The 57,671-nt window shown below is 66.8% G+C and carries 49 protein-coding genes, 1 tRNA gene and 1 riboswitch (2 of these 51 running past the window's edge); of the genes, 26 read left to right on the top strand and 24 right to left on the bottom strand.

Annotation, left to right across the window (positions count from 1 at the left end):
• The 5 genes from gcvPB to ACIPPQ_RS09510 all read left to right on the top strand — a co-directional run.
• Positions 1-977: the 3' portion of an aminomethyl-transferring glycine dehydrogenase subunit GcvPB gene (gcvPB, locus tag ACIPPQ_RS09530; protein WP_446543980.1), read on the top strand. It extends 532 nt beyond the left edge of the window; 977 of the gene's 1,509 nt are visible here — the last part of the coding sequence; its start codon lies beyond the left edge, outside the window; its stop codon occupies positions 975-977.
• Positions 977-1,324 (top strand): hypothetical protein, encoded by a 348-nt coding sequence (locus ACIPPQ_RS09525; protein WP_446543869.1) that lies wholly within the window; start codon positions 977-979, stop codon positions 1,322-1,324. Before gcvPB ends, ACIPPQ_RS09525 begins: the two co-directional genes overlap by 1 nt.
• A gap of 19 nt (positions 1,325-1,343) precedes the next feature.
• Positions 1,344-1,793, top strand: a complete 450-nt coding sequence (locus ACIPPQ_RS09520) for an ABA4-like family protein (RefSeq protein WP_446543868.1) — start codon at positions 1,344-1,346, stop codon at positions 1,791-1,793.
• Positions 1,790-2,425: a DUF938 domain-containing protein gene (locus ACIPPQ_RS09515; protein WP_446543867.1), complete on the top strand. Its 636-nt coding sequence runs from the start codon at positions 1,790-1,792 to the stop codon at positions 2,423-2,425. The genes ACIPPQ_RS09520 and ACIPPQ_RS09515 overlap by 4 nt, the downstream gene beginning before the upstream one ends.
• Positions 2,426-2,526: 101 nt before the next feature.
• Complete coding sequence (locus ACIPPQ_RS09510) at positions 2,527-4,086, top strand: fatty acid--CoA ligase (RefSeq protein WP_446543866.1); 1,560 nt, start codon at positions 2,527-2,529, stop codon at positions 4,084-4,086.
• 213 nt (positions 4,087-4,299) lie between these two features.
• Here the strand turns inward: ACIPPQ_RS09510 and ACIPPQ_RS09505 are convergent, their stop codons facing one another.
• Positions 4,300-5,184: a LysR substrate-binding domain-containing protein gene (locus tag ACIPPQ_RS09505; protein WP_446543865.1), complete on the bottom strand. Its 885-nt coding sequence runs from the start codon at positions 5,182-5,184 to the stop codon at positions 4,300-4,302.
• A gap of 94 nt (positions 5,185-5,278) precedes the next feature.
• On the opposite strand from ACIPPQ_RS09505, the gene bla reads away from it, so the two are divergent.
• Together bla and ACIPPQ_RS09495 are read left to right on the top strand one after the other, a co-directional pair.
• Complete coding sequence (gene bla, locus ACIPPQ_RS09500) at positions 5,279-6,145, top strand: subclass B3 metallo-beta-lactamase (RefSeq protein WP_446543864.1); 867 nt, start codon at positions 5,279-5,281, stop codon at positions 6,143-6,145.
• A gap of 90 nt (positions 6,146-6,235) precedes the next feature.
• Positions 6,236-7,348 (top strand): energy transducer TonB family protein, encoded by a 1,113-nt coding sequence (locus tag ACIPPQ_RS09495; protein WP_446543863.1) that lies wholly within the window; start codon positions 6,236-6,238, stop codon positions 7,346-7,348.
• Between the two features lie 53 nt (positions 7,349-7,401).
• On the opposite strand, the gene ACIPPQ_RS09490 is transcribed toward ACIPPQ_RS09495, so the two are convergent.
• Positions 7,402-8,640, bottom strand: coding sequence for an SPOR domain-containing protein (locus tag ACIPPQ_RS09490; RefSeq protein ID WP_446543862.1), 1,239 nt, complete (start codon positions 8,638-8,640; stop codon positions 7,402-7,404).
• 257 nt (positions 8,641-8,897) lie between these two features.
• On the opposite strand from ACIPPQ_RS09490, the gene ACIPPQ_RS09485 reads away from it, so the two are divergent.
• From ACIPPQ_RS09485 to ACIPPQ_RS09475, 3 genes are read left to right on the top strand one after another with little or no spacing between them, the layout of a single operon-like run.
• Positions 8,898-9,620 (top strand): ParA family protein, encoded by a 723-nt coding sequence (locus tag ACIPPQ_RS09485; RefSeq protein WP_293642937.1) that lies wholly within the window; start codon positions 8,898-8,900, stop codon positions 9,618-9,620.
• Between the two features lie 14 nt (positions 9,621-9,634).
• The gene (locus ACIPPQ_RS09480; RefSeq protein ID WP_446543861.1) at positions 9,635-10,318 is read left to right on the top strand and encodes a hypothetical protein; all 684 of its coding nucleotides are present in this window, start codon (positions 9,635-9,637) and stop codon (positions 10,316-10,318) included.
• A gap of 21 nt (positions 10,319-10,339) precedes the next feature.
• Positions 10,340-11,731 (top strand): SPOR domain-containing protein, encoded by a 1,392-nt coding sequence (locus tag ACIPPQ_RS09475; RefSeq protein ID WP_446543860.1) that lies wholly within the window; start codon positions 10,340-10,342, stop codon positions 11,729-11,731.
• Positions 11,732-11,859: 128 nt separating this feature from the next.
• On the opposite strand, the gene ACIPPQ_RS09470 is transcribed toward ACIPPQ_RS09475, so the two are convergent.
• The 3 genes from ACIPPQ_RS09470 to ACIPPQ_RS09460 form a co-directional block, all read right to left on the bottom strand.
• Positions 11,860-12,726, bottom strand: coding sequence for an OmpA family protein (locus ACIPPQ_RS09470; protein ID WP_446543859.1), 867 nt, complete (start codon positions 12,724-12,726; stop codon positions 11,860-11,862).
• A 134-nt stretch (positions 12,727-12,860) separates the two neighbouring features.
• On the bottom strand, positions 12,861-13,478 hold the full coding sequence (locus ACIPPQ_RS09465; RefSeq protein ID WP_446543858.1) for a glutathione S-transferase family protein: 618 nt from the start codon (positions 13,476-13,478) through the stop codon (positions 12,861-12,863).
• Positions 13,475-14,431: a DMT family transporter gene (locus ACIPPQ_RS09460; RefSeq protein WP_446543857.1), complete on the bottom strand. Its 957-nt coding sequence runs from the start codon at positions 14,429-14,431 to the stop codon at positions 13,475-13,477. Before ACIPPQ_RS09460 ends, ACIPPQ_RS09465 begins: the two co-directional genes overlap by 4 nt.
• Positions 14,432-14,523: 92 nt before the next feature.
• On the opposite strand from ACIPPQ_RS09460, the gene ACIPPQ_RS09455 reads away from it, so the two are divergent.
• From ACIPPQ_RS09455 to ACIPPQ_RS09440, 4 genes are all read left to right on the top strand, one after another.
• Positions 14,524-14,599, top strand: a tRNA-Trp gene (locus ACIPPQ_RS09455).
• A gap of 87 nt (positions 14,600-14,686) precedes the next feature.
• Positions 14,687-15,007, top strand: coding sequence for a DMT family transporter (locus ACIPPQ_RS09450; protein ID WP_446543856.1), 321 nt, complete (start codon positions 14,687-14,689; stop codon positions 15,005-15,007).
• Positions 15,008-15,117: 110 nt separating this feature from the next.
• Positions 15,118-15,531, top strand: coding sequence for an NADH-quinone oxidoreductase subunit A (gene ndhC / locus ACIPPQ_RS09445; protein WP_446543979.1), 414 nt, complete (start codon positions 15,118-15,120; stop codon positions 15,529-15,531).
• Between the two features lie 153 nt (positions 15,532-15,684).
• Entirely contained in the window at positions 15,685-16,500 is an 816-nt protein-coding gene (locus ACIPPQ_RS09440) for a glycoside hydrolase family 16 protein (protein WP_446543855.1), read from the top strand.
• On the opposite strand, the gene ACIPPQ_RS09435 is transcribed toward ACIPPQ_RS09440, so the two are convergent.
• The 6 genes from ACIPPQ_RS09435 to ACIPPQ_RS09410 all read right to left on the bottom strand — a co-directional run bounded on the left by ACIPPQ_RS09435 (position 16,441) and on the right by ACIPPQ_RS09410 (position 25,069).
• On the bottom strand, positions 16,441-17,448 hold the full coding sequence (locus ACIPPQ_RS09435) for an SGNH/GDSL hydrolase family protein (RefSeq protein WP_446543978.1): 1,008 nt from the start codon (positions 17,446-17,448) through the stop codon (positions 16,441-16,443). The two genes, ACIPPQ_RS09440 and ACIPPQ_RS09435, sit on opposite strands and share 60 nt — an antisense overlap.
• A 28-nt stretch (positions 17,449-17,476) precedes the next feature.
• On the bottom strand, positions 17,477-19,162 hold the full coding sequence (nagE, locus tag ACIPPQ_RS09430; RefSeq protein WP_446543854.1) for an N-acetylglucosamine-specific PTS transporter subunit IIBC: 1,686 nt from the start codon (positions 19,160-19,162) through the stop codon (positions 17,477-17,479).
• Complete coding sequence (gene ptsP / locus ACIPPQ_RS09425; protein WP_446543853.1) at positions 19,159-21,648, bottom strand: phosphoenolpyruvate--protein phosphotransferase; 2,490 nt, start codon at positions 21,646-21,648, stop codon at positions 19,159-19,161. The genes nagE and ptsP overlap by 4 nt, the downstream gene beginning before the upstream one ends.
• A 47-nt stretch (positions 21,649-21,695) precedes the next feature.
• The gene (gene nagA, locus ACIPPQ_RS09420) at positions 21,696-22,862 is read right to left on the bottom strand and encodes an N-acetylglucosamine-6-phosphate deacetylase (RefSeq protein ID WP_446543852.1); all 1,167 of its coding nucleotides are present in this window, start codon (positions 22,860-22,862) and stop codon (positions 21,696-21,698) included.
• Entirely contained in the window at positions 22,859-23,893 is a 1,035-nt protein-coding gene (locus tag ACIPPQ_RS09415) for an SIS domain-containing protein (RefSeq protein WP_446543851.1), read from the bottom strand. Before ACIPPQ_RS09415 ends, nagA begins: the two co-directional genes overlap by 4 nt.
• Before the next feature lie 93 nt (positions 23,894-23,986).
• A complete protein-coding gene (locus tag ACIPPQ_RS09410) occupies positions 23,987-25,069 on the bottom strand; it encodes an acyltransferase family protein (RefSeq protein ID WP_446543850.1) in 1,083 nt (360 codons plus the stop codon).
• Positions 25,070-25,244: 175 nt separating this feature from the next.
• Between ACIPPQ_RS09410 and ACIPPQ_RS09405 the strand changes: the two genes are divergently transcribed.
• From ACIPPQ_RS09405 to ACIPPQ_RS09390, 4 genes are all read left to right on the top strand, one after another.
• Positions 25,245-28,466: a TonB-dependent receptor gene (locus ACIPPQ_RS09405; protein WP_446543849.1), complete on the top strand. Its 3,222-nt coding sequence runs from the start codon at positions 25,245-25,247 to the stop codon at positions 28,464-28,466.
• Between the two features lie 66 nt (positions 28,467-28,532).
• Positions 28,533-30,038 carry a tryptophan halogenase family protein gene (locus ACIPPQ_RS09400; protein WP_446543848.1) on the top strand — a complete coding sequence of 502 codons (1,506 nt, stop codon included), beginning with the start codon at positions 28,533-28,535 and terminating at the stop codon, positions 30,036-30,038.
• Positions 30,035-31,501, top strand: a complete 1,467-nt coding sequence (locus tag ACIPPQ_RS09395; protein WP_446543847.1) for a tryptophan 7-halogenase — start codon at positions 30,035-30,037, stop codon at positions 31,499-31,501. Before ACIPPQ_RS09400 ends, ACIPPQ_RS09395 begins: the two co-directional genes overlap by 4 nt.
• Positions 31,498-32,985 carry a tryptophan halogenase family protein gene (locus ACIPPQ_RS09390; protein WP_446543846.1) on the top strand — a complete coding sequence of 496 codons (1,488 nt, stop codon included), beginning with the start codon at positions 31,498-31,500 and terminating at the stop codon, positions 32,983-32,985. Before ACIPPQ_RS09395 ends, ACIPPQ_RS09390 begins: the two co-directional genes overlap by 4 nt.
• On the opposite strand, the gene ACIPPQ_RS09385 is transcribed toward ACIPPQ_RS09390, so the two are convergent.
• Both ACIPPQ_RS09385 and ACIPPQ_RS09380 read right to left on the bottom strand, forming a co-directional pair.
• Entirely contained in the window at positions 32,982-33,719 is a 738-nt protein-coding gene (locus tag ACIPPQ_RS09385) for a GntR family transcriptional regulator (protein WP_446543845.1), read from the bottom strand. The genes ACIPPQ_RS09390 and ACIPPQ_RS09385 overlap by 4 nt on opposite strands.
• Positions 33,720-33,817: 98 nt before the next feature.
• Positions 33,818-34,864: a glycosyl hydrolase family 18 protein gene (locus tag ACIPPQ_RS09380; protein WP_446543844.1), complete on the bottom strand. Its 1,047-nt coding sequence runs from the start codon at positions 34,862-34,864 to the stop codon at positions 33,818-33,820.
• 100 nt (positions 34,865-34,964) lie between these two features.
• Here ACIPPQ_RS09380 and ACIPPQ_RS09375 point away from each other — a divergent pair, with 100 nt between their 5' ends.
• Together ACIPPQ_RS09375 and ACIPPQ_RS09370 are read left to right on the top strand one after the other, a co-directional pair.
• Positions 34,965-37,523: a family 20 glycosylhydrolase gene (locus ACIPPQ_RS09375; RefSeq protein ID WP_446543843.1), complete on the top strand. Its 2,559-nt coding sequence runs from the start codon at positions 34,965-34,967 to the stop codon at positions 37,521-37,523.
• Between the two features lie 16 nt (positions 37,524-37,539).
• Entirely contained in the window at positions 37,540-38,550 is a 1,011-nt protein-coding gene (locus tag ACIPPQ_RS09370; RefSeq protein ID WP_446543842.1) for a cupin-like domain-containing protein, read from the top strand.
• On the opposite strand, the gene ACIPPQ_RS09365 is transcribed toward ACIPPQ_RS09370, so the two are convergent.
• The 11 genes from ACIPPQ_RS09365 to ACIPPQ_RS09315 all read right to left on the bottom strand — a co-directional run bounded on the left by ACIPPQ_RS09365 (position 38,547) and on the right by ACIPPQ_RS09315 (position 51,312).
• Positions 38,547-39,239 (bottom strand): hypothetical protein, encoded by a 693-nt coding sequence (locus ACIPPQ_RS09365; RefSeq protein ID WP_446543841.1) that lies wholly within the window; start codon positions 39,237-39,239, stop codon positions 38,547-38,549. The two genes, ACIPPQ_RS09370 and ACIPPQ_RS09365, sit on opposite strands and share 4 nt — an antisense overlap.
• Positions 39,236-40,009 (bottom strand): ABC transporter ATP-binding protein, encoded by a 774-nt coding sequence (locus tag ACIPPQ_RS09360; RefSeq protein WP_446543840.1) that lies wholly within the window; start codon positions 40,007-40,009, stop codon positions 39,236-39,238. The genes ACIPPQ_RS09365 and ACIPPQ_RS09360 overlap by 4 nt, the downstream gene beginning before the upstream one ends.
• Positions 40,003-41,004: a FecCD family ABC transporter permease gene (locus tag ACIPPQ_RS09355; protein ID WP_446543839.1), complete on the bottom strand. Its 1,002-nt coding sequence runs from the start codon at positions 41,002-41,004 to the stop codon at positions 40,003-40,005. The genes ACIPPQ_RS09360 and ACIPPQ_RS09355 overlap by 7 nt, the downstream gene beginning before the upstream one ends.
• Positions 41,001-41,855, bottom strand: a complete 855-nt coding sequence (locus tag ACIPPQ_RS09350) for an ABC transporter substrate-binding protein (RefSeq protein ID WP_446543838.1) — start codon at positions 41,853-41,855, stop codon at positions 41,001-41,003. Before ACIPPQ_RS09350 ends, ACIPPQ_RS09355 begins: the two co-directional genes overlap by 4 nt.
• Positions 41,855-42,463, bottom strand: a complete 609-nt coding sequence (gene cobO, locus ACIPPQ_RS09345; RefSeq protein WP_446543837.1) for a cob(I)yrinic acid a,c-diamide adenosyltransferase — start codon at positions 42,461-42,463, stop codon at positions 41,855-41,857. Before cobO ends, ACIPPQ_RS09350 begins: the two co-directional genes overlap by 1 nt.
• Positions 42,463-44,319, bottom strand: coding sequence for a TonB-dependent receptor plug domain-containing protein (locus ACIPPQ_RS09340; protein WP_446543836.1), 1,857 nt, complete (start codon positions 44,317-44,319; stop codon positions 42,463-42,465). Before ACIPPQ_RS09340 ends, cobO begins: the two co-directional genes overlap by 1 nt.
• Positions 44,320-44,496: 177 nt before the next feature.
• Positions 44,497-44,715: riboswitch (cobalamin riboswitch) on the bottom strand.
• Positions 44,716-44,764: 49 nt separating this feature from the next.
• Positions 44,765-45,925, bottom strand: a complete 1,161-nt coding sequence (locus tag ACIPPQ_RS09335; protein ID WP_446543835.1) for an acetyl-CoA C-acyltransferase — start codon at positions 45,923-45,925, stop codon at positions 44,765-44,767.
• Between the two features lies 1 nt (position 45,926).
• Entirely contained in the window at positions 45,927-47,156 is a 1,230-nt protein-coding gene (locus tag ACIPPQ_RS09330) for an acetyl-CoA acetyltransferase (protein ID WP_446543834.1), read from the bottom strand.
• Between the two features lies 1 nt (position 47,157).
• Positions 47,158-48,849 carry a class I adenylate-forming enzyme family protein gene (locus ACIPPQ_RS09325; RefSeq protein ID WP_446543833.1) on the bottom strand — a complete coding sequence of 564 codons (1,692 nt, stop codon included), beginning with the start codon at positions 48,847-48,849 and terminating at the stop codon, positions 47,158-47,160.
• 1 nt (position 48,850) lies between these two features.
• Positions 48,851-50,347: a carotenoid oxygenase family protein gene (locus ACIPPQ_RS09320; protein WP_446543832.1), complete on the bottom strand. Its 1,497-nt coding sequence runs from the start codon at positions 50,345-50,347 to the stop codon at positions 48,851-48,853.
• Positions 50,344-51,312, bottom strand: coding sequence for an NAD(P)H-dependent flavin oxidoreductase (locus ACIPPQ_RS09315; protein ID WP_446543831.1), 969 nt, complete (start codon positions 51,310-51,312; stop codon positions 50,344-50,346). The genes ACIPPQ_RS09320 and ACIPPQ_RS09315 overlap by 4 nt, the downstream gene beginning before the upstream one ends.
• 120 nt (positions 51,313-51,432) lie before the next feature.
• Between ACIPPQ_RS09315 and ACIPPQ_RS09310 the strand changes: the two genes are divergently transcribed.
• The 6 genes from ACIPPQ_RS09310 to ACIPPQ_RS09285 all read left to right on the top strand — a co-directional run.
• Positions 51,433-53,721 (top strand): TonB-dependent receptor, encoded by a 2,289-nt coding sequence (locus ACIPPQ_RS09310; protein ID WP_446543830.1) that lies wholly within the window; start codon positions 51,433-51,435, stop codon positions 53,719-53,721.
• 103 nt (positions 53,722-53,824) lie between these two features.
• Positions 53,825-54,766, top strand: a complete 942-nt coding sequence (locus ACIPPQ_RS09305; RefSeq protein ID WP_446543829.1) for a winged helix-turn-helix transcriptional regulator — start codon at positions 53,825-53,827, stop codon at positions 54,764-54,766.
• A gap of 31 nt (positions 54,767-54,797) precedes the next feature.
• A complete protein-coding gene (locus ACIPPQ_RS09300) occupies positions 54,798-55,127 on the top strand; it encodes a hypothetical protein (RefSeq protein ID WP_446543828.1) in 330 nt (109 codons plus the stop codon).
• Between the two features lie 60 nt (positions 55,128-55,187).
• Positions 55,188-56,450, top strand: a complete 1,263-nt coding sequence (locus tag ACIPPQ_RS09295) for a TolC family protein (RefSeq protein WP_446543827.1) — start codon at positions 55,188-55,190, stop codon at positions 56,448-56,450.
• On the top strand, positions 56,450-57,580 hold the full coding sequence (locus ACIPPQ_RS09290) for an efflux RND transporter periplasmic adaptor subunit (protein ID WP_446543826.1): 1,131 nt from the start codon (positions 56,450-56,452) through the stop codon (positions 57,578-57,580). The genes ACIPPQ_RS09295 and ACIPPQ_RS09290 overlap by 1 nt, the downstream gene beginning before the upstream one ends.
• A gap of 1 nt (position 57,581) precedes the next feature.
• Positions 57,582-57,671: the start of an efflux RND transporter permease subunit gene (locus tag ACIPPQ_RS09285; protein ID WP_446543825.1), read on the top strand. The gene runs 3,135 nt beyond the window's last position; 90 of the gene's 3,225 nt are visible here — the first part of the coding sequence; it begins with the start codon at positions 57,582-57,584; the stop codon falls past the right edge of the window.

Below are 57,671 nucleotides of genomic sequence, written 5' to 3'. Positions count from 1 at the left end.
TCCCCGAAAGCGCGCACGGCACCAACCCCGCGACCGCGGCCTTCGCGGGCTTCACCGTCGAGGATATTCCGGCGACCGAGGAAGGCCGCGTCAACCTCGAAGCGCTGAAGGCGCGCCTCGGACCCGACGTTGCGGGGGTGATGATCACCAACCCCAACACCTGCGGCCTGTTCGAGCGCGACATGAAGGCGATCTCGGACGCGGTCCACGCCGCGGGCGGTTACGTCTATTGCGACGGCGCCAACTTCAACGCGATCGTCGGCCGCGTGCGCCCCGGCGACCTCGGCGTCGACGCGATGCACATCAACCTGCACAAGACCTTCTCGACGCCGCACGGCGGCGGCGGCCCCGGCTCGGGTCCGGTGGTGCTGTCCGAAGCGCTCACCCCCTTCGCGCCCTTGCCCTTCGTGACGAAGCAGGGCGACAGTTTCCGCCTGATCGAGGAAGAAAATGCGGGGGAGGATCATCCGCAGACCTTCGGCCGCATGACCGCCTTCCACGGCCAGATGGGCATGTTCACGCGCGCGCTGACCTATATCCTCAGCCACGGCGCCGACGGCCTCAAACAGGTCGCCGAGGATGCGGTGCTCAACGCCAACTATGTGCTGCGCAGCCTGACCGACGTGCTCGATGCGCCCTTCGCGGTGTCGGGCCCGTGCATGCACGAGGCGCTGTTCAGTGACAAAGGCCTCGCCGAGGGCTTCTCGACGCTCGACATCGCCAAGGGGCTGATCGACGAGGGCTATCACCCGATGACGGTCTATTTCCCGCTCGTCGTCCACGGCGCGATGCTCGTCGAGCCGACCGAGACCGAATCGAAAGCGGTGCTCGATCAGTTCATCGGGGCGCTGCGCAGCATCGCGCTGCGCGCGAAGAACGGCGACCCGGCGCTCAAGACAGCGCCGCACTTCGCGCCGCGCGCGCGGCTCGACGAGACGCTCGCGGCGCGCAAGCCCGTGCTCGCCTGGGAGGGGTGATGGCAGACCCGGCGCCCGGCCCCGAACGCACCGAAGCGCGCTCCGGCGCGGGGTGCGTCGCGGCCGGCGCGCTGTTCGCGATCGTCGCGATCCTCGGCTGGCTCATCGCGATCACTGCCTATGGGCTGGTCGTCGAGCAATGGGAGATGATCGCGGTCCGCCGCGAGTTCAGCTACGACTGGGCGTTCGTCTACGCGCCGCTGTTCGCGATCGGGCTGGGGCTGGCGGTCGCTTTCTTTGTCTCGCAGCGTGCGTCGGCGGCGCGAATGACCTTGCTGATCACCGTCACCGGCGCCATTGCCCTGCTTGCCGGGGTCGTGCTGTTCGGGCTCGGCGGACTGATCTGACGGGGCGGGGGAGCATGCGATGAGCTGGGACACGATCTTTCTGTTGGCCAATTACTGGGCCTTTGCGGGCTGGATCGCGCTCGCCTTCCTCCCGCGCGGCCCGAAAACTCTCGCCGCGATCCTCTACGCGGGCGTCTTCCTGCTCTGCCTCGCCTATACGATCCTGATCGTCGGTTTCTTGACCGGCGGCATCGACCCCGGCGGCGCGAGCGGTGCCGACTTCACGACGCTGAAGGGCGTGATGAAGCTGTTCGACAGCCCCGGCGGGGCGACGATGGGGTGGATCCATTATCTGGCGTTCGACCTGTTCACCGGCATGTGGATCGCGCGCGATGCCGATCAGAAGGGGTTCAGCCGGATCGTCCAGTTTCCCTTCCTGTTCCTGACCCTGATGGTCGGCCCGGTCGGGCTCTTCGCCTGGCTGATCGTGCGCGAACGCCGCGCGCGGGCACAGGCAAAGGGCAAGTGACGGCGCAGCCGTGGACGCCGGGCGACGGCGATCCGGCCGACAAGCGCCACGCCCCCGCAACCTTGCGCAACCGCGACGCGATCGCTGCGGTGCTGGCCGACTGGCTACCCGAAACCGGCACGGTGCTGGAGGTCGCGAGCGGATCGGGCGAGCATGTCGTCCACTTCGCCGCCGCCTTTCCGCATCTGGACTGGCAACCGAGCGATCCCGATCCGGCCGGCCTGACCTCGATCGCGGCGTATCGCGCCGAAGCCGGTCTTGCGAATATCGCGCCGCCCCGCGCGCTCGATGCGTCGGCACCCGAATGGCCCATTGACCGCGCCGATGCGGTCCTCTGCATCAACATGGTGCACATCAGCCCTTGGGAAGCGACGCTGGGCCTGTTCGACGGCGCGGCGCGGCTGCTCGCCGCGGGCGCGCCGCTGATCCTCTATGGCCCGTACATCGAACCCGATGTGCCCACGGCGACAAGCAACCTGGCCTTCGACGCCAGCCTGCGCGTGCGCGATCCGGCGTGGGGGTTGCGCGACACCGATATGGTCAAAGCCGCCGCCGTCGATGCGGGTCTTGCCTTCGCCGAACGCCGCGCGATGCCCGCGAACAACCTGATGCTGCTGTTCCGCCGCACCTGACGTCCCTGACAGGATCGACGATCGGCGCTTTACCTCGCGGGTACAGTCGCTAGCTTTCCCCCAATTGCGCGCAAAAGACGCGATTCGAGGAGAGAGAGCCGATGGGCCGCGATGTTTCGGAGCTGTTTACGTTCGACGAATTCCTGACCCATTGGGCGGGCGAGCGTCCCGACCGCGTCGGGCTGCGCGAAGAAGGGCGCGTCTACAGCTATGCCGAACTCGACGACCGGACCGCGCGCGCGGCATCGGCGCTGATCGCGGCGGGGCTGAAGAAGGGCGACCGGATCGCTTGGGTCGGCAAGAACAGCGACCTCTATTTCACCCTCTTCTATGGCGCCGCACGCGCCGGCATCGTGATGGCGCCGATCGGCTGGCGCCTGTCGCCGGCCGAATGGGCCTTCATCGTCAACGATACCGAGGCGAAGATCGTCTTTGCCGGACCGGGGTTCGAGGGTCTGGCGGATCAGCTTTCCGGCAAGCTGAAGCACAACCCGGCGATCGTCGGCGCGGCCGACGCATGGGCGATGATCGACGGCGCGACGCGCGTGGCCTTCGAACCCTCGGGGGCGAACGACGCGGTGCTCCAGCTTTATACCTCGGGGACGACAGGCAATCCCAAGGGTGCGGTGCTGTCGAACCAGAATCTGTTCGCACTCCGCAAACATTCGAACACGCTCGATCTGCCCTACACCAAATGGGAGGATGACGAGGCCGTACTGGTCGCGATGCCGTGCGCGCATATCGGCGGCACCGGGCTCGGCATCATGGCGCTTGCGGCGGGGCTGCCCGGCGTGGTGCTCGCCGAATTCAATCCCGACGGGGTGTTCGACGCGGTCGAGCAGCATGGGGTCACGCGCTTTTTCATGGTCCCCGCGGCGCTCCAGATGCTGCTGATGCACCCGCGCTGCGCCAGTGTCGATTACAGCCGCCTCAAATATATCCTCTACGGCGCCGCGCCGATCCCGCTCGAACTGCTGCGCCAGTGCATCAAGGTGTTCGGCGCGCAGTTCATCCAGGCCTATGGCATGACCGAAACGACGGGTACCATCTCGATGCTGCCGCCCGAGGATCATGACCCCGAAGGCAATGCGCGGATGCGTTCGGCGGGCAAGGCGCTCCCGGGGGTCGAAATTGTCATCCTCGGACCCGACGGCCAATCCGTCGCGACGGGCGAGGTGGGCGAGGTCGTGACGCGCTCATCGAACAATATGCTCGGTTACTGGAACCTGCCCGACGCGACGGCGAAGACGATGACCGACGACGGCTGGATCCGCACCGGCGACGCGGGCTATCTCGACGCCGACGGCTATTTGTTCATCCACGACCGGATGAAGGACATGATCATCACCGGCGGCGAAAATGTCTATCCGGCCGAGGTCGAAAGCGCGATCTTCGGCCATCCCGCGGTGCAGGAAGTCGCGGTCATCGGTATCCCCGACGCCAAATGGGGCGAGACGGTGAAGGCGGTCGTCGTTGCCAAACCCGGCACGACGGTCGAGGAATCCGATATCATCGCCTGGGCGCGCGAGCGCATCGCTCCCTTCAAATGCCCGCGCAGCATCGACCTGATCGACGCGCTGCCGCGCAACGCCAGCGGCAAGATCCTGCGCAAGGACCTGCGCGCGCCCTATTGGGAGGGTTATGAGCGGATGGTGAATTGAGGGCGGTTCCGACCGCTCGCGAACCGTGAGAATGTGAAAGCCAACCCATCCGGCGCGGCATAAATTCACCCCACATCCGGCCTTTCGCGCGACCTACACCCCTGAAAGGCCGATGCGTTTTCCTCGTTGGCGTTGCCATGCACGAGGAACATGGGGGGGCTCCATCGGATGGTGGAGCCCTTTTTTGTTGTCCGAAAGCCGGGGCGTTCGGCCTCAAGTCGGCGGGACGGCGCTCGCAATTTCGGCAACGACCCAATCGCGGAACCGCTGCATCGCGTCGCTCTCGCCGCGCGACATAAGGCGGGTGAGCCAGTAGCGGCCCGCGTCGATCGTGATCGCAAAGGGCTGGACGAGCGTCTCGGCCGCGAGTTCGCGTGCGAACATCGACGGCGGCGCGAGCGCGACGCCAAGGCCCGCGGCTGCTGCCGAAGCCATCAACGCCGAGCTGTCGAAAACCGGGCCGCGCAACACCGGCGCTGGTACTGCCGCAGCGCCGAACCACAGCGCCCATTCGTCGGCGCGATACGAACGGAGAAGGCGCTCGTGGACGAGATCCGCAGGCGTCTTGAGCCGCGCCGCGATCGCGGGCGCGCAAACCGGCGCCATCGGCGCGGCGAGCAGCGGCTCGGCATGCGTGCCGTGCCACGCGCCGTCGCCGAAGCGGATCGCATAATCGAGTGCCTCGCCGGCGAGGTCGACGCGATTGTTGTTCGTCGAGATGCGCAGGTCGATCGTGGGATGCGCGCGCGCGAAGCCATCGAGGCGCGGGAGCAGCCAGCCGGTCGCGAAGGTGCCGACGACGCCGACCTTGAGCGCTTCGCGAAAGCGGCCATCGGCATATTGGTCGAGCGTCGCGGCGACGCGGTCGAACGCGTCGGCGACCACGGGGACGAGCGCGTGCCCCTCGTCGGTGAGTGCGAGCCCGCGCGGCAGGCGGTGGAACAGGCGCGTTCCGAGCCGGCGTTCGAGCTGCGCGACCTGATGGCTGACCGCGCCCTGGCTGACGCACAGCTCGATCGCAGCCCGCGTGAAATTGAGGTGGCGCGCCGCGGCTTCGAAGGCGCGGAGGGCGTTTAACGGGAGCTGGGCGCGGTCCATGGCTTACCATCAATTATTCTCATGGCTTTGTCGAGAAATCATGCTTTGTCGCAGCGTGCGTGCATGGGCATTCCGGCGGCGAAGGGAGACAAATATGATCGAAGCAATCAGCCTGCTCGCATGGCTCGCCGCGGTGAGCGGGGCACCGGTTTCGACGGACGACCCGCTGACGCGGCCGATGGCGGTCGAGCGTGCGAAAGAGTGGCTTGCGCCGCAGCCGCCGGAGAAGATTTTCGGGACGAGCTATCTCGTCGGGTTCGGCGGGCTGAGCGTCGCGCTGATCGACACGGGCGCGGGGCTCGTGCTCGTCGACGGCGCGTTGCCGCAGGCGGCGCCCGCGATCCTTGCCAATGTCCGCAAGCTCGGTTTCGACCCCAAAGACATCAAATTTATTCTGAGCACCGAACCGCATTACGACCATGGCGGCGGGCTTGCCGCACTGGCGCGCGACACCGGCGCGACGGTCGTTGCGAGCGAGCGTGGCGCCGAGGGATTGCGCGCGGGTGCGTTGGCGAAGGACGATCCGCAGCTCGCCTATGGCGGCAGCTGGCCCGCGGTGACGCGGCTGCGTGTGATGAAGGATGGCGAGGTGCTGAAGCTGGGCAAGATCGCGATCGCCGCGGTCGCGACCCCGGGGCATACGATGGGCAGCATGAGCTGGCGCTGGCAGGCGTGCGAAGGAAAGACGTGCAAGGCGATCGTTTTCGCGTCGAGCCTCAATCCGGTGTCGGCGGACGATTATCGCTACACCGCGCCGGCGAGCGCGCCGATCGTCGAGGGGTTCGCGGCGAGTTATCGCAAGATGGATGCCATGCCCTGCGACGTGCTGATCTCGGCGCATCCCGACAATGCGGGTCCCGGCCGTTATAACGACGCGCCCGGCGCCTGCCGCGCCTATGCCGACCGGTCGCGCAAATTGCTCGCGAAACGGCTGGCCGACGAGAAGGCCGGCGCGAAGTAGTGTTCATTATCCGCGCCTTTTCAACCTTGTAAGCCCCCGTAATCACGCTAGGATCGCCCCGGTTCCAGACGCGGCGACGGGGGCTTGCACATGTTGAAAACGGGCGTTTTCCTTGGCCTTTTGGCGATGGGCATGGATGTTTCGATGCCGCCGCCGCGATTTGCCCCAGACGGACAGCCGACCCGCACGCTGCTGGGTTGGATGCCGGGCGAAGTGCAGTGCGACGGCGCGCAGGTCGGCCATGTCATGCTGCGCCGCCCGCTGGGCGAACTGGGCTTTGGCGTGCCGACCAAGGCGCCGTCGATTTCCTTTACGTTCGAGATCGATGCTGCGGGACGGCCGCTGTCGATCGCGCGCGATAACGGGGCGTCGACAGGCTTTTCCGGCGATGCCGCTCCGGCGCTCGCTGCAAGCCGTTTCGCGGCAGGCGCACGCAAGAATTGCCGCATCGCCTATGTCGCGCATGCCGTGCCGCTCGGCGACGCTCCGATCGAGGATCTGGTGTCCTATTCGATCACGCCGACCTCGGGACGGCTGCCGAAGGAGGGATGGGACCGGATCAAGGCCGGGGGCGATTGCACCGCCGCGCCGTATCCGCAGCCGCTGCTGCGCGCGTTCCCGGATTTCGACAAGCTGCCCGGCACCCCGGGGGTCAGGGACTGGTCGCTCGTCGCCTATGACACCGACGGGAAAGGCGCGCCGGTGGGGCTGAAGACGCTGTTCGGCACCGGCAACAAGGCGCTCGACGCGGCGGCGCGCAAGGCGGTCGGGGATTCGCGTTTCACGGGCGGGGCGCGGACGGGCTGCCGCTATCCTTATTGGAAGGCGCCCGAAATACTCGCCGCGCCGCCGGCCCCCGCCGAGGAAAGTGCGCGCCCCGCGGGCAGCAATTGTCCCGCAAAGACGCGCTGGAACCGGCCGCTGGCGACGCAATTCCTCGAACCATGGCGGCGCCGCTCGATCGAGGGCTGGGCGATCGTCACTTATGACATCGCGCCTTGGGGCGGCGTCGGCAACGTCAAGATCGTCGCGGCGCAGCCCGCCGCCGACTTCGGCCATGCCGCGCAGACGATCGTGCAGAATGCCAGCGCCGCGCCGTCGCCGCAGGGCGCGACGGGCTGCGTCGAGACGGTTCGTTTCGCGATGGGGCGCCGCACCGCGCCCGCGATGATCGAAGAGCCGGGCGGGGTCGAGATTTTCTGACACCCGTCAGGGTCGGCTAGGCGGTTCCTAAGGCGTCACGATGGGGCGGATTATCAGTCCGCGACCACCAGGCAGGCCTGTCCGCTCTTGCTCACGGCGGCGCAGAAGCTCTCGGCCTCGCCCTTGTTCGCAAAATCGCCGGCCTGGAGGCGCGTGAGCTTGCCGCTCTTTACCAGATAGGGCTGGCGACCGGCAAAGGCGGCGTTTTTCTTTTCGAGCGTAGCCCAGAGGTTGCGGGCGTTCGCCTCGACGCCAAAGGCGCCGAGCTGCGCGCGCCAGGGGCTTGCGGTGCCGCTGTGGACGCGAACCGGTGCGGGCGTCGCCGCCGCAACGGCGGTGGCCTTTGCGGGTGCGGCTTTGGGTTCGGCTGGCTTGGGCGCGGGCTTCGCTGGCTCGGGCTTCGGGGGGAGCTTGCCGCTTTCGGGCGGCGCGGCATAGGTGGTACCCGGCTGGCCGGTCGCGGCGACGGCGTCGGCGGTCGCTTCGGCGGCCGCCGCGGCTGCGGCGCTCGCGGCGGGAGACGACGGCACCGCGACGCTGCGGACCGGTTCGGGCGCGGGCTTCGCTACCGGCGGTGTATCGATCACCGGCGGCGGAGTGTAGCTGGTACCGGGCGCCGAAGCGGGCAGGCTCGCGACCTTCACGGGGGAGGCCGGGGCGGGCTTGGCGGCGGCGGGCGGCGCGGCGGCGTTCACTGCGGCGAGGCGCGCGCGCTGTTCGCCCTTTTCGATCTCGGGGATCATCGCAAGCCCGCGCTGGCGCTGGTCGAGCGGGATCAGATTGTCGAGCTGCGCAAGGCGTGCCGAGGCGATTCCGAGCCCCGCATCGCTCGCACGCTTGGTCAGCGCATAGGCGCGCGGCCAGTCTTTCGCCGCAAGATCGCCGTTGAAGTGCGCGGTGCCGAGCACATATTGCGCGCGCGGTTCGCCGCGCGACGCCGAAGCGAGGATGAAGGGCATCGCCTCTTGGCGCCGGTTCGCGGTGAAGAGCACGAGGCCGAGATTATCCTCCGCCTGCAAATGCCCCTGTTTCGCGGCGCGGCGATACCATGCTTCGGCCTGCGCCATGTCGGCGGGCACGCCGCGCCCCAGCTTGTACGCCTGGCCGAGGTTGAATTGCGCATCGGCATCGCCCGCGAGCGCGAGCGGACGCCATTCGGCTACCGCGGCCTGGTAATTGCCCGCCTGCCAGGCATCGACGCCTTCCTTGACGTCGGCATGGGCGGGCGCCGCGAGCATCGATACCGCGATCAGCGGCGACGCCAGCAGGGCGATGGTGCGGAATGAACGCATCTTATTCTCCAATGACTTGCGACGTCCATGGCGGCCGCAGTCCCCGGATGCTTCATAGCGCCAATTGGCTAACACCGCGTTAGCGACAAAAGCGGACGCCGCGAACCTGATCCGTTTTGGGACAAGTCCATATTAGGCAGCTGTTTACCATAAGTGCGAGGGAGTCGTTCACTCTCTTTTTATCATCGTTAACCCAATTTTAGCGCCCCGCATGGCATCCCTTCGCCGAATATTGGATTTTCCGAGGGGGTAACGCAGTGCGCGTATTGGCATTGGCTTCACAGAAGGGCGGGTCGGGTAAGACGACGCTGTCGGGGCACCTCGCGGTGCAGGCGCAGCTTGCGGGCGCAGGTCCGGTCGTTCTGATCGACATCGATCCGCAGGGCTCGCTCGCCGATTGGTGGAACGAGCGCGAAACCGATCTTCCGGCGTTCGCCCAGACCACCGTCGCACGGCTTGCCTCCGACCTCGAAATCCTGCGGCAGCAAGGCTTCAAGCTCGCGGTTATCGATACGCCGCCGGCGATCACCATGGCGATCCAGAGCGTGATTTCGGTAGCCGAACTGATCGTCGTCCCAACGCGCCCCAGCCCGCACGACCTGCGCGCCGTCGGCGCCACCGTTGACCTCTGCGAACGTGCGGGCAAGCCGCTGGTGTTCGTCGTCAATGCCGCGACCCCCAAGGCGAAGATCACCAGCGAGGCCGCGGTCGCGCTGTCGCAGCATGGCACCGTCGCCCCCGTCACGCTGCACCACCGCACCGACTATGCCGCGTCGATGATCGACGGCCGCACGGTGATGGAGGTCGACCCGAACGGCCGCTCGGCCGACGAGATTCGCCAGCTCTGGACCTATATGAACGATCGCCTCGAAAAGAATTTCCGCCGCACCGTATTCGCCGCGCCGATCCCGACGCAGGGCAATTATGGCGCGGTCCGCCCGATGGGTGGTGGCTTCGGCCGCCGCATCGCTGGTCAGTGACGGGAGCGGGAACCATGGGCGAACCCAAACCCCTCGCATCGCTGAGCGCAGGCCTCCTTGCCCGCAAGGGCGGCGCGCGTCCTGCCATGCGCCGCCAGCCGCTCGGCAGCGGTCCGGCCCCCCTCAACAGCGGTGGTTACGACGACCTCGGCTGGAACGACATGGGCTATGATGTCGATCCCGACCAGTCGGCCGAACCCGCGCGGATGCTCGACCTGAAGCCGCTGCTGACCGGTTCGGTGCTGGCGCATAATGTCGAGGCCGAACATGCGGTCGACGACGGCGCCGGTCACGAATTCCCGGCAGGGCTTTCGGATGATTTCAACGGTCTGACCGACGATTACGGCGCCGACCAGTTCGAAGCCGAAGCACCCGAAGTCCCCGAAATCGTCCGCCAGCAGGAATCGCTGATCGAACGCGTCGCCGCGGTGGCGCGCAAGGTCGAGGCGCGTCCCGCGCCGAAGCCGAAGAAGGAAAAGGCGCCGCGCGCGCTGCGTGCCCGTGAAAAGGCGGCCTTCACGCTGCGCCTCGACGCCGAACGCCACCTGCGCCTGCGTCTTGCGAGCGCGGTGACCAACCGGTCGTCGCAGGTCATCCTCACCGATTTGCTCGACGAATATCTGTCGTCGCTGCCCGAAATCGACGCGATGGCGAGCCGCCTGCCGGCGGCGCGCCCGCCGCGCCAGGCGCAGCGCTAAAGAAAAAGAGGGGGAATCGTCATGAACCGCAAGATGCTGATGAACCTGGCCGTTTCGGGTTTTGTCCTGAGCGTGGCCACCGGATGCAGCGGCATGGGCAAGATGGCCGACGCGCCATCGCGCGCCGCCGGCAAGCCAGCGATCGCCGCCAAATCGGCCGACCAGGCCCGCGCGGCGCTCGAAGCGGGCAAGGCCAGCAAGGCCGTCGGCCTCGCCGAAGCCGCGGTGGCGGGCAGTCCCCGCGATGCGGGCTACCGCGCACTCCTCGGGCAGGCGTATCTGAACCATGGCCGCTTTGCGTCGGCAACCGCCGCGCTGACCGAAGCGGTCGAACTCGGCGCGACCGACAGCAACACGATCCTTTCGCTGACGCTCGCGCAGATCGCGCAGGGCAAGAATGCCGACGCGGTCGCGCTCCTCACCCAGCACCGCGACACGGTGCCGGCGTCGGACATCGGCCTCGCCCTCGCGCTTGCAGGCGACAGCGAAGGTGCGATCTACGTGCTGAGCGAGGCCGCACGCGCCGAAGGCGCCAGCGCGCGCACGCGGCAGAATCTTGCACTCGCCTTCGCCCTTTCGGGGCGCTGGGCGCAGGCGCGTATCCTGGCATCGCAGGACCTGTCCGCGGCGAAACTCGAAGCCCGGATGGCCGAATGGTCGAAACTGGCCGAACAGCCCAGCGCGCAGATCCGCGTCGCGAGCCTGATCGGGACGAAAGCGCAGCAGGATGCCGGTATGCCGGTGCGCCTCGCGCTCAGCAATTTCGGTGAAACGCAGATGGCTGCAGTCGCGCCCGCGGTCGAATTCGCGAGCGCCGACCCGGCGCCTGTCGCCGCCTATGCGCCGCCGCCGCCCGTTCTGGCCGACGCGGGCGGCGCGATCCGCAGCGTCGAGCTTCCGATGCCCGAACGTGGCGCCGATGGCGTCGTGCCGGTGACCGAACTGCCGCAGCCGAAACCCGCGGGCGAAGTCATCCTCGCCGATGCGGCGCCCTACCGTGCCGCACCGCGCGTCGCGGGCGAGGGGCGTATCCGGCCGGCGCAGAAACAGGCGCTCGAACTCGCGACGGTGCTGATCCCGAAGGCGATGGGTTTCGATGCGAAGAAGCCGAACGGCTGGGCCGTGCAACTCGGCGCCTATGACAGCCTCGGTATCGCCAAGGAAAAATGGAGCACGCTGAAGAAGCGGAACGGGGTTCTCGCGAATTTCCCGGCGTCCAGCCATGCCGCGACGGTGAACGGCCGCAATTTCTATCGCCTGACGGTGAACGGCCTCGCGACGCGCGCCGACGCGACGAGCCTGTGCAACCAGCTCAAGGCGCAGGGGCAGACCTGCTTCATCCGCGCGATGGGGGGCAGCGAAAGCATCCAGTGGGCCGCGAAGGGCAGCCCGCTGCGCCTCGCTTCGCGCTAAGACAGTTTTACGAAATATGGGGGGAGGGGCGTGGTCGCGAGACCGCGCCTCTCTGTTTTTGCGCGTCGGCGGCGATCGCCGGCGCGGATTGCAAATGTTCGGGGTGGGCCGGGCCCACCCCGCGCATCCTACATGCCGTCGAGGCCCTTGCTGACCAGAATATTCACCGCAACGCGGCGATTCTGGGCCTTGCCCTCGACCGTGCTATTGTCTGCCGCCGGGTCGGCTTCGGCCATCCCGGTGGGGGTCAGCATACGATAAGGCTTCCAGCCGCACGCCTGCTGCAGGTGATTGACGACGCGGCTTGCCCGCTTTTCGCTCAGCACCTGGTTGAGTTCCTGGCTGCCCGTCGAATCGGTGTAGCCAACGACCAGCAACAGGGCGTTGTCCATGCCCTCGGCCTGACTTGCCGCGCTGCACAGATCGGCTTTCGCCTGCTCGGTCAGCACGGCCTTGCCGGTGTCGAAGTTCACGTTCGTGGTGCCCTTGACATTATACTGGTCGATATCGCCCACGCGGCTGCGCAGTGCTTCGGTGGCGGCCGTCTGTTCGGCAAAACGCTGGTTGGTGCCGGTGTGGATCATGTTCGCGGTCCGGAGATCCTTGTTCTTCAGGACGACCTGGTTCGCAACCAAACCTCCATCCCACTGCAACGTCTCGACGGTGACCGGCAGGCCGTTGAGCAGCGAGTTCGCGGCGAGCTTGTCGCGGTCGAGGCCCAGGAAGCCGCCGCTGCTCTTGATCTTCGTGTAATCGGCGATCGCGATCGCCGTATTGTTGCCGTCGGCGGTCGTGACCTGCATCCGGCCATCGCTGCGCGCGGAGATAATGCCTTCGACCTTCGGACCCTTGGTCATCTGGTCGGGCGAGGGCAGCTCGGCGGTGACGGTCGCCATCGGCTCGGCTTCGGTCGTGTCCTGTGCGGCCAAAGCCGCTGGTCCGGCCAGCATCGCCAATGCCAGCATTGCCCCGGAAGTCTTGAAAACGGAACCCATACGCTACTCCTTCTGTTGGATCGGCAGGGCAGCGCGTGTCCACTGGCCCCTTCAGGCAGAGCGACTCTCGATGAGGGCGAAAGTTGCGCGGGTTGTCGGGCCAGTTGCACGGGACGCCGACAATATGGGGCGGTTCAGCGCTTTTGGCGCTCGCGCGCCCGTATAAAGCCCTCGCGAGCCGTGCAGCGCGCGAGCCACGACTTGGTCGCGTCGCCGAGCACGTCGTCGGCGCTAAGCGTCGTCGCGAGGAAGGCGGCATAGCCGATCGCGATGTCGGCGTTGGTGAACCGGCCCGCGACGAGCCATTCGCGCCCGTCGGCGAGCGCGGCCTCGATGCTCTTCGCCCGCCCGCCGAAGAAGGCCTTATAGTCCTCGACCGCTTGGTGCAGCCGCCGCTCGGGCACTTCGACGCGGGTGTAACGGATCATGATCGCGAGCGGGAAGGTCAGCGTCGCATCGCTGCGGTGCAGCCAGTTGCGGGCATCCCAATAATCGGCTTCGTCGCGGCGGACCTCGAGCGGCGTGCCCTCCGCGATGCGCTCACAGATCGCGGCGGACTCGGTCATCAATCGCCCATCCTCGACCCAGCCGGGAATGGTCATGAGCGGGTTGATCGCACGATAGTCGGGCTCGAACGCGCGCGGCGGGAATTTCAGCAGCTTGAGGTCGACGTCGATCCCGGCCTCCTCGACCGCCCACAGGCAGCGCAGCGAGCGCGCATCGGGACAATGATACAGAATGGGGAGTGTCATGCGGCAACCTCCTTCGGCCGGTCGATATGGCGGCGATGCTCGCGCCAGGCGATGAACAGGCCCGACGCGACGATCAGCGGGGCGCCGACCCATGTCGTGTCGGCGGGCAGGGTGCCGAAGAACCACCAGCCCGCGGCAATCGCCCAGAGCAGGCTCGAATAATCCATCGGGATGACGACCGACACGGGGGCGAGGCGCAGCGCCCCGGTCAGCGACATCTGGACGATCGCGCCGAGGAAGCCGAGCCCGGCGAGCAGCAGCCATTCAGGACCGTCGTGCGGCGTGATGACGAAGGGCAGGGCGATCCCCAGCGGGATCATCGAGAGCAGGCTGAACCAGAAGACGATCGTCGCGGCATTTTCGGTGCGGCCGAGGTCGCGCACCGCAATCGTGATCAGCGCGGTCATGATCGCGCCGGTCAGCGCCACCAGCGTGCCAAGGCCGTGCTCGCCGCCGAACCCGCCGGCAAAGCTCGCCATGGGGTTGAGCACGACGAGCACGCCGACGAAGCCGATGATCACCGCGCTCCAGCGCTGCCATCCGGTTGCCTCGCCGAGCAGCAGTGCGGCAAAGATGACCGCGAAGATCGGCACCGACAGGCTGATCGTCGTCGCCTCCGCCATCGGCAACAGGATCATCGCGCCGAAATTGCACGCCATGCCGGCGAGGCCCATCAGCATCCGCCGGGCGTGTGCCCCGATCCGCTGCGTCTTCAGCGAGGCCAAGCCACCGGTCGCCATCACCCAGACGAGCAGGAAGGGCAGCACGAGCGCCTGCCGCCAGAACAGGCTTTCGACGACGTGGATTCCCGCGGCGTCGATATATTTGACCAGCACGAACATCAGCGACAGGCTGATCATCGCCAGCAGTCGCAGCCCGATCCCGCCCAGATAATTCTGCGGGGCCGCCGTCGACGGGGGCGCGGAGGGGGCGGGGAGGGGCGCGTCGCTCATGCGAAATTGCGCATATCAGCCCGGCCCGCGCGCGCAACCCGTCATCCCTCTTGCCCCGTCCCCGCAATCCGGCTAGTGGCCCACTCCGGCCTAGGGGTATAGCTCAGTTGGTAGAGCATCGGTCTCCAAAACCGAGGGTCGCGGGTTCGAGTCCTGCTGCCCCTGCCAGGCCGCCTTGAAGAGGCCACGTCCTCCCCGCGCGATGCCGCGGGTTTCAAGTCCGGGGCGGCCCGGCAGTCCTTGAAGGAGGCTGCCATGGCCTGGGTATATTTGACGATCGCCGGACTTTTCGAAATCGTGTGGGCCTATTCGATGAAACAGTCGGAGGGTTTTACGCGCCCCGGCGCGACCGCGATCACGATTGGCGCGATGATCGTGAGCTTCGCCTTGCTGTCGTTTTCGATGAAGTCGCTACCGCTCGGCACCGCTTACATGATCTGGACCGGCATCGGTGCGGTCGGCGCGTTCCTCGTGGGCATCTTCGTCCTCGGCGAACAGGCGAATGCGATGCGCATCGGCGCGGCGATCCTGATCGTCAGCGGCCTGCTGCTGATGAAGCTGTCCTCGCCCGCCTGAACTGGCACGACCCTTAACCAGCGAGGCCACGTCCTCCCCGGCGCCTTTTTTCGCAAAGGTGCCGGTATCAGGTCCGGGACGGCCCGGCGACTTCGAAGGAGGCCGCCGTGCTGTCCCAATCCGTCTCCGGCGCCCATGCGGCGTCGTCATCCGCGCTATTGCTCGAATATCTTCCGATCCTGATCTTCCTCGGGGTCGCGCTGGCGCTGTCGCTGCTGTTCGTCTTCCTGCCGATGGCGGTGTCGCGCTTCACCGGCGCGCATGCACCGGACAGCGAGAAGCTCTCCGAATATGAATGCGGCTTCCCCGCCTTCGAGGCGCCGCGCAAACCGTTCGACGTCCGCTTCTATCTCGTCGCGATCCTGTTCATCATCTTCGACCTCGAGGCCGCCTTCCTCTTTCCCTGGGCGGTGGTGGTCGACGATCTCGGCTGGGAAGCGTGGGGCGCGATGATGGTCTTCCTCGGCATCCTGACCATCGGCTTCATCTACGAATGGAAAAAGGGCGCGCTCGACTGGGACTAGTCGGCTTTCCTCCCGAGCACGAGGCGATTGCATGATCTTATAATGACAAGTATCATATCAATGTAATACCAATTTTCATCTGGGGGAATGATGATGCGCGGTGGATGGGGATGCCGGTTCGGTATGGCTTGCACGGCGCTTCTGTCGTCGTCCGTGACGGCGCAAGAAACGCCAAAGGGTAGCTTCGAACTCGTCTGGGCCGACGAATTCGACCGCGACGGCGCCCCCGACCCCGCGAAATGGAACTGGGACATTTTCGCCAACAAGACCGGCTGGCACAATGGCGAGCGGCAATATTATGCGGCGGATCGACCCGAAAATGCGCGGATCGAAAACGGCCGGCTGATCATCACCGCGCGCAAGGAGACGCTGTCCGACCGCGCCGACCATGGCGGGCAGGGCTATAGCTCGGCGCGGCTGACCACGCAGGGCAAGGCCGAATTCACCTCCGGCCTGATCGAGGTGCGCGCGAAGCTGCCGTGCGGCGAGGGGCTATGGCCGGCGATCTGGACGCTCGGCGCGACGACGCCCTGGCCCGACAGCGGTTCGATCGACATCATGGAGTTCGACCGCAAGGCGTCCGCGGTGACGGGCACCGTCCATAACATCTCGACCAGCGGCACCGCCGGGAATGGCGGCAGGGTCGATGTTGCGGATGCGTGCGGGGCGTTCCACGATTATCAGCTTTTGTGGACGCCGCGCGAGCTTCGCTTTGCGATCGATGGCAAGCCTTATCACCGCTATGCCAATGCCGGGACCGGAATGGCGCAATGGCCGTTCGACAAGGCGCACTATCTGATATTAAGCCTTGCGGTGCGGGGTGCGGACGGCGAGGTCGCCAACGACGCGATTTTCCCGGCCCGGTTCGAAATCGAGCATGTGCGCATATACAGGCAAAGGCCGCGCGGATCAGTCGCGGTTGATGGCGCGGGTCAGCAGGTCGGCGACGCGGCGGTGGTCAGCAAGTGACGGGTGGCCGTGGCATCCGCCCAGGTCGAGCGCGGTCAATCGCAGCGTTTCTACGCGGCCGCCTAGCGCGGTTTCCAGTCCTGCCGCGACCTGTTCGACCTGCGCGAAGAAGAGGTCCGATCCGACCAGGATGAAGCGGGCCTGCGGCTGGCGCGCCGCGAGATCCTCGACGAAGGCGGTATAGCGGCCGCGATAGGCGGCCTCGAGCGCCGCCGTATCGGCCCAGTGCTCGCCGGGTTTCAGCGCGGTCGAAAAATCATTGCCGCCAAGGTTGATCACGATGGTCTGCGGGCGCCAGCCGGCATCGGCTGCGGCGGGCGCGGCGTCGCCGGGGATCGCGCGCGGATAGAGGAAGGGCAGGCTCTCGCCCGGCACGTTGCCGTCATAGTTGCGGACCATTCCGAAACCCGAAAAGGCGTTGATGCGATAATCCGCATCGAGCGCGCGCGCCGTGAGCGGACCGAAGGCCTGGCTGGTGTCGGTGCGGTCGTGCACCTCCTCGCCGGTACAGGCGGTCGTCGCGGACATGTTGCCATAACCGACGGTGAAGCTGTCGCCGATGAACTCGATCCGGCGCACGCGCGGACGCGGCGCGAGCGGCTTGCCTGCCACCTCGAAGGCAATGAAACGGCTGGCGCCCGCCTGGCTTTCGGTCAGCTTTTCGACGCGCACGATATGCGTGCCCGCCGCCAGTCCGCCGATCACCGTGTCGACCTTGCCCGGCGCGCGAAAGATGGCGCGCTCGACCCCGTCGATCGACACGCGGATATGGTCGGTGGGCGCCGCGAACCGCACCCGCACGGCGGTTCCCTCGAACCGGCCCTCGATATAGACCCCCGGCCAGCCGAAATCGACGCCGCCTTCGGGCGCCACGACTACGCGGCCGCCGATGTGGACGGGAAGTGGAACCCACCGGGGCGGCTCGGGTGGAGCCGCCCCGGTGAGCATTAGGACGAGCAGCGGGAAGGCCGCCGCCCTAATCATGCAGAATGTGGAAAATGCCGGGCCCGGGCTGGGTGACCCCGCGCGCCAGCCGTGCCAGCGCCCCGTTGTCGACGCGCGCGGCATCGGCCAGCTCCACCCGGAACCGGCCGTGCAGCGTCTGCACCGCCTGCACATTGGCATTGCCGCCGAGCGCGTCGAGCAGGTCGGCGGGAAGCGCGGATGGTTCGGCGCGCCCGGTCGCGGGCTTGCTGACGATCGGGGCCGAATGGCCTCCGCCTGCCGCCAGCGCTCCGCGAATTTCCTCTGCAACGAGATCGGCGATCGGTCCGAGCACGACCTGTGCGGCGTTCTCCGACGGGCGGATGATCCCGCGCGCGCCAAGCGCCGACAGCGCGGCGTCGTCGACCGCATCCTGGTCGGCGACGATCAGCCGCAGGCGCGTGGTGCAGGCGTCGACGCTGACGAGGTTGGCCGTCCCGCCCAGCGCCGTGACGAAGGCATCGCCGCGTGCACTCCCTGCCGCCTGGACGGTGGCTTCGGTGACTTCGCCCTTCTCACGCCCCGGCGTCGCCAGATCGAAGCGCCGAATGAAGAAACGGAACAGGCCGTAATAGAGGAGCGCGTAGACCGCCCCGATGGGGAGCAATAGCCAAGGCCGCGTCGCGAGGCTGAAGTTCAGCACATAGTCGAACAGGCCTGCCGAAAAACCGAAGCCGAGCTTTATGTCGAGCGCGTTCATCAGCGCCATCGAGGCGCCGGTGAGCAGCGCGTGGATCGCGTAGAGCAGGGGCGCGACGAACATGAAGGTGAACTCGATCGGCTCGGTCACGCCGGTGAGGAAGCTGGTGAAGGCCAGGCTGAAGAGCATCCCGCCGACCGCCTTGCGCCGCTCGGGCCGCGCTTCGTGATACATGGCGAGGCACGCGGCGGGCAGGCCGAACATCATCACCGGGAAGAACCCGCTCATGAACGCGCCCGCGGTCGGATCGCCCGCGAAGAAACGCCGCAGGTCGCCCGTCGCGCCTTCGAAATCGCCGACGACGAACCAGGCGGCGTTATTGATGATGTGGTGCAGCCCGGTGACGATCAGCAGCCGGTTGAGCGCGCCATAGACGAAGAGGCCGATCTCGCCCGAGGCGACGACAGCCCGGCTCGCCGTATCGATCGCGCCGCTGATATGCGCGTAGCTGTAGCCGACCAGCGCCGCGAGCAGCAGCCCCGCGACCCCGCTGGCGATCGGCACGAAGCGTCGGCCGCCGAAGAAAGCGAGATATTCGGGCAGCGCGATCGTCGCGAACCGGTTGTAGAAATGGCCGCCGATCAGCCCCGACAAGATGCCGACGGGCACTTCGAGCCGGTCGATCAGTCCGACCGCCCATTGCTTCGCCGTCAGCGCCGCCGCGGCCTCCGGAAGCCCCGCGCCGATGTCGGGCGGCGGGGTCATGAAGGTCTGCGCGCCGTTGGTGGTGACGAAATAGCAGACCACCCCGGCGAGCGCCGCCGCGCCGTTGCCGTCGCGCGCGAAGCCGACCGCGACGCCGATCGCAAAGAGGATGCCGAGATTGTCGAAGATTGCGGCGCCCGCGGCCGAGATGAAGGCGATGTCGAGCAGGTCGGGCTGGCCGATGCGCAACAGCAGGCCCGCGATCGGCAGCACCGCGATCGGCAGCATCAGCGCGCGGCCGAGCGGCTGGAGCGCTTCGAGTATCTTCCTCATCGCCGTGTCTCCTCGAATGCGCGGGCGAGCGCGCGAACCTCGGCCGCCGACTTGCATTGCAGCGCAAGTTCGGCGTGCGCGCGCGCCTCGACCAAGGTCAGGCCGCGCACGATCTGTTTCGCTTCGGCGACGAAGCCGGGGACCGCCGAGAGTTCGGTGATGCCGAGGCCGATCAGGATCGGTAGCGCCGCGGGATCCGACGCAAGGCCGCCGCACACCCCAACCCAGCGTTCGTGGACGGCGGCGAGGCGGCAGGTTTCGCCGATCATGCGCAGCACCGCGGGGTGCATCGCGTCGACCCCGGCGGCGACCGCCGGATTGCCGCGGTCCATCGCGAGCACATATTGGGTGAGGTCGTTGGTGCCGATCGACAGGAAATCGGCTTCGGCGGCGAGCAGGTCGGCGGTCATCGCAGCCGCGGGCGTTTCGACCATCACCCCGACCTCGACCGGCGTCGGGATGCCCATTTCGCCGCGCAGCCGGTCGACAAGCGCGCGGACCTGACGCAGTTCGTCGAGGCTCGCGATCATCGGGATCATGATCTTGCACTGGCCGACGGGCGCCACGCGCAGGATCGCGCGGAGCTGCGTTTCGAGGAGATCGGGCCGCGCGAGCGCGACGCGGATGCCGCGTTGGCCGAGTGCCGGATTTTCCTCGGCATCGATCGGGATATAGGCGGCGGGCTTGTCGCCGCCGATGTCGAGCAGGCGAATGATCACCGGCTTGCCGGCGAGCGCGTCGGCAATTCCCTGATAGGCGGCGTGCTGCTCGTCCTCCGACGGCGCGGTGTCGCGATCGAGGAACAGAAATTCGCTGCGCACGAGCCCCGATCCTTCGGCGCCCTGCGCCGCGGCGAGCGCGGCATCCTCGACGGTGCCGATATTGGCGAAGACTTCGATGCGCGTGCCGTCGGCGCTGTGGCAGGCATCCTTTGCCGCCACCTGCGCCGCTTCGCGCCGGGCATCGCGCTTTGCCAGCCGCGCCGTAAACGCATCGGCGTCGGCGGCCGACGGGTGGGCGGTGACATGGCCCAGCTCGGCATCGAGCAGCAGCGGCGTGCTGTCCTCGACCGCACCGAGCGCATCGCCCATCGCGACGAGCGCGGGCAGCCCCATGCCCGCGCACAGGATCGCGACATGCGAGGTCGGGCCGCCGCGCGCGAGGCAAATGCCGGCGGGCTTCGCCGCCGCGAGCGTGACGAGCTGCGACGGCAGAAGGTCGTCGGCGACCACGATCGCCCCCGCCGGGACCGCGGTCCCGTCGAGCGTGGTGCCGGTCAGCGTCGCCAGCAATTGCCGCTCGATGTCGACGAGGTCGTCGACGCGTTCGATCAGGTGGGCGTTGCCCGTCGCGCGGATCGCGGCGATCTGGTCGTGGATCGCGCCGCGCCAGGCGAAACCGGCGCTGTTGCCTGCCGCGATCCGGCTTTCGGCGGCGGCGAGCAGTTCGGGGTCGTCGATCAGTGCGAGATGCGCCTGCATCACCGACGCGACGCTGCCGCTTGCGCTGTCGGCGCGCGCCGCAATGCTGGCGCGCACCTCGCCGCGCGCGGCGAGCAGCGCCGCGCGTTCCTCGACCGCGCCCGTGCCCTCGCGCGCAACCGCGATTTCGGCTTGCCGCAGCCGCGCCGCCGGTCCCATGGCGAGCCCGGGGGAGGCGATGACCCCGCCGATCTGTCCCGCACGAAGCGATGCGAGGGGAGCGGCCGCAACCGATGCCGCCGCAGGCTTGCCTTCGCCCATATCGGTCGCGAGCAGCGCGACGATCGCCGCCAGCGCCGCCTCGGCATCGTCGCCGCGCGCCTGCACCACCACCTCGTCGCCGAACGCGGTGCCGAGCGCGAGCAATCCGACCGTGCTGCGCGCATCGCCGCGCTTGTCGCCGTTCAGCAGATGCACGTCGGCCTCGAAACCGCGCGCGACTTCGCCGATCCGCGCCGCGGGGCGCGCGTGAATACCGTGCGGCAGCGACAGCGTCACCGCCTGCTCGACCACCGTGCCGTCGTCCGAGCGGCGGCGCGTTTCGGCCTGCACGGGGACGAGCGTCATCAGCGCCTCGCACGCGCCGATCGCGGCGTCGGTGGTGCGGCGGCTGATCGCGAACGCCTCGGCATTGGTCACGATCACCGGGGTGATCAGGCTCGTCGCCGCGAGCGCGACCGCGTCGAGATCGAAACGGATCAACGGGTCGCCGCGCGTCACCGTCTGCCCGGCCGCGACCAGCGGGGTAAAGCCGTCGCCCTTCAGCATCACCGTATCGAGCCCGATATGGATGAGCACTTCGGCGCCCTCGGCGCTGCGCAGCGACACCGCATGGCCCGCATCGTGGATCGTCACGACCTCGCCGTCGAAGGGCGCGACGACCGTGTCGCCGAGCGGCTGGATCGCGACGCCGTCGCCCATCATCCGCTGGGCAAAGACCGGATCGGGAACGCTGTCCAGCGTCGTCGCCCATCCTCTGAGCGGAGAGGTGATGATCAGGCTCATCGATTTAATCCCCAAAACTTCCGCCGCTTGTTTGTGCGGCTTGTGTATCATTGTGCGGCGTGAGCCAGGTCCGATGCCGTTTCGGGGACGATCCATCCCCCGATCCATGTCGCGCGCGGATCGAGCCCGGCGTCCAACCACACCCAGTCGGCGCGCTGCCCCGGCGCGATCGCGCCGATGCGCCCCTCCAGCGACAGGAAAGCCGCGGGTGTCGCGCTCGCCATCGCCGATACGTCGGGCACGGGCAGGCCGGTGACCTCGACCGTCTTGCGCAGCGCCGATGCCATGTCGAGGTGCGTTCCCGCGAGCGTGCCGTCCTCGAAAATACAGACGCCGTCCTTCACCGCGATGCGCTTGCCCTGCAGCGTGAATTCGCTGACGTCGGTGCCGACGCTCGGCATCGCGTCGGTGACCAGCATGATGCGGTCCTTGCCCTTCGCGCGGACCGCGAGCCGGACGACCGCGGGGTGCAAATGCACGTCGTCGACGATCAGCCCGCAATAAGTGTCCGAATCGAATGCCGCCCCGACCGCGCCGGGCTGGCGGTGGTGGAGCGGCGACATCGCGTTGAACAAATGGGTGAAGCCCGAAAGCCCCGCGCCGATCGCGCGCTGCGCCTCGTCGTAGGTCGCGTCGCTGTGCCCCGCGCTGACGATCACGCCATGGCGGACGAGGGTGCGGATATCCTCCTCGTCGCACAGTTCGGGCGCGAGCGTCAGCATCACGCGGCCGCGATGCGGTGCGGTAAGCGTCGCGAGGATGGCGTCGTCGAGGCGGCGGATACGATGCGCCTCGTGGATGCCGCGCTTCACCTCGTTGATGAACGGGCCTTCGATATGGATGCCGACGACGCCGGGCACGCCCCGTTCGATCGCCGCGTCGACCGCGGCCAGCGCGGCAGCGATCTGCGCCGGCGTGTCGCTGATCAGCGTCGGCAGGAAGGCAGTGGTGCCGAAGCGCGCGTGCGCTGCGCCGATCGCGGCGATCGCCTCGACGTCGACCTGGTCGTTGAAGAGGACGCCGCCGCCACCATTGACCTGCGTATCGACGAAGCCCGGCAGCAGCCAGCCGCCGCCGAGATCGATCTCGCGGTCCGCGGGCTTGTCGCCGGCGGCGGACACGGCGGTGACGGCACCGTCGGCAACGGCGATATCCGCCGCGCCGACGGCGCCGCCCGGCAGTGCGACCCGGCCGTTGTGGAAACGAAAGATCATAGCGTCTCGGTAACCTTGTTGAGATGCGGAGGCGAGTCGGGGTTATGGCCGCGTGCCAGCGCCAGCGCGCTCGCCATGCGGTAGAAACTCTGGATCATCAGGATCGGCTCGATCGCCGGATGCGCGGCGATCACGGGCAACTCGCCGCCTTCGGGGTCGGCAAGCAGGACGGTGGCGCCCCGGCCGCGGAATTCATCGGCGACGGTACGGACGCCTGCGGCGGCGCGGTCGGTGCCGCCGAACGCGAGGACGTGAAAGGCCGCGCCGACGATCGCCATCGGGCCGTGCCGCACTTCGGCGGCGCTGAAGCTTTCGGCGTGGAGCCCCGAAGTCTCCTTGAACTTGAGCGCCGCCTCCTGCGCCACCCCCAGGCCATAGCCCCGCCCGAGGACGAACAGGTTGGTCGCGTCCCGAAACGCGCCGACCGCGGGCGACCAGTCGAGCGCGAACGCCTTCATGAGTTGGGCGGGGAGGGCGGTCAGCGCGGTTTCGAGCGCCGCGTCTTCCGCCCACGCGGCAACCAGCGCCGCGATGGCGGCGAGCGAGGCGATATAGGATTTGGTCGCCGCGACCGACCGCTCGACCCCGGCCGAAAGCGGGATGACGACATCGGCGAGGCCGGCGAGCGGCGAGCCGCCGGCATTGACGAGCGCGACGACGAAAGCACCGGCGTCGCGCTGTTGCTCGACCGCGGCGAGCAGGTCGGGGCTTTTCCCCGACTGCGAAATCGCGAGGCACAACCGGTTTCCGGCGACGGCGGGCGCATCATAGAGCGAGGCGATCGACAGCGCCGCCGATGCGGTTGGCGTCCCCGTCATGGTTTCGATCAGATATTTGGCATAGGTCGCGGCGTGATCGGACGATCCGCGCGCGCAGGTGACGACGGCGACGGGGGGCGAGGTGCGCAGGCGCCGGCCGATTGCAACAAACGCCTCGCGATTCGCGGCGAGCATCGCTGCAACCGCTGCCGCCGCCTCACCCGCTTCCCGTTCCATCAGCGTCTGTCCGTCACCCGCGGCGTTCGGCGTCATGTCATCTTGTCTCCGGATCGGTGACATGTCGCCACTCGATATATTGGTACTATATAGGTTATATAGGTCTCATCAAGAGGTATGTTTTGAAAATCAGATTTTGATGATCCAGCGCTTGCGACGCAGCCATTCCATCGCCCCCCAGATCAGCAGCATATAGAGGATGACGGGCAGCAAGGAGGCGATCGGATCGCCCAGCGCGTCGCGCACCGCGCGGAACGGCAGCAGCAACAGATCCCACGTCACGACGCCCGCGGTCACCTGGTGCAGCGTATAGGCAGCAATCGCGTTGGCGCCGAAGGCAAGCATCGCGGTCGCCGCGACACCGGGTTCGCGGCCCTCGCGGTCGAGCCGGTGGTGCAGCAGCGCGAGCGCGAGGATCGTGATCCCGCTGGTGACGAGCACGAAGCTGCTCGACCAGATATCCTTGACGATCGGGAAGGCGAGGCTCCACGCGCCGCCGATGGCCAGCATCGCGGCGCCGATAATCGCAAGCTGACGGCCGGCCGGGCCGTTGCGGCGAATCAGCATCTCGCCGATCGCAACCCCGATCAGGCCCTGCGCGATCGCGGGCAGGGTGCCGAGAATGCCTTCGGGATCATAGCCTTCCGGCCCTTTCGCATAGAGATGATTGCCGAGGAAAAGGCGGTCGACCGACGCGATGAAATTATGCCCGCGGACCCAGATATCGGTCGCAAGGCCGTCGAGCGAGGGTAGCAGTGCAAGCGGCCAATAGGCGGCGAGGATCGCCGCGGCGATGATCATCCGTGCGCGCCCCCCCGCGAGCAGGAACAGCAATGCGCAGGCGCAATAGACCAGCCCGATTCGCTGCAAGACGCCGAACAGACGCCAGTCGCCCGACGCGAAGCTGGTGAACCAGTACAGGTTGCTGAGGATGAAGCCGAGCAGGAGCAGGCGGCCGGTGCGGCCGAAGATGTGGCGGCGCTGCGCCGGATCGAGCTTCGCCTCGCGCATCGAAAAGGGGATCGCGATCCCCACCATCGTCAAAAATCCCGGAAAAACGAGGTCGGCGAGGGCGAGTCCGTCCCAGCTGACGTGCAGCAGGATCGGTGCGACGTCCGCCTCGGCTCCATATTTCATCGCCGCCGCCGAGTTCACGAGGATCATTCCCGCGACGGTCAGCCCCCGCAGCACATCTAGTGAAATCAAACGCATGGCCTTGCCTCCCCCGTTGCGGCCACTCCCGCCGCCAGCATCTTTGCCCTGCCATAAATTTGCAATGGACAGCGTGCTGGATTTGTAGTCTATTGGTAATAGTCCAAGGACGCAATTGGTCTTATAGAGATTGTGGGAAGGCAATCTGGGCCGTTCGGGATGGGGGAAAATAAAAATGAACAAGGGGCCTGCCACTAGTAATTCTGTTCGCCGCGGTCTGCTTCAGGGCATCTGCGGCGCCGCGCTCGCCAGCGCGATCACGCTCCCTGCAGCGGCGCAGGACGGCACCGCGCCGGTCGCGGCCGATGAGGAAAATTCGGACGACATCGTCGTCACCGGCATTCGCGCCAACCTCGAATCGGCGCAGAACCGCAAGCGCAGCGCCGATACGGTCGTCGATTCGATCACCGCCGAGGATATCGGCTCCTTCCCCGACAAATCGGTCGCCGAAGCGTTGCAGCGCGTTCCCGGCATCACCGTGATCCGCTTCGCCGGCACCGACGACACCTCGCACTTCTCGGCCGAACCGTCGGGCGTCATCGTTCGCGGTCTCAACCAGGTGCGTTCCGAATTCAACGGCCGCGATACGTTCAGCGCCAATTCGTCGCGCGGATTGAGCTGGCAGGATATTTCCCCCGAACTGCTCGGCGGCATCGACACCTACAAGAACCAGACCGCCGACATGATCGAGGGCGGCATCGCGGGCACGGTCAATTTGCGTACGCGCGTGCCGTTCGGCCAGGACGGTCGCCTGATCTCGATCTCGATCAAGAACACTTATGGCGACATCGCCAAGAAATCGACGCCCGAAATTTCGGGGATCATCTCGAACCGCTGGGAAACCGGGATCGGCGAGATCGGCCTGATGATCAACGGCGCCTATTCGCACGCAAAGACCTCGAGCCAGGGCATCCAGTTCGAGCGTATGGGCATTTTCGACGGCGTGTTCGGGCCGGGCAAGCAATATGTGCCGAGCGGCATTTACATGCGCGAAAATGAATATGACCGCAAACGCTATGGCGCGGCGGCGGCGTTCCAGTGGCGCTCGAACGACGGCGATATGGAACTGACCGCGCAGTATAATCGCTCGCAATATAACAACAGCTGGCGCGAATATGCGGTCTTCTCGTCGGCTTTCTATGCCGACCTTTACGGCCAGCCGAGCGACTTCACCTTCATCGACCCGTCGCTGGTCGCGCCGCTCCAAGGTACCGCGCCGTTCGCCTTCGATGCCGACGGCAATTTCCAGAGCGGCTGGTGGTCGGCGATGCGCCCCTATGTCGGCGACAATCCCGGCGACGAACGCGGTCTGGGCCTGAACCAGAACGGGCAGGCCTTCTTCAATCGCTGCTATTCGTGGGAAGGCTGCACCAACGGCCGCCGCGCGCCGCAGGTCGACACCGCCGCCAACGCGTTGCGCAACCGGCAGGTCACGCAGGATTTCGGGCTGAACTTCCGCTGGGACGTCAGCGATCGCGTGCGGGTCACGCTCGACGGCCAATATGTCGATGCCAGCGTCAGCAACTATAACGCGTCGGTCACTTCGCGCAGCTATGCCAATACCTTTGTCGACCTGTCGGGCAAATATCCGACGCTGACCTTCACGCCGACCCGGGCGGATAACATCAATCTTTCGCCTGGCGGGCTGACCAATCCCAACAATTATCATTTCTATTCGGTCACCGACCACACCGAGGACAGCGACGGCAAGGAAGTCGCGCTGCGCGCCGACGTCGAATATGAAGTCGATTCCAGCTGGCTCAGCGCGATCAAGGTCGGCGCGCGCTATGCCGATCGCGACCAGACGGTGCGCTGGGGCGCATATAATTGGGCGAATATCTCGAACACCTGGACCTATACACAGGCGCCCTATTTCAACACCGACAGCCCGGTCTATCCTGCGGGCGCGACGCAGATGCGCACCTTCGGGAGCGATTTCTTCGCCGGCAACCAGATGAACCACCAGTCCTTCATGTTCTTCAACATGGACAAGCTGGTGAACCGCGAGGATCTCGCGGCGACGCTGGGACGCCCGTCGATCGGCGTGGGTGACTATTATCCGGTCTGCTCGAACGCCGGCTATCGCGCGGGCGAAACGATCACCAAGAAATATGGCTGTTACCTGCCGAGCGAGGTGCTCAAGGTCGGCGAACGGACGATGGCGGCCTATGCGATGGCGAAGTTCGGGGGCGATGGCCTTGCGATCGGCAATATCGGCATTTCGGGCAACCTCGGCGTGCGCCTGATCTGGACGCGCAACGATACCCAAGGCGCGACGACCTTTGCCAATCCGTTCACCGCCTCGCAATTGACCTGCGATCGCGCGGTCGTCGATGGGCGCCCGACAGCGACCTCGGGCTGCGTGGTGACGGCAAAGGAACTCGCGTTCAACAATGGCGCGACCGTGGCCGACACCACCAAGGCCAATCACTTCCACGCCTTGCCCAGCTTCAACGTCAAGTTCGACCTGACCGACAAGCTCGTGTCGCGCTTCGCCTATTCGCGGGCCATGTCGCGGCCCGACTTCGGATTGCTGCGCAACTTCCTGACGATCAACCGCCTGTCGCCCAATCTCAACGACCTTTCCGATCCCAATGTGACGAGGAATTCGGCGGGCGAGGCGATCGCCTATGACTGGCAATATACGGGCAAGTCGGGCAATCCCGGGCTGAAACCGATGACCGCGGACCAGTTCGACCTGACGCTCGAATATTATTTCGGCCGGGCGAGTTCGTTCACCGCCACCGCTTTCTACAAGAAATTCTATAATTATATCCAGGCGGGCCAGTTCAGCCTCGAGGTCAACAATGGCGGGGTCACCGAAACGGTCCGGCTCGAACGGCCGGTCAACGGCGACGGGGCCAAGATTTATGGCGCCGAATTCGCCTTCCAGACCTTCTTCGACTTCCTGCCTGCACCGTTCGACGGCTTCGGCGTGCAGGCGAACTACACCTATGTGAAGAACAACGGGATCGAAACGGTCAACCTGACCAACGAGACCGCCGGCGGGACCGCGGGCGGCGGGATCACCTACGAGAACAGTACGGTCAAGCCGAACGCGCTCGAAGGCATCTCGAAGCACAGCTACAACCTCGTCGGCATGTATGAAAAGGGGCCGGTGTCGGCGCGCGTCGCCTATAACTGGCGCTCCAAATATCTGGTGACCGCGATCGACTGCTGCGTCGGTTTCCCGATCTGGCAAAAGAGCACGGGCTATCTCGACGCCTCGCTGCGCCTCCGCGCGAGCGAGCGGATCGAGTTCATCCTCGAGGCGACGAACCTGCTCGGCACCGATACCGTGCTGATGCAGCAGGTCGACTCCGACGGGCTGCTCAAACCGAACGCGTGGTTCAAGAACGACCGGCGCTATCAGCTCGGTGTGCGGCTGAACTTCTAAAGGGGGAGCGGCGCCAGTCCCTCTTCGGGCTGGCGCCGGCTTTCTCCAACGCTAAGCTGGGTCAAGATGGGGGACAAATTCGATCTGGTGATTGTCGGCGGCGGGACCGCCGGCTGGATGTGCGCCGCGGCGTGCGCCGCGAAGCTCGATCCTGCTCGTTTCCGGGTCAGGCTCGTCGAATCCGAAGAGATCGGGACCGTCGGCGTCGGCGAAGCGACGCTGCCGCAAATGAAGGACTTCAACGACTTCCTCGGGCTCGACGAGGTCGAGTTCATGAAAGCGACGCAGGCCAGCTTCAAGCTCGGCATCGAGTTCGTCAACTGGGGCCGCCAAGGCCACAACTATGTCCATCCCTTCGGCACCTTCGGCCGCCCGATCGGTGAGGCCGACTTCTTCAGTTACTGGATCCGCGCGCATCGCGCCGGTACCGCGGCGTCGCTCTTCGACTATTGCTTCCCGATCGTCACCGCGCTGCAGAACCGCTTCATGCTCCCGAACGGCGACTGTAGCGACGTGCGCAACGCCTTCGCTTACGCCTATCACCTCGATGCCTTTCTCTATGCCCGCTACCTGCGCGGCTGGGCTGAGGCGCGCGGGATCGAGCGTGTCGAGGGGAGGATCGTCGGGGTCGAGCAGGATGGCGACAGCGGCAATATCGCGGCGTTGACACTGGCGTCGGGGACGCGCGTCGCGGGGGACCTGTTCGTCGACTGTTCGGGCTTCCGTTCGCTGCTGCTGGGCGCAACGCTCGGCGTCGATCTGGAGGATTGGTCGCACTGGCTGCCGTGCGACAGCGCGCAGGCGGTGCCGTCGGTGCGCTCGGCCGATTTCACGCCCTATACGCGCTCGACGCGGCGCAAGGCGGGCTGGCAATGGCGCATCCCGCTCCAGCACCGCACCGGCAACGGCTATGTCTATTCGAGCGCCGACATCTCGGACGACGAGGCGGCGGCGACCTTGCTTGCCAATCTCGACGGTGAAGCGCTCGCCGAGCCGCGCGTGCTGCGTTTCAAGGCGGGCAAGCGCGAACAGGCATGGGCTAAGAATTGCATCGGCATGGGGCTCGCCGGGGGCTTCCTCGAACCGCTCGAATCGACGAGCATCTACCTCGTCCAGATGGCGATCATGCACCTGCTGACGCTGATGCCCGACAGCCCCGCGATCGACCCTGCGCTGCCGGCCGAGTTCAACCGCGTGATGGACGTCGAATATGATCGCATCCGCGATTTCCTGATCCTCCACTATGTCGCGAACGAGCCCGACGCGCCGTTGTGGGAACGGGTGACGGCGATCGACCTGCCCGACACGCTTGCGGGGAAGATCGAACGCTTCCGTCACCGCGGCCATGTGCAGGCGTATCGCGACGGGCTGTTCGGCCCGCCGAGCTGGCAGGCGGTCTTCGTTGGGCAAGGCTTCGAACCGCTCGCCGCCGATCGCCTCGCCGACGCGCTGCCCGCCGCGACGCTGGACGAGCGGCTGTCGAAACTTGCGGCGACGATCGCCGATGCGGCGGCAACGGTGCCGTCGCACGCCGACTTCATCGCGCGCTATTGCCCGGCGCCCGCACCATGACGAACGCGGTGCAGCAAGTGATCGTCTACGGCGGCGGGATCGCGGCGGCGATGGCGGCGCTCGCGGTCAGTCGCGCCTTCGCGCGGCTTGGCACGCAGGTGACCTGGGTCGATACGGGCGAGGCGTCAGCGCCGCACGCCGCGCTGGTCGCGCCGCCCGATCTTGCGGCCTTCCACCGCCTGCTCGGCATCGACGAGGACGCGTTGGTCGCGGGCGCCGCCGCGACGATCAATATGGGGCAGCAATTCGCCGGCTGGTCGGGCGGCGACGACGCTTTTCTCCATGCCTATGGCGATGCGGGCAGCCCCTTCGCGTCGCTGCCCTTCGTCCAGCACTGGACGCGCGCGCGGCAGGCAGGGTTGCGCGTCGCACTGGAGGATTTCTGCCTCGCCGCCGCGACCGCCAAGCAGGGGCGCACCGGCGCTCCGCGCGATGCGGCAACGCGGCAGGCGGTGAAGCAGGGCTGGCACCTCGACGGCGCCGCCTATGCGCGGCTGCTGCGTGCGGCATGCGAAAGTGTCGATATCCGCCTCGTCTCGGGCGAGGGCGCGATTTCGTGCGTCAGCGATGCGCGACTGGACCGGATCGAGCTTGCCGATGGCGAGCCCTTGCGCGCCGACCTGTTCATCGATGCGGACGGGGCGCTGATCGCAGCACTCGATCCCGATAGCGCCGTCGAACAAGCGGGTTTTTGTGACCGCATGATCTGCGGCTCGGCGCCCGCATTCGATCCGCTGCCGCTCTACAGCCGTGTCGCCGCGCACCCCGCCGGGTGGCTGGCGATGATCCCGCTATCGAACCGCACCGCAATCGAGTTCGCCTATGACGGCGGGCTGTTGTCCGATGCTGATGCGCCGGCGGCGCTTGCCGCTGCGGTGGGGCGGCCGGTCGATACGGGTCCGCCGACGCCGCTTGCAGCCGCCGCGCGCCCGCGCCCCTGGGTCGGCAATGTCGTTGCGGTCGGCGCAGCGGCGGGCGATGCGCCGCCACTCGACGGCGGCGAGATGCTGCTCCTCCAGCTCGCGATCGCGCAGCTTGTCCTGCTCTGGCCGATCGATCGCGCCGTGATGCCCGAAGCCGATATCTACAATGAGGAAATCGCGGGCGCCCGGGCGCGCGTCGCCGATTTTACCGCGCAGCATTTTCGCCTCAACGCGCGCGTCGGCGAACCCTTCTGGGATGCTGCCCGCGCGGCGTCGATCTCGCCCGAACTGGCGGCCAAGATCGACCTGTTTGCCGCGCGCGGCATGTTCGCGCATTTCAATCACGAGGCGCATGTCGAGGACAGCTGGGCGCTCGTCATGGCGGGGCATGGCGTGATCCCGCGCAGCTTCGACCCGCAAGCGCTGCTCGTCGAGGATCAGGCGCTGATGGCCGAGTTCCAGCGCCAGCTGCGCGCCGTCGCGAGCGATGTTCACGCCATGGAAAGCCACGCCGACGCGCTGCGGCAGATACGCGGGTGAGCGCGTGTCAGCGCCCGGTGCGGCGCATCGTCATCGTCGGCGGCGGCAGCGCGGGCTGGATGACCGCCGCGGCGCTCGGCCGCGCGCTGGCGGGGCAATCGCACACAATCACGCTCGTCGAATCCGAAGCGATCGGCACCGTCGGGGTCGGCGAGGCAACCGTGCCGCCGATCCATGAATTCAACCGCTATCTCGGCCTCGATCAGGCGGAGTTTCTGCGCGCGACGCACGGTACGATCAAGCTGGGCATCCAGTTCGACGGCTGGGGTGGCGTCGGCCATCGCTATTTCCACCCCTTCGGCTATCTCGGCGTCGAGATGTCGGGGATCCATTTTCACCATTATTGGCTGCGCCACCTCGCGGCGGGCGGCGATGCCGATCACGGTCCCTATAATCTCGAAACAATGGCCGCGCGCGAAGGCCGCTTCGCGCCGATGACGCGCCTCGGTCCGGTGCATCACGCGGTCCATTTCGACGCCGCGGCCTATGCCCGCTACCTGCGCAGCTACGCAGAGGAGAAGGGCGTTGTCCGGATCGAGGGGAAGGTCGCCGAGGTTCGCCTCGATCCCGAGGATGGTTTCATCACGGGACTCGCGATGGAGGACGGCCGCGCGATCGACGGCGACCTGTTCGTCGACTGCTCGGGCTTTCGCGGGCTATTGATCGAAGGTGCGCTCCGGACCGGCTATGCCGACTGGAGCAACTGGCTGCCGTGCGACAGCGCGGTCGCGATGCCGTGCGAGGGCGCGGGCGACCCGTCGCCCTTCACGCGCTCGACCGCGCGCGAGGCGGGGTGGCAATGGCGCATCCCGCTCCAGCACCGCGACGGCAACGGCTATGTCTATTCGAGCGCGCATCTGGAGCATCACGAGGCCGAGACGTTGCTGCGCGCGCGGCTGCCCGGCACTCCGCTCGCCGACGCCAACCTGCTGCGCTTCACCGCAGGGCATCGCAAGGCGATCTGGAACCGCAATTGCGTCGCGATCGGGCTGGCGGGCGGCTTCCTCGAACCGCTCGAATCGACCTCGATCCACCTCATCCAGACGACGATCATCCGGCTGCTGGCGCTGCTTCCGCGCGATGCGATCGACCCCCATGTCGTCGCGCGCTTCAACCGCGACGCGCTTCACGAATATGAGACGATCCGCGATTTCGTGATCGCGCATTACGCACTGGCGGGCCGCGACGATACGCCCTTCTGGCGAGATATCGCGGCGGCGCGAATGCCCGACAGCCTTGCCGAGCGGATCGAGGCGTTCCGCGCGACGGGCAACATCTTGTTCGAGCCCGGCGACCTGTTCGGCCCGACGAACTGGTATGCGGTGCTGACGGGGCAGGGGCTGCGGCCGCAAAGCTGGCACCCGATCGCCGACGGCCTGTCCGATGAAGAGCTGGCGTCGCGCCTCGCGACACTGCGCGGACGCGTTGCCGAACAGCTCGCCGAACTGCCGCCGCACATCGATTTTTTGCGGCGGCTCGGTTAGCCGTTCAACTCGGCCACGACGTCATAGGCGTCGCCACGATAGAAGCTCTGGGTGAACTCGGCGGTCCGCCCGTCGGACAGGAAGCCGCGCCGTTCGATGAACAGGCCGGGCGTGCCGGGCTCGATCTCCAGCATGTTCGCCTGTTCGGTGGTCGCCGCGATCGCGCGAAGCCGCTGGAGCGCCCGGACGGGCAGATGCCCTGCCGCCTCAAGCGCTTCATACAGCGACGCGCCCACCGCATCGACCGACGGCAGGCAATAGGCCGGGATCGTCGCAATCTCGAGCGCCATCGACGTGTCGTCGGCGTAACGGATGCGATGGAAGCGGTAGACGAGCGAACCCGGCGACAGACCGAGCGACAGTGCTTCCTCGGGGGTGACCGCGCCTGCGGTCTTGCTCACCCATTTGCTGTGCGGTTTGCGCCCGCGCGAGACCATGTCCTCCGAAAAGGAGGTGAGCTTGGAGAAGCTCTTTTCGACGCGCGGCCGGGTAACGAAGGTGCCCGCGCCGCGGCGGCGCGTGACGATGCCGTCGCTGACGAGTCCGTCGATCGCCTTGCGCACCGTGATGCGCGACACGTCGAATTCCTCGGCGAGGTCGCGTTCGGTGGGGATCGCCTCTTCGGCCTTCACCACCTGCCCCTCGATCGCGTCGCGGAGGATTTTCTGCAGTTGCAGGTAAAGCGGTGTCGGGTCGTCCTTCTGGAGCGGACCCACGCGTTCGATCAATGACAAGGACGATGCTCCACACGATTGCCGGTCATGCCGGTCGATAGGACCAGCCATAACGCAGCATGTGTTGCATTGGTATCCTTAGTTGCGCTTGTTGCGAATTATTCGCGTGAAAGTCCGCGCGCGATAGCATGGGTCAAGGCATGGTCCGGACTGTCTTGCGACAGCTCCCACACCATCACGCCGCCCGCCTTTTCTGCGGCAAGGCGCGCCTTCTTCCCGATCGTCGCGGGACTGTTGTGCGTGATATAGCGGCACCCGGCGCAGAGCGTGCCAACGACGTCAGCTTTGGTCGCATTTATGCCATGTGCCGCGGCGAGCTCTCGATAGGACCAATTCGCCTTCTCGCCGCCGAATCCATAGCCGTAGAAAGGGACCCCGAGCACGAGCCGCTCGCGCGTGACCCCGCGCGCCAGCCACAGGTCAAGGTCGCGCGCCGCCATGGCATAGCTGCTATGTTCGGCGCCGGCCGGGCCCCAGCTCGGGCCGATCGCGTCATAGGACATGACGTTGACGAGGTCGAAATAGGGGATCGAGCTGACCGGGATCATCCCGCCCTCATAGGATGCGGTGGCGCAGGTCAACAGCTTGCCGCGGACTTTCATCGCCTTCGAGAGCGCCGCTATGAACGGCGTATAGTCCTCAGCACGGTCGATGTCGGTGAGCAGCTGCCCCTCGATGTCGATATCGACCCCGTCCAGGCCCAGCGTATCGGCGAGTTCGACGAGCGCAGCGACCGTCGCCGCGCGGCGGTCGGGCGCAAGCAAGGCCTTCCAGTCGCCCGAACAGCCGGGGATCACGCCGCCCGCCGTCGAGATCAGCACCTTGGCGCCGCGCGCCTGCAACCGCGCGACAGTCCTGCGCAGCGCGTCGACCGACAGGTTCGCGCCCCTCTCGTCGCCCATGCACGTCGTCCGCCCATCGCGGATAAAGCGTCCGTCGGTATCGGGGTTGGCAAAGGCCAGATTGTAATGGGTGAAGGCCGACAGGTCGGTACGCGCGATCGACAGCTCGATCCCCTTGAACGCGGCGAGATAGCCGACCACAACGGGGCGCGGCTGCTCCCCGGCGGTCGCTGTCGATGACAATACTAATGTAAAACCAATCAGGATCGACGCGATGAAGCGAAAAGCGCGAATATCTGCCATATTGTCATTTATCCTTTCAATTCCGTCGAATCCGAAAGGCGTTGACCCGCCCGCGACTGCATGACAAATTAGATACAAATTGTCGAGCGGGAGAAAAGACATGCGGGCTGCGGGTTGGATGACGATGGCAATGGTGGCGCTTGCCGCGCCGCAGGCGCTGGCAGCCGAAGCCCCGTCGCAGGCGTCGCTCGACCGTCTAGCCGACACGCTCGGCTACCGGCTCACCATGGTCGATAATGGCCCGGCGTGCCCGACCGGGATCGACGGATGTTTCCTGTCGACGATCACGCTGACGCTGCCCGAAACGCTGCAGGCCGATGTGCCGACGAAGGGACTTTCGCTCTATTTCAGCTTCGTCAACCGGCTGCCGCTCGTCGAAAGCGATATCTTCACGCACCGACTGGTGAACGGCGACGTCCAGCAACTGGTGCTCAAGCCCGGCGTTACACTGCGCCCGGGTGCGAAACATGAAATCAAGCTGTGGGGCGTTGGGTCGAACTTCTCGAAGGCGTTCGGCATGCCCAACGCCTATCTCGTTGCCGACGGACTGAAGCCGCGCACGATCACGGCGACGCGCGCGGTGATCGACCCTGAGACGGGCCTCGAAATCCTGCCCTTCGTCGCGCCGATGACCGACGAGGCACGGCTTGCGGCCAAGAGCGACGCCGACAAGACGCGCTGGCTGACCGCCGAGCGCGCTTTCGACGTGCAGGCTGGGCGGCTGGCACCCGAAGCAAAGGGCGTGGTGATCCTCCCGAAGCCTGCAAAGGCGGTGCAGGGTAAGGGAACGGTCGACCTCAGTCGTGGCATCGCGCTGTCGCTGACCGGCGTCGATCGCAGCGCTGTCGCGCCTGCATTTGCGGCGTTGGGCGTCGCTGAAACCGGCACACTGCCGCTGGCGATCCGTATCGACCCCGCCGCTGTGGCCAAGGCGGAGGGTTATATCCTCGACGCCAAGCCGTCGGGCATTGCGATCACCGCGCACGACGCGGCGGGCGCGAGCCACGCGCTGCGCTCGCTCGCGCAGCAGGCGGCGTTCGAGAGAGGAAAGCTGACCTCGCTCCGCGTCGAGGATGCCCCCGAATATGGCTTCCGCGGCCTCCACATCGACCTCGGCCGCAATTTCCATAGCCGTGACGAGATATTGAAGATCGTCGAGGCGATGGCGGCGTACAAGCTCAATAAATTGCACCTCCACCTCGCCGAGGACGAGGGATGGCGCATTGCAATCCCGGCGCTGCCCGAGCTGGCCGAAATCGGCTCGAAACGCTGCCATGATCCGTCGGAGCAGACCTGCATCCTGCCGCAGCTCGGCGCGGGTCCCGACGGAACGGGCGGCGTCAACGGCTACCTCACCACCGCCGACTATGTCGCGATCGTGAAGGCAGCAGCCGCGCGGCAGATCGAGGTTATCCCGTCGATCGACATGCCCGGCCACAGCCGCGCCGCGATCAAGGCGATGGAGGTCCGCCACGCCCGCCTGACCGCCGCGGGCAAGAAAGCCGAAGCCGAGCAATATCGCCTGATCGATCCCGCCGACACGACCGAATATCGCAGCATCCAGAATTACAGCGACAATACGCTGAACGTCTGCCTGCCCGCGACCTATCGCTTCGTCGATACCGTCGTCGACGCGCTCGCCGCCATGCACGGGGAAGCCGGCGCGCCGCTCAGGACCTTCCATCTCGGCGCCGACGAGACCGCGGGGGCGTGGGTCAAATCGCCCGCGTGCAAGGCGATGATCGCCGAGAATGGCGGCGATGCGGGCAAGCTGACCCCGCGCTTCATCGAACGCGTGACCGCCAGCCTCGCCGCCAAGGGGCTGCGCACCGGCGGCTGGAGCGACGGCATGGGCCACACCGAAACCGCGGCGATGCCGAAGGCGCCGCACCTCGTTCAGACGAACATCTGGGGCGTGCTTCACACCGGCGCGATCCGCGAGGCGCACGATCAGATGAACCGCGGCTGGGACGCGGTGCTGTCGATCCCCGACCTTGGCTATTTCGACATGCCCTATGCCCCGCACCCGGACGAGGGCGGGTACGACTGGGCGTCGCGCGGCGTCGATCCGTATCAGGTCTTCGGCTTCATGCCCGACAATCTGCCCGCCAACGCCGCGACGATCCGCAACATCCGTGCCGAGGGCAAGGCGATCGAGGACAAGCCTGTTCTTCAGCCGGGCCACCGGGTCGCGGGGTTGCAAGGCCAGTTGTGGAGCGAGACGATCCGCACCGACGCGCAGGTCGACTATATGCTCTTCCCGCGCCTGCTCGCGCTCGCCGAACGCGCATGGGCGCCGGCGCCGTGGACCCCGGCGTATCAGGCGGGCGCCAGCTATGAATGGGGTGACAAGCGTGTCGATGCGGCCAAGCTCAAAGCGGGCTGGCAGGATTTTGCGGGACGCACCGCGGCGCAATTCCCGATGCTGGAGAAGATCGGGGTCGCTTATCGCGTCGCACCGCCGGGGGCGCGGATCGCGAACGGCAAGCTCGAGGCGAACAGCATGTTCCCCGGCACCGCGATCGAATATCGTGTCGAGGGCGGCGCGTGGACGCGCTATGCCGGGCCGGTGGCGGTCAGCAGCGCGGTCGATCTGCGCAGCCGCTCCGCCGACGGCAAGCGCGCCAGCCGGACGGTTCGGGTCGAACCGGCCCGGTAGGGGCAGGGGAGGTCGCGTGAACGGGGCATTGGACGAACTCGACGGGAACGACGTCGCCGCAATCACGCGCGCGGTCGAGACTGCCGACCGCCCCGTCATCATTCGCGGCATCGCGGCGGACTGGCCTGCGGTTGCCGCGGCGCGCAAGGGCGACGAGGCGATCGCCGCCTATTTGTCCGCGCGCGACAACGGCAGGCCGCTGACCGTCCTCGTCGGCCCGCCCGAGACCGGCGGCCGCTATTTCTATTCGGACGACATGCGCGGGGTAAATTTCCGCAGCGAGACAATGCCGATGGCGACCCTTGTCGCGCAATTGCTCGCGCTGCGCGGTATGGCCGATGCACCGAGCCTCTACGCCGGATCGACCCCGACGGCCGAAAGCGTCGCGAGCTTCGCGGCCGAAAATCCGCTGCCCGTCGACACCGGCGTGACCCCGCGCATCTGGGTCGGCAACACCAGCCGCATTGCACCGCATTACGACATGGCGGCGAACATCGCGGTCGTCGTCGCGGGCCGGCGGCGCTTCACCCTGTTCCCGCCCGATCAGATCGCGAACCTCTATGTCGGGCCGGTCGAACGCACGATTGCCGGACAACCGACGAGCATGGTCGATCCCGACCACCCCGATTATGCGCGCTACCCGCTTTATGCCGAGGCCGAGCAGCGCAAGCTGGTCGCCCACCTCGCGCCCGGCGACGCCATCTACATGCCGCCGATGTGGTGGCACCATGTCCGGTCCGATGGCGCGCTCAATGTGCTGGTGAATTACTGGTTCGGGCAGCGGCAGGACCGTTTTCCTTTCGCCGCGCTGATGCTCGCGATGCATTCGATCCGCGAACTGCCCGACAGCGAACGCGCGGCATGGCGCACCTGGTTCGACCATTATGTCTTCGGCGAGGGCGCGAGGGGCGCGGTCGATCACCTGCCGCCGCACGCGCAGGGCGTGCTCGGCCCGCCGTCACCGCAGCGCGACCGGATGATCATCGACTATGTCGTCGGCTTTTGCCGCAGCGGCGGGAGCGGCTAGGCGGCCTTCATCCACACGACGAGCGCAAAGCGTGTCGCGCGCGCGGGCAAGGTGCGGTGCGGGGTGAAGCGGTCGAGGAACAGCACCGTCCCTGCCGGGCATGCGGGCTGCACGCGCGGCAGGCCGGCGAGTCGCCATTCGGGGATTTCGAAGCCCTCGTCGCCCTCGCTCGCGAGCGGCGCGGGCTGGCGCTCCGCTGCAATCTCCAACCCGCCGCTTTCGGGACCGGCGTCACTCAGCGGGATCCACGCGGTCACAACGACCTTGCCGCAGCCCGTGCCGTCGTCGCGCGCGACATCGCTGTGCCACGCGTGGCGGTGCTCGGGAAAGCAGGCGATGCTGGCGCGGACGCGCGCGATCCGGCCCGCCAGCGGACGCTCGCTCAGCTCTTCGGCAGCCGCGATCAGCCGCGGATCGTTCGCCAGCGCCTGCAGCCGCGCGCCGCGATGCGCGTCGGTGCAGACCGCAACGCGCAGCAGGTTCGCGACGCTGCGTTCGTGCGCATAGACTTGGCCGATCCGCTCGTTCAGCGGGGCGTCGGGGCAGCTCTGATCGAAAGGCAGGTAGAGCGCGCGCGAGACGCGATTGATATGCTCGGCGACATCGTCTGCGGCCGCGCGGACCAGTCCGGGATCGAACAGCGGCACCGCGGCATATCCCTGCTCGGCGAACAGTGTCCCGGCGCTCATCGGGCGCGCCCGAACAGCGTGATCGTCGGCCACTCGCCGCCCGTCTCGACCGCAGCCTCGATGCCATAGACCGCGCGCAACCGCTCGGCGGTCAGCACCTCGGCGGGCGTCCCGTCGGCGACGATCCGCCCGCCGTCGATCAGCAGCAGCCGATCACAATAACGCGCCGCGAGCGTCAGGTCGTGCAGCACCGCGATCACCAGCGCGCCGCCCGCCGCTTCGGCGCGCAGCATGTCCATCACGTCGATCTGGTGTCCCGGATCGAGGCTAGCGAGCGGTTCGTCGGCGATCAGCGCGGGCGCCTCGACCGCCAGCGCGCGCGCGAACAGCACGCGCGCTCGCTCGCCGCCCGACAATTCGGTCGCGATCCGGTCGCGCAGGTCGAGCACGTCGGCGCGCGCCATCGCGCGCTCGATCGCCGCCGTATCGGCGCCCGAAATCCGCGACATGGGGGCAAGGTGCGGTAACCGCCCCAGCCCGACGAGCCGTTCGACCGTCAGCGGCCAGTGCAAGGTCTGCCCCTGCGGAACATAGGCGATCCGCCGCGCGAGGTCGGCGCGCGGCATCGCGGCGGCGTCGACGCCTTCGACGCGTACCGTGCCGGTCGCCGGCACCAGCGCGAGCATCGCGCGCGCCAGCGTCGACTTGCCCGCGCCATTGGGGCCGACGATCCCGGTCAGCGTGCCGGCGCCGAATGCGGCGCTGACATCGTGCACGACCGCGCGGCGGCCGAGCGTGACGCTGACATGATCGAGGGTGATGCTCACCATATCCGTCGCTCCCGCATCAGGTGGACAAGGAAGACCGGTACGCCGAGGAAGGCGGTGACGACGCCCAGCTTGAGCTCGTTCGTCGTCGGGATGATCCGCACGCCGAGGTCGGCGAGCGTCAGCAGCGCCGCGCCGCCGATCGCCGAGGGCAGCAGAATCGCCGACGGACTGCGGTCGGTGAGCGGGCGGATCAGGTGCGGCACGATCAGCCCGACGAAGCCGATCGCCCCCGCCACCGCGACCGCGCCGCCGACGCCGATCGCCGTGCCGACGAGCAGGCGGAGCCGCGTGCGCCGCAGGTCGGTGCCGAGCGCTTGCGCCGCGTCCTCGCCCAGCGTCAGCGCATCGAGCGCGCGGCCGTTCCAGAGCAGCATCGCGGTACCGATCGCGATGCACGGGAGCGCGATCCACACATGGTCGAACGACCGGTTCTCGAGGCTGCCGAGCAGCCAGGTCATGATCTCCATCGCCGCAAACGGGTTCGGCGACAGGTTGAGCGCAAGGCTCGTCCCCGCGACCGCGAGCGTGCCCACCGCGATCCCCGCGAGGATCAAGGTCAACGGGCTTTCGGCCTTGCCTGCGAGCACGAACAGCAAGGCGAGCGACACGAGCGCGCCGCCGGTCGCGAGCAAAGGCAGTACCACGGGATGAATTTCAGCCAGCCCGAAATAGATCGCCGCGACGCCGCCGAGCGCCGCCGCGTTCGAGGTGCCGAGAACCGAAGGTTCGGCGAGCGGGTTGCGCAGATAGCCCTGCAGGGCGGCGCCCGCGAGCCCGAGCATCGCGCCAACGGCGAGCGCGAGCAGCGTGCGCGGCAGGCGCAGGTCGAAGAGGATGACGCTGGCAACCTTGTCGCCGTCGCCCGTCGCCGCGGCGATCAACCGCGCGACCGACAGATCGACCGCACCGAACAGCAGCGACGCGGTCGCGGCGGCCAGTGTCAGCGCCGCCAGCGCGGCGATCAGCGACCAGCGGGGCAGGGCAAGGCGGCTCATGCGCCACCCCCGTCGAACTTCGCGATCTGCGCCGCCATGCTGCGCGCGGCCTGCGTATAGGCGGGGCTGCCGCACACGGTCCACGCCTGCGGGACGCTGATGCGCGGGATATCCTTCAATGCCGGATGGTGCAGCATTTCGCTCCCCTGGTCGGTGACTTTGTCGGTCGCGCTCTCGACGATCAGATAGTCGGGCCGGGCCGCAACCATTTCCTCAAGGCTCAATTGCGACAACGGCGGCTTGCCGAGCTTTCCGGCAAGATTGACGAGCCCGACGCGCGTCATCAGCTCGTCGATCAGCGTGCCGGTCCCGGTCATATAGCCGCGGCGCTGATAATAGGCGGCGACGCGGCCCTTGCCGGGCTTGGACAAGCCCGCGAGCTCGCCTTGCATCCGCGCAATCAGCGCATCGCCGCGCGCGGGATGGCCGACGGCGACGGCGGTCTTGCGGATCGACGCATAGATTTCATCGAGCGTGTTTGCGGTGTCGAGGTCGAGAAGTGGATAGCTCTGCTCAGGCAGCGCCCGAAGCGCCGCGCTGCGGCTCGCAGGCATGCCGACGATCAGGTCGGGTTCGATCGCCAATATCTGCTCGGCTGAATTGCTGAGCAGCGGGATGCCGTGCGCCTTCTCCGCCTCGCCCGACATTTCGATATCGGTGGCGTTTTTCGTCAGCCCCGCGATCTGGCCGTGATCGGCGAGCGCAAGTACGAGCTGGTCGGCGCACAGGTTGATCGACACGATGCGCTGCGGAAGCGCGGGCGCTTTGGCTGGCGCGGCGGGGGACGCCGCCCACAAGAGCCCCGCGCCGCCCGACAGCGCGCCAAGCGCTATAAGGACGCGGCGGGCCATCAGAACTCGATTCCCCGCTGCGCCTTCACATTCTGCTCGCGGAACGGATGCTTCACCTGCGCCATTTCGGTGACGAGGTCGGCCGCGTCGATCAGTTCCTGCGGGGCGTTGCGGCCGGTGACGATGAAATGCGTCATATGCGGTTTGCCCTCGATGGCTTCCAGCACCTCACCCACCGGCAGATAGTCATAGCGCAGCACGATGTTGAGTTCGTCGGCGATCACCATCGCATAGGAGGGGTCGGCGATCATCCGCTTCACCTCTTCCCACGCTTCCCGCGCGACCGCGATGTCACGCGTCCGGTCCTGCGTGTCCCAGGTAAAGCCTTCGCCCATCGGCTTGAACTCGATCAGGTCGGGGAAGCGATCGAACACGGCTTTCTCGCCCGTCGCCATCGCGCCCTTTACGAACTGGACGACACCGACTTTCATGTCGTGACCGATTGCGCGGATGGCCATGCCGAGCGCGGCGGAGGTCTTGCCCTTGCCGGGGCCGGTGTGGACGATCACCAGACCCTTTTCGACGGTCTTCGCCGCGACCTTCCTGTTCTGCGCGGCCTGGATCTTCTTCATCTTCGCCGTGTGCTCGGCGTCGGTGCGCGCCTTCATCAGAAACGCGCCCGCACGCCGCCATAGGCGGCCCGGCCATAGGTGCCGTAGCCCGCCGCGGTTGCGTAATCGGCGTCGAACAGATTGTCGACGCGGCCGTAAATCTCGAAATGGCCACCCACGGGGAAGGACGCGCGAATACCGGCGAGCGCATAGCCGTCGAGCGGCACATTGTTCGCGGCATCGTCGAAACTGTCGCCGGCCAGCGTCAGCGTCGCGCCGGTCGACAGGCCGAACGACCAGTCATAATCGGCCGACAGGCTGACCGCGTGCGCGGCACGGCGGGGCAGGCGCTTGCCGTCGAACGCCGGGCGCCCCGACCGGTCGCGTGCGTCGATATAGCTGTACGATGCGGTGACGTTCAGCGCATCGACGGGCTTCAGTGCCAGCGTCGCCTCGATCCCCTTGGCGCGCGTGCGGTCGATATTGCCATAGGTGAAGGTCGCATTGTCGTAATTGATCTGGTCGTTCGTGTTGCGCAGGAACGCGGTCAGCGAAACGAGCGCGCGGCCGTTTGCAAGACTTTGGTCGATGCCGATATCATAGCTTTTCGACCGTTCGGGGCGGAGCGCAGCATTGCCGCTGAACGCGTCGTAAAGCTGGTAGAGCGACGGTGCCTTGAACCCTTCGCCATAGCTCAGGCGGACATTGGTCGCGCCCGCGTTCGGCGAATAATTGGCGTTGGCGCCGAATGTCGTCGCGCCGCCGAACTGGCTGTGATCGTCGTGGCGAATGCCGCCGGTCAATGACAGGCCAGTGAATGGTTGGACGATCCCCAGCGCATAGACGCTGTCGATATTGGCCTTCTGGCTGTCGGTCGATCCAAAGCCGAAGAAATCATAATCGGGGCGCTCATGCTCATATCCGAAGATCAGCTTCGCTTGGCTGGCCGGCGTCACGACGCCCTGATATTCAAAACGCAGATTGGTGCCCGAATAGCCGTAATCGGGCGCGGTCCCGCGCACGAAATAATAGTCGCGCTCGTTGCGCATCCACGTCACCGCCGCGCGGCTGGTGAAATTGCCGTCGAACAGGGCGAGGTTCACCCCGGCATAGCCGATATATTGGTCGAGCTTGGCGACGTCGGCGCTGTCGGCTGGCGCGCCGAAGAAACTGTCATAATCGAGGTCGGCGTTGATGTAATAGCCGCGCAGATCAAGGCTCAGCGCATCGCTGAATGCGACCTTCAGCCGCGCGTTACCGGCGAAATTCTTGTATCCGTCCTTCTCGGTCCCGACGGCGGCCGACGAAATGCCGTCGGTGCGGAAATAGGCGCCGCCGATCCCGCCCGAAATCGCCCCGGCGGTGCCCGACACATCCGCCTTGGCATTGACCGTATCGCTATAGCCATATTCGGCCGAAGCGTTCGCCGCGAAGCCTTCGGCCGGCGTCGCGGTCATCAGGCTGACGACGCCGCCGATCGCCTGACTGCCGTGTACGACCGAATTGGATCCGCGCAGTATTTCGATCCGGTTGATGTTACCGGTCAGCAGGTGGCCGAAATCATATCCGTCGCCGATGCCGCTCGGATCGTTGACCTTCACCCCGTCGATCAGCACCAAGGTCTGCGTCGTCTCCGCGCCGCGAAGCGACACGCCGGTCACCGAGCCGGTCCCACCCGTGCGGCTGAAGCGCACGCCGGGCGTCGTTACCAGCAGGTCGACGACGTTGATCGTCTGACGCTTTTCGATCGTGTCGGCGTCGAGGATCGTGATCGCCTGTCCGACTTCGTCGCGCGATTGCTCGACGCCCGATGCAGTGACCACGATATCGTCGCGGTCGTTATCGGCGGTTTCGGCGAAAGCCGGCGTCGCTGCGGTCAGCGCGATCAGGGAAATGCTCGCAAATTTCAACATGGGAAAGCCCCCGACGCCGGCAACGAAGGGCGGAGCCTGTCGATACGCGGACGCGATCGACCGATGCCGGCATCGCAAGTGGCGTAACGCCTGCGGCACCGGCACCGAGGCGGCTCCGGCCGCCTGGTCGTCGCTCGACGGAAACCTCCGTGCCGCGGCCTTTCCCTGGACCTTGGCATTGAGCGACCCACGCCGGCAGGTCTCCTGGCTCGCGGGTCAGGGCTCGATGCACGCCTTCCCAGGTGACCCCAGTGGCTGATCCGAAAATCCGGACCGGTGCATCTCGCTCGCCGCTTACAGTTGCAGGGACAGCCTCGGCTTTCAGGGTTCAGGACGAACCCCTTCACCGCGTTCCCGTTTTAAGCCCTTTCGGGCACCGGCGCGATCATGCGCGGGGCAACCCCGCACGCGCCGCCCATAGCGGAATGGCGGTTTTGCGCAATGCCTATTGCCGCTCGACGATCATCGCCGCGCCGACCCCCATCGCGCCGGTCAGCACGACGAGCCCGTATCGGCCGCCGCACGCGTCGAGAGCGTCGAGCAGCGTCGATGTCAGAATCGCGCCGCTCGCACCCATCGGATGCCCCTTGGCAAGGTGTCCGCCCGACACGTTGATGCGCGCCGGGTCGGCGCCCCGGTCGCGGTGGAATTTGGCGATGGTGACCGCGAAAGCTTCCATGAACTCGATCCGGTCGATGTCGTCCAGCGCCAGTCCGGCGCGCGTCAGCACCTTGTCCATCGCTGCGAAGCCGGCGGTCAGCGACGCCGCAGGATCGCCGCCGCTCTCGGCAAAGGCGATCACGCGCGCACGCGGGGCGATGCCGAGCCCTTCGCCGCCGACGAGCGCCAACCCCGCGCCGTCGCAGATCGGCGGGGCGTGGGCGATGCTGTGCAGCGGCTCGAAGGTCGCGCCTTCCAGCGCCCCCGCATATTGCGCCTGCAACTCGCCGAAAGCCGCGGGCGCGGCGGCGAGCGATTCCGGGCTCGTTTGCGGCCGGATACATTCCTCGCCCGTCAGCGCGCCGGTCGTGATGCGCGACGCTTGCAGCGCCGGATCGGTTTCCGCCGCCGCGGCTTTCTGCTGCGAAGCGAGCGCGACAGCATCGAGCTCACCCCGCGTGATGCCTTCGGCGTGCGCCAGCCGGTCGGCGCCGAGCACCGGCGGCACGAAGCGCGCGCGCGGCGGCAATTCGTCATTGGTGTAGAAACCTGCGCGGTCGCCGAGGAAGTGGCTTGCGCTCATCGACTCGACCCCGCCCGCGAGGATATGCGTCGCTTCGCCGCTTGCGACCTTTGCAACGGCTTGACCGATCGCCGACAGCCCCGACGCGCAATAATTGTTGATGCTGTGCGCGGCGGTGTGGTCGGGCAGGCCCGCGTGCAGCTTCGACACCAGCGCGATATGCCCGCCCTGCGCACCCGCTTGCGTCACGCAGCCGAGCAGCAGCGCATCGGGCGTCGCCGCGATGTCACCGCAGCGCGCAGCGAGTGCCGCCGCTTGGCTACGCACCAGCTCCTGCGGGCTCAGCGCCGCAAGCCCGCCGTCGGGCCGCGCCTTGCCGCGCGGCGTGCGCACGGCGTCGTACAGATAGACGGGATGCGGCAAGTCAGGTGCCGACCACGAAGCTGACCGCCGTCGTCGCGCTGCCACCGACGTTGAAGGTCGCGAAGTTGCGCGCGCCCTCGACCTGATAGTCGCCCGCGTTTCCGGTGACCTGCCGCCAGCTGTCGAGGAGCATGCGCACCCCGGTGGCACCCACAGGGTGCCCCAGTCCGATGAGGCCGCCCGACGGGTTCACCGGCAGCTTGCCGCCGAGCGCGATCGTCCCATCCTCGACCGCGCGCCAGCTTTCGCCGGGCTTGGTGATGCCGAAATGGTCGATCGCCATATATTCGGTGATCGAGAAACAGTCGTGCACCTCGACCCCGTCGCACGCGTAGATGTCGGGCATCTCCGCACGGCGCAGCGCGTCCATCATCGCCTTGCGCACGCTCGGGAAGACATAGTCGCCGCCGCGGCTGTCCGCGACCTTGGTCGAATAGAGCAGGGGGGCGGTGGCATGGCCCCAGCCCTTGATGCGCGGAAGGCTGTCGATGGGGATGCCGCGGCGTTTGGCATAAGCCTCGGCCACCTCGCGCGAGGCGAGGAAGATGGCGGCGGCGCCGTCGGTGACCTGACCGCAATCGGACTTGCGAAGCGACCCCTCGATCAGCGGATTGACCTCGTCATTCTCGGCCAGATGGTCGTCGGTGATCGCCCAGCCGCGCGTCTGCGAGTTGGGGTTCTTTTTCGCATTGGCAAAATTGTTCGCCGAAATAGCGCGCAGATGCGCGCGGTCGAGCCCGAAGCGTTCCTCATATTCCTCGGCGACACGCGCGAACATGTATGGCCAGAGGTAACGCGCTTCCTGCGCCTCACGCCCCGCCCAGGCGGCGGCGCCGAGATATTCGGCGGCGCGCTGGCCGGGGACGTTGCGCATCAGCTCGATGCCGAGCACGAGCGCGAGGCCGTAGCGTTCGGCCTCGATCTCGGCGGCGGCGGCGAGGATCGCGATGCTGCCCGACGCACAGGCCGCTTCGTGCCGCGACGCGGGGATGCCCGCGAGATCGGGGTGGACGTGGCCGAAGAAGCCGCCGAGCTGGCCCTGTCCCGCGAACAGCTCGCCGACGAAATTGCCGACATGCGCGGTCTCGATCTCTTTGGGCTCGATGCCCGTCGCGACGAACGCCGCTTCGGCGACGTCGCGGAACAGCTCGAACAAGCCGCCGCCCTCGCGTTCGAGATTGCGCGCAAAATCGCTCTGCGCGCCGCCGAGGATGAAGACGTCCTTTGCCATGTCAGGCTTCCTTTTCGAGAGTGGCGAGCGCCATTTCGCGCACTTCGCTGCGCATCACCTTGTTGGTGACGTTGCGCGGCAGCGCGTCGAAGCGGAACAGGCGTTCGGGCAGTTTGAACACCGCGAGATCCTTTTCACGGAGATAGTCGGCGACCTCGCCGATCCCCACATCGTCCGGCCCGCGCGGGACATAGGCGAGGCCGATGCGTTCGCCCATCGTGAGGTCGGGGAGCGAGAAGACGCACGCCTCGGCAAGCAAAGGATGGCCGCCGAGCAACTGGTCGATCTCCTCGGGCGAGATGTTGACCCCGCCACGGATGATCAGATCCTTGCAGCGCCCGACGAAGCGGTAGAAATCGCCCCCCTCGGCGATCTCGAACAGGTCGCCGGTGCGGAACCAGCCGTCGTCGGTGAAGGCTTCGGCGGTGCGATCGGGGGCGTTGTGATAACCCTCGAACAGCGTTGGCCCGCGGATCTGGAGCTCGCCCGACACGCCGTCTTCCTCGATCGGGTCGCCGCCGCCGGGTGATACGAGCCGGCTTTCGATATTGGGTGCGCGGCCCTCGCCATAGGGGCGCTGATAGGTGCCGCGGCGCGGGAACAGGCTCGCGCGCTTGTCGGGGTCAGGCATGTCGCCTTCGCCGGTGATGAAGCTCATCCCCTCGTTCGATCCGAAGACGTTGACGATGATGATGCCCAGCTTCTCTTGGAAACCGCGCACCATCGCGGGGGCGAGCGGCGCCGAGCCTGAAGCGATGACGCGCAGGCTGGAGAGATCGACGGACGCGAGCAAAGCCTCATTTTGTAGCAGCATGTTGAGTACGGCGGGCGGCGCGATCGTCAGGCTCGGCCGTTCGGTCGCGATCTGCTTGAGATAGACGGCGGGATCGAAGGGATGGTGGAGCACCATCGTCCCCGCGCTGGTCAGCCAGCACATGGTGATGCCCCCGATGCTCGCCATGTTGATCAGCGGGAAGGGGTTGAGCAGGATGTCGCCCGGCCCGACCTTCATCGCCTCGTAACCCGCCCCCGCGACGGCGATCCAGTGATTGTGGCTGCGCGGCACGCCCTTGGGCACGCCGGTGGTGCCCGAGGTCCAGCAGATGGTGAAGATATCGTCGGCGTCGACCGGGTTCGCGGCAACATGCGCGGCGAGGGTTCGCTCGTCACCCCGAACAGTCGACAGGTCGAGTGCGCCGGCGGGCGGGTTCGGGCCGAAGGTCATCAGCCGGACACCGTCCAGCAGCGGCTGCACAACGCCGACATGGTCGCAGCCCTTCACCTGCGTCGCGCAGACGAAGGCCTTGGGCTCGACCACGCCGATCATGCCCTTCAGCTCATGGCTGCGATATTGCACCGCCGCGGGGCTGACGATCGCACCGATCTGCGCGGCGGCGAAATAGAGCGCGACGAATTCGCTGATGTTGGGCAACTGGACGAGCAGCACATCGTCCTTGCCGACCCCCGATTTGACCAGCGCGCCCGCGAGCCGGTCGATCTCGGCTTCAAGTTCGGCGTAGGTCAGCCGTCGCGGCTCGCCGAACGCGAAGTCCGCGCGATTGGGCGCATCGACCAGCGCCAGCCGGTCGGGGTGCGCCACCGCGTTGGCGAAGAACAGGTCGGCAAAGCTCTTGTCGCCCCACCAGCCGCTGTCCCGATGCTGTCGCCGTTTATCCTCTCCCGCGGCGATCATCTCAGGCGGCCAGCACGCTGTTGGCACCCATGCCGATGTCGTCGCCCGACGCCCAGACGGTATGCGTTCCCGAACAGATGCGTTCGGGCAGGATGATCCGGCACACCGGCCCCGCCGCAATGTTTTTCGCGTCGATCAGCACGCATTCGGAGCGGTCGGTTTCGAGGTCGGCGATAAAGGAGACGAGATAGCCGTCATCCTCGTCCTTCGCATCGATGCGCGGCGCAAAGGGCGCTTCGCTGCCGAAGCGGCCGGGACCGAATTCATATTCCTCGCTCGTTCCGGCATTCAGGTCGTGCTTCACCAGCCCGCGGAACAGGAACCAGCCCGGCTCGGGGATCGCGCTATACGCGTAGCGATAGGGTTTGCCCGCATAGCGGTGGTTGAACATGCCGAATTCGAGGTCGCGATCGTCGAGCCGCTCTTCCTTCGTTTCGCCGGTCTTGAGGTTGAAGCGCCAGCGATGGAGGCGCGGCTTGAGCAGCCCCTGATCGAGATAGGCCATCATCCGTTCGAGCCCCTCGGGCGCGTTCGGATAGGATTTCGGCATCGGCTCTTCCTGATAATAGCCGTCGAGGATGATCTCGTCGCCTTCCTCCCACGCGTTGAGCCAGTGGAGCGTATAGGTCGGCTCGGCCTCGAACCAGCGGATATCTTCGGGCTGGCCGTGGCGCGGGATGATCGCGAAGCGCGTCTTTTCGTCGGGGTGGAACTGGACGACGTGCAGATTCCGCTCGAGCAGTTCCTCGTTCCAATAGAGCGGCATGTCGTTGAGGATTGTGTAATTCTTGGTGAACGCCATGTCGTGCGGCAGTCGCGGCCCGGCGAGCGGGACTGGGATATAATGCTTCAGCTTATTGTCCGCGCCGACGACACCGTAGTGCATGTAGGGCGCATGCTTCGAGTAATTGAAGAACATCAGCTCGCCGGTCGCGAGGTCGACTTTGCAATGCGCCGAAATGCCGTCGAGCGGCACCCAGCTCTCAGTGCCGAACTGTTCGAGCGTGAACGGGTCGAGCCGGTAGGCTTCGCCGCACTGGTAGAAGGTAGAGATGATCCTGCCCGCGTGGATCGCGACGTCGGTCGAGCTTGAATCCTTCAGCCATTCCTGCGCGCCCCAGCCGTGGCGCGTCGACTTGTGCGGGGGCTCCATCAGCCCCGCCCAGAGCGAGCGACCGGCTTCCTTTTCGGCCTCGAACCCCTTGGTGCGCACGAAACGGCTGCGATAGCTCGCTCGGCCGTCCTTGAAGCTGATCGAATGGATGAAACCGTCGCCGTCGAAGGGGTGGTAGCGCCCGATCGGCTCGTGGATCTGGTTTTCGCCGGTGCGCACATAGACGCCGTTGATATCGGTCGGGATATTGCCGATTACCTCGGCATCGCCGTTCGCGAAGATCGCGTTCCATTCATTGTAGGTCGGGCGCCAGGCGCCCTTCATATAGGGATGGTCGTTCGGCTGAATCGTCGTCTCGATCGTGTCGACAAGCTGGGCGGTCATGCGATGACTCCTTCGGCAGGGGCAAAGCGCGGCCTCGCGGCGGCCGCATCATATTCTTTCACAAGGCGGTCGACGATGACGGCGACGGGTTCGACGCCGCGCACCGCGCCGACGCCTTGTCCGGCGGACCAGACATTCTTCCACGCTTTCGCGTCGCCCTGCGCGTCCGAGAAATTGGGGCGCTTGTCCTCGGGCATGTTCGCGGGGTCGTAACCCGCCGCAACCAGGCTCGATTTCAACCAGTTGGCGGTCACCCCCGTGATGCCCTTTGAAGGGATGATGTCCTCGGCGCCCGCCGCGACGACCATATCCTTATAGGGCTGCACCGCCATGCTTTCGGTGCAGGCGATGAGCGACGTGCCGAGATAGGCGAAGTCGGCGCCGAGGATTTCTGCCGCGCGCACGGCATGACCCGTCGAGATCGCGCCGCCGAGCACGAGCGGCCCGTCCCAGAATTGCCGGACCTCCTCGACGAAGGCGAAACCCGCGGTCGCGCCAGTATGGCCGCCCGCGCCCGCGGCGACGAGTACCAGCCCGTCGACGCCCGCAGCCGCGGCCTTCCGCGCAAAGCCGACCGAATTGACGTCGGCAAAGACCAGGCCGCCATAGCTATGAATTTCCTCGACCACGCGCGCCGGGCTGCCGAGCGCGGTAATCACGAGCGGCACCTTGTGGCGCACGACGCAGGCGAGGTCTTCGGGCAGGCGGCTGTTCGACGGATGGACGACCAGGTTGACCGCCCACGGCGCAGCGTCGGGATCGTTCGACAGCGCGGCGTCTATCCGGCTGACCCAATCCTCCAGGTCGGCGGCGGTGCGCGCATTGGGGGCGGGGAAACTGCCGATCACGCCGGCGCGCGAGGCGGCGATCACCATCTCGGGCCCAGAGACGAGGAACATCGGCGCCGCGATCGCGGGCAGGCGCAAATTGCGCGTCAGCGCTGGTGGAAGGCCGTGTCCCGGCAAGGTCAATCCTCTCATAAATTATCTGACTTGCATAACGATACTTAAAGCCTTTATGAGTCGCAAGGCAAGAAAAACATCGCGGGCGGTGGTCGCCAAGACGATGGTGCGTGGGAGGACCCTATGAAGAAGAATTTTGTTGCGCTGCTCGCCGCATCGGCGCTCGCCAGCCCCGGTATCGCTTTCGCACAAGACGCCGCGCCCGCCGAGGAGCAGGGTGGGCTGGAAGAAATCATCGTCACCGCGCAGAAGCGCGCCGAGGGCCTGTCGGACGTGCCGATCTCGATCTCGGCGATCAGCGGCAAGCAGGTCGAAAATTACGGCCAGACCAATCTCGAACAGATCAGCTCGTCGGTCCCGAACCTCAAGATCACGCAGACCGCGATTGCCAACCGCATCGCGATCCGCGGCATCGCATCGGGCGACAACAAGGGGTTCGAACAGTCGGTCGCGATGTTCGTCGACGGCGTCTATTATGGCCGCGATCAGCTCTCGCGCCTGCCGCTTGTCGACATGGAACGCGTCGAGGTGCTGCGCGGGCCGCAGCCGACGCTGTTCGGCAAGAATGCCATCGCCGGCGCGGTCAACATCACGACGCGCAGTCCGACCGACGAATTCGAAGGCTCGGTCAGCGGCCTCTATGAATTCAACCACAAGGAATTGCAGCTCACCGGCGTCTTGTCGGGGCCGCTGAGCGACGGGGTCGAGGCGCGCGTCGTCGGCTATTACCGCAAGATGGACGGCTATTTCTACAACCAGAAGCTCGACCGCGACGAGCCGAACGTCGACGAGAAATATGTCCGCGGCAAGCTGGAGTTCGACAAGGGCGGTCCGTTTGCCGCCGAGCTCAAGCTCGAATATGCCGACTTCGAGATGAAGGGGCAGCCGCGCGACGTCTTCGGCGCGGTCGGCAATTACAACACCGTCTTCCAGGGGCCGTTCTTTGTCAGCACGAACCCTGACTATGTTCGCGAAGACAATGGGTATGAAAGCAAGAACAAGGTGTTCGGCGCGACGCTGAATGCCGATCTCGAACTCGGCGAGCATACGCTGACATCGGTCTCGTCGCTGCTCGACTACAAGACGCGCGAGATCGTCGACGTCGATTTCTCGGGGATCAGCTTCCTCGATGGCACCAATCTGCGCGAGGATTATCGCCAGTTCAGCCAGGAACTGCGGCTGACGTCGCCGGGCGGCGAGACGTTCAACTATATCGGGGGCGTCTATTACCAGCACGCCAAGCTCGATGTGCAGGATTTTACCCGCTTCAACTCGACCTTTCTCGCTCTCGGCGCGCCTTTCAACGCGCTCGGCGACACGCGTAACGACCGCGATTATGCCCAGAAGTCGGACCTGATCTCCGCTTTCGCGCAGGGCGAGCTGTCGGTCACCGACCAGCTACGCATCACGGCGGGCGCGCGATTCAATCATGAAAAGAAGAGCGGCAGCCGCAGTCTCGCGATCGTGCAGGGGCCGCTCAACACGTTCAACCCGCTTATCGTTGCCGCCACCTTCCGCGCGCTCAATATCGAGGCGCACAGCGTGTCGGGCAAGCTCAGCGAAGACAGCTTCAACCCGATGGTCAACGTCCAGTTCGATGCGACCGACGATCTGATGCTCTATGCTTCCTATGCCAAGGGGACGAAGGCGGGCGGCTTCGATATTCGGTCCAACTCGTTGCCGGGGTCGACGACGGTCGCGAAGCCGGGCGCGTTCATGTTCGAGGATGAAAGCGCGGACAATTTCGAAGCGGGCCTCAAATACAAGGGCCGCAATGTGGCGTTCAACCTGTCGCTCTATCGCACCGATTATAAGGATCTTCAGGTCAATATCTTCGACGGCACGCTGAACTTCAACGTTCGCAACGCCGCCGAAGCCCGCACGCAGGGCGTCGAGGCCGATTTCCGTGCCGCCGTGGCGCAGGGGCTGACGATCAGCGGTGCCGTTGCCTATCTCGACTTCAAATTCTCGAACTTCACCGACGGCCAATGCTATTATCTGCAAACACCGGGCGCGAACGGCTTCTGCGACTATTCGGGCAAGCGCAACGCCTTGAGCCCCAAATGGTCGGGCAATCTGAACGTCGATTATACCACCCCGGTGACCAGCGACATGAAGGTCGCGTTCAACGTCAACGCCGACTTCTCCTCCTCCTATATCGCGTCGGCGAACCTCGATCCGCGCACGCATCAGGACGGTTATGTGAAGCTCGGCGCACGTCTGGCGCTGGCGCAGGTCGACGATCGGTGGGAGGTCGCGCTGATCGGGCGCAATCTCACCAACCAACGTATCCTGCAGACCGCGAGCTCGATGCCGCTGGCGACGACGATCACGCGGAACGCAGGCAACGCCTATAACGGCATCGTCGACCGGCCGCGGACGATCGCGGTGCAGCTGACCGGGCGTTTTTGATGCAGCGGGAAGGGCGGCCCGGGCCGCCCTTCCTGTCGCGGGTGCCAGCCTTGTCGATACATCGCCCTTGGTCTAGGGGCGGGGAGAGGTAAGGACGGCTTATTTGAAACACGACCGCACGATCAGGGCCTGTTCGATCTGGCGCGCGCTCGATGTCGTCGGCGATGTTCCCGTGCTGCTGCTGATGGAGCAGGCGTTTCTCGGCACCCGCAATTTCGATGAGTTCGTGGCGCGTACCGGACTCGCGCGTTCGGTGGTCAACGGCCGCCTCAAAAAGCTGGTCGAAGAGGATTGCCTCGCCAAGGCGCCGAAGAAGGGCGGCCGCGGTTATCGCTATTATCTGACGGAAAAGGGCCGCGATCAGTTCCCGAACGCGCTGATGATGCTGCGCTGGCAGCATCACTGGGAAGCCGACAGCCGCGATTTCCGGGTGCAGCTCCACCACGCGGCATGCGGCCATGCGACCGAACCGGTGCCCGCGTGCGCGCATTGCCATGCCGAGATCGACCCGCGCGACGTCGACTGGCGCGAAGGGCCGGGGCTGGCACAGGTCGTCCCGCATTACGAGCGCCGCCGCTTCAACGGCGACGTCGGCGCGCGGCGGCCGGGCGGTCGGCCGCTCGTCGACACGATGATCGAATTGTTCGGCGACCGCTGGGCAACCCTCGTCGTCCGCGCGATGTTCACGAGCATCAACCGCTTCGACGATATCCAACGCGACACGCTGATGGCGACGAACATCCTGACCGGCCGTCTCGAGCGGCTGGTGCGGCAGGGGATCTTGAAGACCGTTCCCTATTCGACGCATTCCGATCGGGTCGAATATCGCCTGACCGCCAAGGGCCGCGACCTCTATCCGGTGCTCCTCGCGCTCCTCCAATGGGGGGACAAATGGTTTTCCGACGAGCGTGGACCACCCCTGCTGCTCACGCACCGCCCGTGCGGTCACGACCTTCATATGGTTGCCGCGTGCAGCCATTGCGGTGACGAGCTGCAACTGTCGAACAGCGGCTTCACGATCGAGGCGACCGAGAGCGGAGCGTGACATCGCGCCGGCTCGCGACTATAGGCGCGATATGCGGACGCTGATGCGCCTCCTGACCGGCCTGCTGGTTTCGCTCTCGATCGGATTCGGGAGCATCGCGCATGCCGCCGAAGCGCCGGCCGCGATCACGGCGGATATCTGCGCCGAAGAAACGGGGCATACGCAGGGCGAACCCGCGAACGATCCCGACAAGATGGGTCTCCACAATCACGGCGGCTGCCATGGCCACCATCAGGTCGGCGCCGTCGGCACGCCCGATTCGGGGCTCGCATTGCCGCTCAACGGCCTGAATTTTGCTGCCGGTGCCGATTTCGTGCCACAGCTGATCCCCGACGCGAACCTGCGGCCGCCGATCGCCTGAACCAGCCCGCGCTGCCGGAAATCCCGGCGGCTGATTTTGGCTTGTTCAGGATAATCCACGATGAAATCATTATGGGCGGCCATGCTGGCCGCGCCGCTCTGTGCCTTGCCGGCGCAGGCGCAAACCTCGCCCCCGTCCGCGGGCGGCGACGTGCTGACCCTAGAAGAAGCGCTGGCTGACGCCGGTGCGACGACCCCGCTGACACAGGCGGCCGAAGCCGGCGTCTGGGCCGCCGAGGCCGGGCGCAGCGTCGCGAAGCTTCGGCCCAACCCGTCGGTCAGTGTCGACACCGAAAACGCGCTCGGCACCGGGCCGTATCGCGGGTTCAATGAGTCCGACACGACGGTGGCCTTCGCGCTGCCGGTCGAACTCGGCGGAAAAAGATCGGCGCGCGTGGCGGCCGCCGACGCCGGTATACAGCGCGCGCACGTCGACCTCGCCATCGCGGAGGCGGATCGGCGGGTCGCGGTGACCGAAGCCTATGTCGCGGCGATCGCGTCAGAGCGCCGTGCCGTCGTTGCCGAAGCGCAGGTCGCGGTCACGACCGAGAATCTGCGTATCGCGCGCGATCGCGTGATGGTCGGCGCCAACTCGCCGATCGACGAACAGCGCGCGGCGCTCGAACAGGTGCGCGCGACGACCGATGCCGAAACGGCGCGCCTGACAGCGGCGGCAACGCGCGCGACGCTGGTGCAATATGTCGGCGATAGTGCGCGGACGGCGCTCGATCAGCGCTGGTTCGACGGCGCCGCGGCAAGGGGGCAGGGGCCATCCGTGCCGGTCGACGCCCGCGGCACGCTGGCGTTGGCGGCGGCTGCGGCCGATACCGCCGCGGCAGAGGCAGGGCTCCGACTGGCGCGCAGCCAGCGCGTCCCCGACCTGACCCTGACCGCCGGGACGCGGAGGCTCGAGGCGAGCAATGATCAGGCGATGGTCTTCGGCGTGTCGGTGCCGTTGCCGCTGTTTAACAGCGGCAAGGCGGCGGTAACGCAGGCGGCGCGCGAGCGCGACCGCACCGAAGCGCAGGGCCGGATCGCGCTGTTCGAGGCCGAGCGCGCGATCGCCGCCGCCGAGGCCGATCGCGATCGCGCTGCGACGGCAGTGCGGGCGTCCGAACCGGCGCTGGCCGCGGCGACCGAGGCCGCGCGGATCGCGCGCGTCGGCTATGCCGAGGGCAAGTTCGACCAGCTCATCCTGCTCGATGCCGAACGCACCCTGCTCGACACGCGCCGCGCCGGAATCGACGCGCGCGCCGCTTACCATGATGCCGTCGCGCGCCTTGAGCGGCTGACGGTCCGGCTGCCCGCTGAGGGAGACAGATAATGACCACCAAATCCAAATATCGGGCGGCGCTGCCGCTCGCGCTGACGCTCGTTCTGGCCGGTTGCGGCCAGCAGGCGGCGGTACCGGCCGAAAAGGCCGAAGCGAAAGAGGCCGAAGCCGAGGGCGCCGTCCATCTGACCGCAGAGCAGATCAAGGCGGCGGGGATCGTCCTCGTTCGCCCGACCGCGGGGGCGGGGGTGCTCAGCCTGCCCGCGACGATCGAAAGCGACCCGCAGGCGACACAGGTCGTCTCGGCGGCGATCGGGGGCCGTGTCGTCGCGCTCAACCGCAATCTCGGCGAAGGCGTCCGCCGCGGCGAGGTGGTCGCGGTCATCGAGAGCCGCGATGCCGCAGGGCTACGCGCCGAGGTCGAGGCCGCGCAGGCGCGCGCCAATCTCGCGCGCTCGAACCTCGCGCGCGAGGAGCGGCTTTTCGCGCTCAAGGTCTCGCCAGAACGCGATCTGATCGCCGCGCGCACTGCGATGACCGAGGCGAACATCGCGCTTAGACTCGCCTCGCAGCAGGTTTCAGCCGCAGGTGTCGGCGGCGGCGCGCTCAACCGCATCGGCGTCGTCGCGCCGATCGGTGGGCAGGTGACCGCGCGCAGCGTCGTGCTGGGCCAGACCGTCGCGCCCGACGCCGAACTGTTCCGCGTCGCCAATCTCGGCCGCGTCGCGATCAACCTGTCGCTGACCCCGGCCGATGCCGGACGCATCCGCGCGGGCACACCCGTCGAGGTGCGGTCGGGTGCGCGCTCCGCGACCGCGCGGGTCCATTTCGTGTCGCCCGTCCTCGACGCCGCGACGCGCCTCGTTCCGGCGGTCGCCCTGCTCGAAAATGGCGGCGGCGTGTGGCGGCCCGGCGAGCCAGTGACCGCGCTGCTGCAAATCGGCGTATCGGGCGACGCGGTGAGCGTCCCCGACAGCGCGATCCAGACCGTGGAGGGCCGGACGAGCGTGTTCGTCCGTACCAAGGACGGCTTCCGCGCCGTCCCGGTGACGGTCACGTCGCGCGTCGGCGGCATGGCCACCGTCACCGGCCTGTCGGGCCGCGAAAGCCTCGCAGGCGAGGGGAGCTTCACCCTGAAGGCCGAACTTGCCAAGGGCGAAGCCGAGCATGGGGGCCACTGACATGATCGCCTCCATCGTCAATTTCGCGGTCGCGCGGCGCTGGTTCGTGCTGCTCGTCACCGCCATCGCCACGCTGATCGGCGCCTGGGCC

Source organism: Sphingopyxis sp. LARHCG72, assembly GCF_052871675.1.
The sequence above is the reverse complement of the archived record's forward strand: the minus strand, read 5'-3'. Positions and strand labels throughout refer to the sequence as shown.

Bases quoted from the DNA above. Each gene is read 5' to 3' on its own strand.
- nagA (WP_446543852.1), bottom strand. From the start codon at position 22,862: ATGATCTTTCGTTTCCACAACGGCCGGGTCGCACTGCCGGGCGGCGCC.
- ACIPPQ_RS09395 (WP_446543847.1), top strand. From the start codon at position 30,035: ATGACGAACGCGGTGCAGCAAGTGATCGTCTACGGCGGCGGGATCGCG.
- ACIPPQ_RS09520 (WP_446543868.1), top strand. From the start codon at position 1,344: ATGAGCTGGGACACGATCTTTCTGTTGGCCAATTACTGGGCCTTTGCG.
- ACIPPQ_RS09360 (WP_446543840.1), bottom strand. From the start codon at position 40,009: ATGGTGAGCATCACCCTCGATCATGTCAGCGTCACGCTCGGCCGCCGC.
- ACIPPQ_RS09365 (WP_446543841.1), bottom strand. From the start codon at position 39,239: ATGAGCGCCGGGACACTGTTCGCCGAGCAGGGATATGCCGCGGTGCCG.
- ACIPPQ_RS09400 (WP_446543848.1), top strand. From the start codon at position 28,533: ATGGGGGACAAATTCGATCTGGTGATTGTCGGCGGCGGGACCGCCGGC.
- ACIPPQ_RS09510 (WP_446543866.1), top strand. From the start codon at position 2,527: ATGGGCCGCGATGTTTCGGAGCTGTTTACGTTCGACGAATTCCTGACC.
- ACIPPQ_RS09465 (WP_446543858.1), bottom strand. From the start codon at position 13,478: ATGACACTCCCCATTCTGTATCATTGTCCCGATGCGCGCTCGCTGCGC.
- ACIPPQ_RS09435 (WP_446543978.1), bottom strand. From the start codon at position 17,448: ATGCTCACCGGGGCGGCTCCACCCGAGCCGCCCCGGTGGGTTCCACTT.
- ACIPPQ_RS09495 (WP_446543863.1), top strand. From the start codon at position 6,236: ATGTTGAAAACGGGCGTTTTCCTTGGCCTTTTGGCGATGGGCATGGAT.
- ACIPPQ_RS09355 (WP_446543839.1), bottom strand. From the start codon at position 41,004: ATGAGCCGCCTTGCCCTGCCCCGCTGGTCGCTGATCGCCGCGCTGGCG.
- ACIPPQ_RS09460 (WP_446543857.1), bottom strand. From the start codon at position 14,431: ATGAGCGACGCGCCCCTCCCCGCCCCCTCCGCGCCCCCGTCGACGGCG.
- ACIPPQ_RS09380 (WP_446543844.1), bottom strand. From the start codon at position 34,864: ATGGCAGATATTCGCGCTTTTCGCTTCATCGCGTCGATCCTGATTGGT.
- nagE (WP_446543854.1), bottom strand. From the start codon at position 19,162: ATGAGGAAGATACTCGAAGCGCTCCAGCCGCTCGGCCGCGCGCTGATG.
- ACIPPQ_RS09415 (WP_446543851.1), bottom strand. From the start codon at position 23,893: ATGACGCCGAACGCCGCGGGTGACGGACAGACGCTGATGGAACGGGAA.
- ACIPPQ_RS09375 (WP_446543843.1), top strand. From the start codon at position 34,965: ATGCGGGCTGCGGGTTGGATGACGATGGCAATGGTGGCGCTTGCCGCG.
- ACIPPQ_RS09350 (WP_446543838.1), bottom strand. From the start codon at position 41,855: ATGGCCCGCCGCGTCCTTATAGCGCTTGGCGCGCTGTCGGGCGGCGCG.
- ACIPPQ_RS09480 (WP_446543861.1), top strand. From the start codon at position 9,635: ATGGGCGAACCCAAACCCCTCGCATCGCTGAGCGCAGGCCTCCTTGCC.
- ACIPPQ_RS09405 (WP_446543849.1), top strand. From the start codon at position 25,245: ATGAACAAGGGGCCTGCCACTAGTAATTCTGTTCGCCGCGGTCTGCTT.
- ACIPPQ_RS09320 (WP_446543832.1), bottom strand. From the start codon at position 50,347: ATGACCGCCCAGCTTGTCGACACGATCGAGACGACGATTCAGCCGAAC.
- ACIPPQ_RS09290 (WP_446543826.1), top strand. From the start codon at position 56,450: ATGACCACCAAATCCAAATATCGGGCGGCGCTGCCGCTCGCGCTGACG.
- ACIPPQ_RS09470 (WP_446543859.1), bottom strand. From the start codon at position 12,726: ATGGGTTCCGTTTTCAAGACTTCCGGGGCAATGCTGGCATTGGCGATG.
- ACIPPQ_RS09525 (WP_446543869.1), top strand. From the start codon at position 977: ATGGCAGACCCGGCGCCCGGCCCCGAACGCACCGAAGCGCGCTCCGGC.
- cobO (WP_446543837.1), bottom strand. From the start codon at position 42,463: ATGAAGGCGCGCACCGACGCCGAGCACACGGCGAAGATGAAGAAGATC.
- bla (WP_446543864.1), top strand. From the start codon at position 5,279: ATGATCGAAGCAATCAGCCTGCTCGCATGGCTCGCCGCGGTGAGCGGG.
- ACIPPQ_RS09330 (WP_446543834.1), bottom strand. From the start codon at position 47,156: ATGGCAAAGGACGTCTTCATCCTCGGCGGCGCGCAGAGCGATTTTGCG.
- ACIPPQ_RS09475 (WP_446543860.1), top strand. From the start codon at position 10,340: ATGAACCGCAAGATGCTGATGAACCTGGCCGTTTCGGGTTTTGTCCTG.
- ACIPPQ_RS09450 (WP_446543856.1), top strand. From the start codon at position 14,687: ATGGCCTGGGTATATTTGACGATCGCCGGACTTTTCGAAATCGTGTGG.
- ACIPPQ_RS09310 (WP_446543830.1), top strand. From the start codon at position 51,433: ATGAAGAAGAATTTTGTTGCGCTGCTCGCCGCATCGGCGCTCGCCAGC.
- ACIPPQ_RS09340 (WP_446543836.1), bottom strand. From the start codon at position 44,319: ATGTTGAAATTTGCGAGCATTTCCCTGATCGCGCTGACCGCAGCGACG.
- ACIPPQ_RS09490 (WP_446543862.1), bottom strand. From the start codon at position 8,640: ATGCGTTCATTCCGCACCATCGCCCTGCTGGCGTCGCCGCTGATCGCG.
- ACIPPQ_RS09295 (WP_446543827.1), top strand. From the start codon at position 55,188: ATGAAATCATTATGGGCGGCCATGCTGGCCGCGCCGCTCTGTGCCTTG.
- ACIPPQ_RS09410 (WP_446543850.1), bottom strand. From the start codon at position 25,069: ATGCGTTTGATTTCACTAGATGTGCTGCGGGGGCTGACCGTCGCGGGA.
- ACIPPQ_RS09325 (WP_446543833.1), bottom strand. From the start codon at position 48,849: ATGATCGCCGCGGGAGAGGATAAACGGCGACAGCATCGGGACAGCGGC.
- ACIPPQ_RS09300 (WP_446543828.1), top strand. From the start codon at position 54,798: ATGCGGACGCTGATGCGCCTCCTGACCGGCCTGCTGGTTTCGCTCTCG.
- ptsP (WP_446543853.1), bottom strand. From the start codon at position 21,648: ATGAGCCTGATCATCACCTCTCCGCTCAGAGGATGGGCGACGACGCTG.
- ACIPPQ_RS09505 (WP_446543865.1), bottom strand. From the start codon at position 5,184: ATGGACCGCGCCCAGCTCCCGTTAAACGCCCTCCGCGCCTTCGAAGCC.